General features: G+C 64.5%; 48 protein-coding genes and 1 tRNA gene (1 of these 49 running past the window's edge). 13 read left to right on the top strand and 36 right to left on the bottom strand.

Annotation, left to right across the window (positions count from 1 at the left end; genetic code table 11):
- Nucleotides 1-223: 223 nt before the first annotated feature.
- From VGD10_RS07095 to VGD10_RS06980, 24 genes are all read right to left on the bottom strand, one after another.
- Nucleotides 224-784, bottom strand: coding sequence for a hypothetical protein (locus VGD10_RS07095; RefSeq protein WP_331040104.1), 561 nt, complete (start codon nt 782-784; stop codon nt 224-226).
- A gap of 113 nt (nt 785-897) precedes the next feature.
- Nucleotides 898-1,158 carry a WGxxGxxG family protein gene (locus tag VGD10_RS07090; protein WP_331040103.1) on the bottom strand — a complete coding sequence of 87 codons (261 nt, stop codon included), beginning with the start codon at nt 1,156-1,158 and terminating at the stop codon, nt 898-900.
- Between the two features lie 55 nt (nt 1,159-1,213).
- Nucleotides 1,214-1,423 (bottom strand): WGxxGxxG family protein, encoded by a 210-nt coding sequence (locus VGD10_RS07085; protein WP_331040102.1) that lies wholly within the window; start codon nt 1,421-1,423, stop codon nt 1,214-1,216.
- 124 nt (nt 1,424-1,547) lie between these two features.
- Nucleotides 1,548-2,348 carry a MipA/OmpV family protein gene (locus tag VGD10_RS07080; RefSeq protein ID WP_331040101.1) on the bottom strand — a complete coding sequence of 267 codons (801 nt, stop codon included), beginning with the start codon at nt 2,346-2,348 and terminating at the stop codon, nt 1,548-1,550.
- Between the two features lie 46 nt (nt 2,349-2,394).
- Entirely contained in the window at nt 2,395-3,630 is a 1,236-nt protein-coding gene (locus tag VGD10_RS07075) for a TCR/Tet family MFS transporter (protein ID WP_331040100.1), read from the bottom strand.
- A 19-nt stretch (nt 3,631-3,649) separates the two neighbouring features.
- Nucleotides 3,650-5,638, bottom strand: coding sequence for an acetyl/propionyl/methylcrotonyl-CoA carboxylase subunit alpha (locus tag VGD10_RS07070; protein ID WP_331040099.1), 1,989 nt, complete (start codon nt 5,636-5,638; stop codon nt 3,650-3,652).
- A 211-nt stretch (nt 5,639-5,849) separates the two neighbouring features.
- Nucleotides 5,850-6,839 carry a biotin synthase BioB gene (gene bioB, locus VGD10_RS07065; RefSeq protein WP_331040098.1) on the bottom strand — a complete coding sequence of 330 codons (990 nt, stop codon included), beginning with the start codon at nt 6,837-6,839 and terminating at the stop codon, nt 5,850-5,852.
- Nucleotides 6,836-8,980, bottom strand: coding sequence for a methylmalonyl-CoA mutase (gene scpA / locus VGD10_RS07060; RefSeq protein ID WP_331040097.1), 2,145 nt, complete (start codon nt 8,978-8,980; stop codon nt 6,836-6,838). The genes bioB and scpA overlap by 4 nt, the downstream gene beginning before the upstream one ends.
- On the bottom strand, nt 8,970-9,389 hold the full coding sequence (gene mce, locus VGD10_RS07055; RefSeq protein WP_331040096.1) for a methylmalonyl-CoA epimerase: 420 nt from the start codon (nt 9,387-9,389) through the stop codon (nt 8,970-8,972). Before mce ends, scpA begins: the two co-directional genes overlap by 11 nt.
- Nucleotides 9,386-9,622, bottom strand: coding sequence for a hypothetical protein (locus tag VGD10_RS07050; RefSeq protein ID WP_331040095.1), 237 nt, complete (start codon nt 9,620-9,622; stop codon nt 9,386-9,388). The genes mce and VGD10_RS07050 overlap by 4 nt, the downstream gene beginning before the upstream one ends.
- Nucleotides 9,603-11,135: an acyl-CoA carboxylase subunit beta gene (locus VGD10_RS07045; protein ID WP_331040094.1), complete on the bottom strand. Its 1,533-nt coding sequence runs from the start codon at nt 11,133-11,135 to the stop codon at nt 9,603-9,605. Before VGD10_RS07045 ends, VGD10_RS07050 begins: the two co-directional genes overlap by 20 nt.
- A 70-nt stretch (nt 11,136-11,205) precedes the next feature.
- Entirely contained in the window at nt 11,206-12,096 is an 891-nt protein-coding gene (locus VGD10_RS07040) for a hemolysin family protein (RefSeq protein ID WP_331040093.1), read from the bottom strand.
- A 4-nt stretch (nt 12,097-12,100) separates the two neighbouring features.
- A complete protein-coding gene (gene ybeY / locus VGD10_RS07035; protein ID WP_414639507.1) occupies nt 12,101-12,619 on the bottom strand; it encodes an rRNA maturation RNase YbeY in 519 nt (172 codons plus the stop codon).
- Nucleotides 12,616-13,608, bottom strand: coding sequence for a PhoH family protein (locus tag VGD10_RS07030; protein ID WP_331040092.1), 993 nt, complete (start codon nt 13,606-13,608; stop codon nt 12,616-12,618). Before VGD10_RS07030 ends, ybeY begins: the two co-directional genes overlap by 4 nt.
- Nucleotides 13,608-14,933, bottom strand: a complete 1,326-nt coding sequence (miaB, locus tag VGD10_RS07025; protein ID WP_331040091.1) for a tRNA (N6-isopentenyl adenosine(37)-C2)-methylthiotransferase MiaB — start codon at nt 14,931-14,933, stop codon at nt 13,608-13,610. The genes VGD10_RS07030 and miaB overlap by 1 nt, the downstream gene beginning before the upstream one ends.
- A gap of 2 nt (nt 14,934-14,935) precedes the next feature.
- Nucleotides 14,936-15,673 (bottom strand): lysophospholipid acyltransferase family protein, encoded by a 738-nt coding sequence (locus VGD10_RS07020; RefSeq protein WP_331040090.1) that lies wholly within the window; start codon nt 15,671-15,673, stop codon nt 14,936-14,938.
- Between the two features lie 9 nt (nt 15,674-15,682).
- Complete coding sequence (locus VGD10_RS07015; RefSeq protein ID WP_331040089.1) at nt 15,683-16,105, bottom strand: Fur family transcriptional regulator; 423 nt, start codon at nt 16,103-16,105, stop codon at nt 15,683-15,685.
- Between the two features lie 68 nt (nt 16,106-16,173).
- On the bottom strand, nt 16,174-16,596 hold the full coding sequence (locus VGD10_RS07010) for a MucR family transcriptional regulator (RefSeq protein WP_331040088.1): 423 nt from the start codon (nt 16,594-16,596) through the stop codon (nt 16,174-16,176).
- Between the two features lie 103 nt (nt 16,597-16,699).
- Nucleotides 16,700-17,176: a ribosomal protein S18-alanine N-acetyltransferase gene (rimI, locus tag VGD10_RS07005; RefSeq protein ID WP_331040087.1), complete on the bottom strand. Its 477-nt coding sequence runs from the start codon at nt 17,174-17,176 to the stop codon at nt 16,700-16,702.
- On the bottom strand, nt 17,173-17,775 hold the full coding sequence (gene tsaB, locus VGD10_RS07000) for a tRNA (adenosine(37)-N6)-threonylcarbamoyltransferase complex dimerization subunit type 1 TsaB (protein ID WP_331040086.1): 603 nt from the start codon (nt 17,773-17,775) through the stop codon (nt 17,173-17,175). Before tsaB ends, rimI begins: the two co-directional genes overlap by 4 nt.
- Nucleotides 17,776-17,784: 9 nt before the next feature.
- Nucleotides 17,785-18,354, bottom strand: coding sequence for a NifU family protein (locus VGD10_RS06995; RefSeq protein WP_331040085.1), 570 nt, complete (start codon nt 18,352-18,354; stop codon nt 17,785-17,787).
- 70 nt (nt 18,355-18,424) lie between these two features.
- Nucleotides 18,425-20,176 (bottom strand): autotransporter domain-containing protein, encoded by a 1,752-nt coding sequence (locus VGD10_RS06990; RefSeq protein WP_331040084.1) that lies wholly within the window; start codon nt 20,174-20,176, stop codon nt 18,425-18,427.
- 171 nt (nt 20,177-20,347) lie between these two features.
- Nucleotides 20,348-21,646 carry a M20/M25/M40 family metallo-hydrolase gene (locus tag VGD10_RS06985; RefSeq protein WP_331040083.1) on the bottom strand — a complete coding sequence of 433 codons (1,299 nt, stop codon included), beginning with the start codon at nt 21,644-21,646 and terminating at the stop codon, nt 20,348-20,350.
- A 33-nt stretch (nt 21,647-21,679) separates the two neighbouring features.
- Nucleotides 21,680-22,786 carry an App1 family protein gene (locus VGD10_RS06980; protein WP_331040082.1) on the bottom strand — a complete coding sequence of 369 codons (1,107 nt, stop codon included), beginning with the start codon at nt 22,784-22,786 and terminating at the stop codon, nt 21,680-21,682.
- Between the two features lie 102 nt (nt 22,787-22,888).
- Here VGD10_RS06980 and VGD10_RS06975 point away from each other — a divergent pair, with 102 nt between their 5' ends.
- A complete protein-coding gene (locus VGD10_RS06975; RefSeq protein ID WP_331040081.1) occupies nt 22,889-23,104 on the top strand; it encodes a hypothetical protein in 216 nt (71 codons plus the stop codon).
- A 3-nt stretch (nt 23,105-23,107) separates the two neighbouring features.
- Here VGD10_RS06975 and hslU read toward each other — a convergent pair whose 3' ends face one another.
- From hslU to VGD10_RS06930, 9 genes are all read right to left on the bottom strand, one after another.
- Complete coding sequence (gene hslU / locus VGD10_RS06970; protein WP_331040080.1) at nt 23,108-24,409, bottom strand: ATP-dependent protease ATPase subunit HslU; 1,302 nt, start codon at nt 24,407-24,409, stop codon at nt 23,108-23,110.
- Between the two features lie 57 nt (nt 24,410-24,466).
- Entirely contained in the window at nt 24,467-25,570 is a 1,104-nt protein-coding gene (locus VGD10_RS06965) for an FAD-dependent oxidoreductase (protein WP_331040079.1), read from the bottom strand.
- 21 nt (nt 25,571-25,591) lie between these two features.
- Complete coding sequence (gene hslV / locus VGD10_RS06960) at nt 25,592-26,134, bottom strand: ATP-dependent protease subunit HslV (RefSeq protein ID WP_331040078.1); 543 nt, start codon at nt 26,132-26,134, stop codon at nt 25,592-25,594.
- 64 nt (nt 26,135-26,198) lie between these two features.
- On the bottom strand, nt 26,199-26,735 hold the full coding sequence (locus tag VGD10_RS06955) for an SRPBCC family protein (protein ID WP_331040077.1): 537 nt from the start codon (nt 26,733-26,735) through the stop codon (nt 26,199-26,201).
- Nucleotides 26,732-27,040 (bottom strand): metalloregulator ArsR/SmtB family transcription factor, encoded by a 309-nt coding sequence (locus VGD10_RS06950; protein ID WP_331040076.1) that lies wholly within the window; start codon nt 27,038-27,040, stop codon nt 26,732-26,734. Before VGD10_RS06950 ends, VGD10_RS06955 begins: the two co-directional genes overlap by 4 nt.
- Before the next feature lie 46 nt (nt 27,041-27,086).
- On the bottom strand, nt 27,087-27,347 hold the full coding sequence (locus tag VGD10_RS06945) for a hypothetical protein (RefSeq protein ID WP_331040075.1): 261 nt from the start codon (nt 27,345-27,347) through the stop codon (nt 27,087-27,089).
- Nucleotides 27,348-27,411: 64 nt separating this feature from the next.
- The gene (locus VGD10_RS06940; protein WP_331040074.1) at nt 27,412-27,951 is read right to left on the bottom strand and encodes a glycoside hydrolase family 108 protein; all 540 of its coding nucleotides are present in this window, start codon (nt 27,949-27,951) and stop codon (nt 27,412-27,414) included.
- An 86-nt stretch (nt 27,952-28,037) separates the two neighbouring features.
- Nucleotides 28,038-28,400 (bottom strand): VOC family protein, encoded by a 363-nt coding sequence (locus tag VGD10_RS06935; RefSeq protein ID WP_331040107.1) that lies wholly within the window; start codon nt 28,398-28,400, stop codon nt 28,038-28,040.
- Nucleotides 28,401-28,517: 117 nt separating this feature from the next.
- Nucleotides 28,518-28,594: transfer RNA gene (locus VGD10_RS06930), tRNA-Pro, on the bottom strand.
- Nucleotides 28,595-28,712: 118 nt separating this feature from the next.
- On the opposite strand from VGD10_RS06930, the gene VGD10_RS06925 reads away from it, so the two are divergent.
- The 9 genes from VGD10_RS06925 (at nt 28,713) to ligA (ending at nt 38,218) form a co-directional block, all read left to right on the top strand.
- Nucleotides 28,713-29,189 carry a PaaI family thioesterase gene (locus VGD10_RS06925; RefSeq protein ID WP_331040073.1) on the top strand — a complete coding sequence of 159 codons (477 nt, stop codon included), beginning with the start codon at nt 28,713-28,715 and terminating at the stop codon, nt 29,187-29,189.
- 110 nt (nt 29,190-29,299) lie between these two features.
- Entirely contained in the window at nt 29,300-29,632 is a 333-nt protein-coding gene (gene yajC / locus VGD10_RS06920; protein ID WP_331040072.1) for a preprotein translocase subunit YajC, read from the top strand.
- Between the two features lie 2 nt (nt 29,633-29,634).
- Nucleotides 29,635-31,221: a protein translocase subunit SecD gene (secD, locus tag VGD10_RS06915; RefSeq protein WP_331040071.1), complete on the top strand. Its 1,587-nt coding sequence runs from the start codon at nt 29,635-29,637 to the stop codon at nt 31,219-31,221.
- A 4-nt stretch (nt 31,222-31,225) separates the two neighbouring features.
- Entirely contained in the window at nt 31,226-32,194 is a 969-nt protein-coding gene (secF, locus tag VGD10_RS06910; protein ID WP_331040070.1) for a protein translocase subunit SecF, read from the top strand.
- Entirely contained in the window at nt 32,195-32,575 is a 381-nt protein-coding gene (locus VGD10_RS06905) for an Mth938-like domain-containing protein (RefSeq protein ID WP_331040069.1), read from the top strand.
- Between the two features lie 83 nt (nt 32,576-32,658).
- Nucleotides 32,659-33,465, top strand: coding sequence for an outer membrane protein assembly factor BamD (locus VGD10_RS06900; protein ID WP_331040068.1), 807 nt, complete (start codon nt 32,659-32,661; stop codon nt 33,463-33,465).
- 35 nt (nt 33,466-33,500) lie between these two features.
- Nucleotides 33,501-35,162, top strand: coding sequence for a DNA repair protein RecN (recN, locus tag VGD10_RS06895; RefSeq protein WP_331040067.1), 1,662 nt, complete (start codon nt 33,501-33,503; stop codon nt 35,160-35,162).
- A 12-nt stretch (nt 35,163-35,174) separates the two neighbouring features.
- Nucleotides 35,175-36,176: a restriction endonuclease gene (locus VGD10_RS06890; RefSeq protein WP_331040066.1), complete on the top strand. Its 1,002-nt coding sequence runs from the start codon at nt 35,175-35,177 to the stop codon at nt 36,174-36,176.
- Nucleotides 36,173-38,218 (top strand): NAD-dependent DNA ligase LigA, encoded by a 2,046-nt coding sequence (ligA, locus tag VGD10_RS06885; RefSeq protein ID WP_331040065.1) that lies wholly within the window; start codon nt 36,173-36,175, stop codon nt 38,216-38,218. The genes VGD10_RS06890 and ligA overlap by 4 nt, the downstream gene beginning before the upstream one ends.
- Here ligA and VGD10_RS06880 read toward each other — a convergent pair.
- The 3 genes from VGD10_RS06880 to VGD10_RS06870 are packed head-to-tail and all read right to left on the bottom strand — an operon-like array spanning nt 38,215 to nt 41,218.
- Nucleotides 38,215-39,084: a 50S ribosomal protein L11 methyltransferase gene (locus VGD10_RS06880; RefSeq protein WP_331040106.1), complete on the bottom strand. Its 870-nt coding sequence runs from the start codon at nt 39,082-39,084 to the stop codon at nt 38,215-38,217. The two genes, ligA and VGD10_RS06880, sit on opposite strands and share 4 nt — an antisense overlap.
- 43 nt (nt 39,085-39,127) lie before the next feature.
- Nucleotides 39,128-39,829 (bottom strand): SDR family oxidoreductase, encoded by a 702-nt coding sequence (locus tag VGD10_RS06875; protein WP_331040064.1) that lies wholly within the window; start codon nt 39,827-39,829, stop codon nt 39,128-39,130.
- A 45-nt stretch (nt 39,830-39,874) separates the two neighbouring features.
- Nucleotides 39,875-41,218 (bottom strand): methyl-accepting chemotaxis protein, encoded by a 1,344-nt coding sequence (locus VGD10_RS06870; protein ID WP_331040063.1) that lies wholly within the window; start codon nt 41,216-41,218, stop codon nt 39,875-39,877.
- Nucleotides 41,219-41,374: 156 nt separating this feature from the next.
- Here VGD10_RS06870 and sdhC point away from each other — a divergent pair, with 156 nt between their 5' ends.
- The 3 genes in view from sdhC to sdhA are tightly spaced (each overlapping or abutting the next) and all read left to right on the top strand, a layout consistent with a single transcriptional unit that may run on beyond the window.
- On the top strand, nt 41,375-41,767 hold the full coding sequence (gene sdhC, locus VGD10_RS06865; protein WP_331040062.1) for a succinate dehydrogenase, cytochrome b556 subunit: 393 nt from the start codon (nt 41,375-41,377) through the stop codon (nt 41,765-41,767).
- Entirely contained in the window at nt 41,767-42,156 is a 390-nt protein-coding gene (gene sdhD, locus VGD10_RS06860; RefSeq protein ID WP_331040061.1) for a succinate dehydrogenase, hydrophobic membrane anchor protein, read from the top strand. The genes sdhC and sdhD overlap by 1 nt, the downstream gene beginning before the upstream one ends.
- Nucleotides 42,156-43,004 carry the start of a succinate dehydrogenase flavoprotein subunit gene (gene sdhA, locus VGD10_RS06855; RefSeq protein WP_331040060.1) on the top strand. Its footprint extends 939 nt past the window's final position, so only the first 849 of its 1,788 coding nucleotides appear in the window; the start codon lies at nt 42,156-42,158; the stop codon falls past the right edge of the window. Before sdhD ends, sdhA begins: the two co-directional genes overlap by 1 nt.

Raw genomic sequence — 43,004 nt, 5'->3', positions numbered from 1 at the left:
GCGCGGCGACTTGCGCCGCCGCGCCCCTCCCTCGTCCCTTTCGAGCACAACCGCAGTCGCACCCATATCGGCCACCCCACTTAGCCACGCTCGAAAGCGGCGGTACTAAGAGCCGCTCCCCACAGCAGCTCCCGATACGGTATTTCTACGGTGAAAAGTCCTAACAAAAAGTAAACGGCAGGCTCGTCTCAGCTCATCCGGCTGGGGAAGCACCGCCTTCGCGTCAATCTTGCGAGCCGCCTTTTTTGTCTCCCGAAGAGGCTCCGCCCGACTTCGGTTTCGACGATCTGGATTTGGCCGTGCCGGACTTGGTGCCGCCCGACTTCGACGATTTGGCAGAGCCGCTTCCGCTCGACTTGGCCGTCTGGCTTTGGCCCGAGGCTTTGGCGCTCGTCGCGGTCGACGCCTTTTTCGCGGAAGGCTTTCGAGTGCTGGTGCTGGAAGTGCTGCTCTTCGACGTGCCGCTCTTAGCCGTACTTTTGCGGGTGCCGCCGCTCTTCTTGGCGCCTTGACCGCCACTGCCGGCGCTTCCGCCGGACGTGCTGGCGCCGCTGCTCTTCGAACTGCTGCTTCCCTGATCTTTCTTGCGGCCGCGAAGGAACGGCAGCGCGACCGCCGCAATCGCTCCGGCAAGCACGGCCGCGCCGGCGGCAATCGACGTCTTCGGGTTCTCGCGCGCCTTTTCCGCAACCCGGCCGGCGCGCTCGGACAGCGAGTTGCCGCCTTCCTCTTCCTCAGGTTCCGCTTGCGCGTGGGGCATGGCCGAATTCGGGATGTGCGACATCGCTTTCTCCATCGTCAGGAATGTTCTGCGGCAGGAACGATGCGGCGCCTTCAACGGTTCCTGCGGCGCCTGGAAACCTAGTAGCCCCGCCGCTAAAGCGGCGGGGCGTTCAGTCAGAGCCGGGTGTCCGTTCTCGTTCCAGTGGTGGTCGACGTGTCGCGATGACGCGCATCGATATGAACGTCCGGCTCACGCTTGCGCGGGATGAGGCCGAGCAAGCCGAGAAGGCCGAGCAGACCCCAGGGGAAGCCGTCTTCCTCTTCTTCCTGATAGGTGGTGGTCGTGTAATTGGCGTCCGTCGTTGTCGCGGTTGCCGAAGCGGCGGCCGGGGCAACCATGGCCAGAGCGGCCGCGGCGATCATATATTTGCGCATATTGTCTCTCCTGTTTGTATTTTCCGCCATTGCTTCGCGGATGAATCTTTTGGGATCAGCGGCGCGTGTCGCGCGCGTCGTGACGCTTCCTGAGGCCGAGCAGGCCGAGCAGGCCCAGAGCGCCGAGGATGTTCCAGATGAGGTCGTTGTCGCCCTCTTCACGCGTCGTCGTGGTGGTCGTCGTTTCCTGCGCCAGCGCCGCGGTGGCGGGGCTCAACGTCAGGATCGCTGCCGCGACTGCGGCACGTTTCCATCTGCTTTTCATGCTCGTCTCCCTGTTGGGCGCGCCGAGACGGGTGTGCCGTTACGGCAACGCTTGGCCACAAACGGGCCGCACACGGGGTCGTTCCACCCCGAAGGAGATAAGCCACTAATCTATATTGGTTTCGTCAGCGGACGCGGAAGCTGTAGGCGATGCCGATGCCCGCTTCATATTGGTTGCGCGAACCGACGTCGCTCAGCACGAGCGGCGAATCCTTCGCATCCCCAAGCAGGCGGTCGTAGCGCCCATAAGCCTGGAGCCGGAGTTGGTCGCTGAGGCGGTAATTGGCGAAGGCGAGGGCGCCTGCGCTGTGAAGGCCGCCGTCCACATCGTAGACAGGAAGGCCGGTCAGCGCCGACTGCGCCGGGTTCACGCCGTAAAAGGCGCGGACATAGCGCTTGTTCGCCAGTCTCACGCGCGGCCCGATGGAGAATTGAAAGTCGTCGATATCGCCCATGATGAAGTCGCCGCCGACGTCGCCGACCAAGCCTTTATGCCCGCCAAAGCCCTTCCGCACCTCTCCTCGCAGGCGGAGATTGTCGCTTAGATAGGATTCGAAGAAGGCGCCGCCTTCGATCGTGGTGCCGACATCGCCGATGCCGAGGATCGCGTCCTCTTCGTCCCGGCCGCTCTGGATCTGGATGGTCGGGCCGACGCGGAATTTGTCGTTGCCGACGATGCCGAAGCCGAAGCCTTCGTCCGGGGTCTCGAAGCTCGGGCCCCGTTCCGTTCGGTAGAAGTCGATCACCGGCCAGAAGCCCGCTTCCAGCTCCTCGGCACCGGGAAACTTGGGCCGGACCGCGGCGCCTGGCCCAATGGAGACGGTCCAGCCGCCGTCTTCGTCGGGCGCATCCTGCGCAGTCGCGGGGGCGGCCGCAAGGAGCGCCGCGGCGGAGAGCGTCAAACGCAGGAAAGCTAACTTCATCATCATCGCCGCTAACGGACGATACGGCAGGAAGTTTCGTGGGCGTAATTTACGCCTTGTTTTCAGCGCCATGGCGTCCAGCGACGATGCCCATGGCGGCGCCGCCGAGCAAAACCACGCCGGCAATGACGAAGGCGAGGCCCGGCGCATCGAACCAGGCGGCATCGCCGACGGAGCGGGAGTAGACCCAGCCGAAGAAGAGAGGCGAAGCGACGCCCGCGATGCTGCCAACGCTCATGTTCGCGCCCTGAAGCTGCCCCTGCTCGCTCTCCGACACGCGCTGCGTCATCAGCGACTGGATGGTGGGCATGGAAAGGCCCCAGAGCGCACTCACGAAAATGGCGATGACGAAGGTCCAGTCGGTCGGCGCGAGGCCGAGGAGGGCGAGGCCCGCCGCGCCGACGAAGAGCCCGAAGACCATCGTCTTCCTGTCGCCGAAGCGCTTAACGGTGGGGCCGACGAGGAACGCCTGCACCAGCACGTCGAGCACGCCCCAGAGCGCCAGCGCGAAGCCGACCTCCGCCGTGCTCCAGCCGTAGCGGTAGGCGGCGTAGAGGACGAAAACGGCCGAGAAGACATGGTGCGCAAAGAAGAGCAGGAAGTTGACGATGGCGAGGCCGGTAAGCTCCGGATGCGAGCCGAGCAGCTTTAGCGCGCCGAACGGATTGGCCCGCGCCCAGGAGAAGGCCATGCGCTTTTCCGGCGGCAGCGATTCCGGAAGCACGACGAGGCCGTAGAGGAAGGCGAGGCCGCTCAAGATCGCCGCGCCCCAGAAGGGCACGCGCGGGCCCCATTCGCCGAGCACACCGCCGATCAGCGGCCCCGCGACAAAGCCGGCGCTGAACGCCGCGCCGATGAGGCCGTAGGCGCGGGCGCGTTTCTCGGGCGGCGTGATGTCGGCCATGTAAGCAAAGGCGGTGGTGAAGCTCGACGACGTGATGCCGCCGAGGATGCGTCCCACCGCAAGCCACCACATGTTCGGCGCCAGCGCCATCAAGGCGAAGTCGGCGGAGAGGCCCGCCGCGGAAATGAGGATCACCGGCCGCCGGCCGTAGCGGTCGGAAAGGGATCCGATCACAGGGGAGAAGATGAACTGCATCGCCGCCCAAATCGCGACGAACAGGCCGTTATAGATGCCCGCTTCCGCGTTCGACCCGGTGAAATCCTCGATCAGTACCGGGAGGACGGGGATGACGATGCCCATCGCCATCACGTCCAGCACTGCCGTGATGAAGATGAAGGTAAGGGCGGGATTGAAGCGCGCGCGCGGAAGCATGGTCACCATCCGCGCCTCTCCGCCGGCCTCAGGCGGCTTCGAATTCGAGGATGATCGCGTCGACGGCGAGGCTGTCGCCGGGCTTCGCCTCCACCTTCTTCACGACGCCCGCTTTCTCCGCGCGGAGGATGTTCTCCATCTTCATCGCCTCGACGACCGCGAGCGGCTGGCCCGTCTCCACCTTGTCGCCTTCGGATACGTTGAGCGCCGTGAGCAGACCCGGCATCGGGCAGAGCAGATAGCGTGAGAGATCGGGCGGCGTCTTCTCGATCATGTAGCCTGCAAGCGCCGCCGTTGCAGGATCGAGCACGCGCACGGAATGGCGCGCGCCGCGCGTGGTGAAGACCCAGGAGGAGCCCTTCCGCTCCACCCGAACCGTTAGCGGCTCTCCCTCGATCATTGCTTCGACGATGCGGTCGCCGGGAATGTAATCGGCTTCGACGTCGAGGTCGGCGCCGCCGACCACGACAGCGTCCCCCTGGACGCTCACTTCAAAATCTTCGCCATCGATGTGCGCCACCCATTCGGTCGGCGCTTCGAGCGGCTGCCCAAGCTGATTATCGATATGGCGCGCGCGTTCCGCTTCCACGGTTGCGACGAGCGCGCCCAGCGCGGCCAGCTTCCGCTTCAGCGGCTGGTCGGCGGGCGCGCCGGTGAAGCCTTCCGGATATTCCTCGGCGATGAAGCCGGTGGTGAGGCGGCCTTCGCGGAAGCGCGGATGCTGCATCAAAGCCGACAGGAAATCGACATTGTGGCCGATGCCGTCGATTTCGAATGCGTCGAGCGCCGCAATCTGGCGGTCGATCGCCTCCTCGCGCGTATCGCCATAGGTGATGAGCTTGGCGATCATCGGGTCGTAGAACATCGACACTTCGCCACCTTCGAACACGCCGTCGTCGACCCGCACGCCGTCCTCTTCCTCAGGCGGCTGATAGCGGACAAGCCGACCGGTCGAGGGCAGGAAGCCACGATAGGGGTCTTCCGCATAGACGCGGTTCTCGATCGCCCAGCCGCTCAGCTTCACATCGTCCTGGCCGAAGCTCAATTTCTCGCCCGCGGCGACGCGGATCATCTGCTCGACGAGGTCGAGGCCGGTCACTTCCTCCGTCACCGGATGCTCGACCTGGAGCCGGGTGTTCATCTCGAGAAAGTAGAAACTCTGACCCGTCGGATCGGCGCCGCTGACGATCAGCTCAACCGTACCCGCAGAATAGTAACCCACGGCCCGCGCGAGCGCGACCGCCTGCTCGCCCATCGCCTTCCGCATCTCCGCCGTGACGAAGGGGGAGGGGGCCTCCTCCACCACCTTCTGGTGGCGGCGCTGCACCGAACATTCTCGCTCGCCCAGGTAGACGATATTGCCGTGCTGATCGCCCAGCACCTGGATCTCGATATGGCGCGGGCTTTCGATGAACTTCTCGATAAAGACGCGGTCGTCGCCAAAGCTTGCGAGGCCTTCCCGCTTGGTGGCTTCGAAGCCTTCGCGCACGTCCTTCTCAGACCACGCGAGGCGCATCCCCTTGCCGCCGCCGCCGGCGGACGCCTTCATCATCACCGGGTAGCCGATGTCGGAAGCGATCCGCACCGCCTCGTCCGTATCGGCGATTTCGCCGAGATAGCCGGGCACGACGTTGACGCCCGCTTCCTTCGCGAGCTTCTTCGACTGGATCTTGTCGCCCATGGCGGCGATGGCGTTCGGTGGCGGGCCGATGAAGGCGATCCCATTGTCCGCAAGCGCCTTGGCGAAGCTTTCGCGCTCGGAGAGGAAGCCGTAGCCCGGATGCACCGCCTCCGCGCCCGTCGCCTTGCAGGCGTCGATGATCAGCTCGGCATTGAGGTAGCTTTCGCTGGCCGGCGGCGGCCCCAGCCGGACGCTCTCGTCGGCCATCCGCACATGCGGCGCGCGCGCGTCCGCGTCCGAATAGACCGCGACCGTCGCGATCCCCATCTTTCTGGCGGTTCGAATGACGCGGCACGCAATCTCGCCGCGATTGGCGATCAATATCTTTTTGAACATCAACTAAGCTTTCGAGCTCGGATAAGGCGTCTTGCTATCCACACGTAAGAACCTACCCACAGCAGAGCTGCGAGCCCCAACATGTACGGACTTATTATAGGCTCCGCGGACATTCCCCAGAACGGAAAGGTGAAGAACAGGAGCGCAAAGCCAACAACTAGCCACGCGAGAGCCCATTCGAATAGCTTCCAGAGCGTCTGTCCTTTCATGATCACTCTGCCGCCACACGCGCCGGTTCTTCCGACGTCATCGGCTGGAGACCCAGTTTCGCAAACAAAGCGGCATCCGCGCCCGCGCCGGCATTGCCGGTGGTGAGCAATTTGTCGCCGGTGAAGATCGAATTGGCGCCAGCGAGGAAGCAGAGCGCTTGGCAAGTCTCGCTCATGCTCTCGCGGCCGGCGGACAGCCGCACAATGGAACGCGGCATCAGTATGCGCGCGGCGGCGACGGTGCGGACGAATTCGATGTCGTCGATCTTGCTGTCGCGCTCGGCCAGCAGGCGGTCGCCGAGCGAGGTGCCGCTTATCGGCACCAGCGCATTGATCGGTACGCTTTCCGGATGCTCCGGCAAAGTCGCCAGCGCGTGGAGGAAGCCGACCCGGGCTTCCCGCGTCTCGCCCATGCCGACGATGCCGCCGCAGCAGACGGCCATTCCGGACGCGCGCACCGCCTCAAGCGTGTCGAGCCGTTCCTGATAGGTGCGGGTGGTTATGATCTCGCCATAGTATTCCGGCGAGCTGTCGAGATTGTGGTTGTAATAGTCCAGCCCGGCCGCGGCGAGCCGGTCGGCCTGGCCCTGCGTCAGCATGCCGAGCGTCATGCAGGTTTCGAGCCCCATCGCCTTCACGCCCGCGACCATCGTGCAAAGCGCATCCATGTCGCGCTCCTTAGGTTCGCGCCACGCAGCCCCCATGCAGAAGCGGCCGGAGCCCGCGGCCTTGGCTTCCGCGGCTGCGGCAAGCACCGCGTCCGCGTCCATCAGCTTCTCGGCCTTGAGGCCGGTTTCGGCAAAGGCAGACTGGCTGCAATAGCCGCAATCTTCCGGGCAGCCGCCGGTCTTGATCGACAGCAAAGTCGAAAGCTGTACCTCGTTCGGCGCATGATATTGCCGGTGCACCCGCTGTGCCTCGAACAGGAGGTCGAGGAACGGCATGCCGAACAGCGCGCCGATCTCGTCACGGCTCCAGTCGGTGCGGATCATTCGGCGGCTTCCTCGAGCGGGGGCATGTTGTGACCGAGCAGCTTTAGGACCTCGCCGGCGGCTTCGACAAGGTTGGTGCCGGGGCCGAAGATCGCCTGCACGCCCGCTTCGCGGAGCATGTCGTAGTCCTGCGACGGGATGACGCCGCCAACCACCACCTTGATGTCGGCGCGCCCCATGTCGCGGAGATGGCCGATCAGTTCCGGCACGAGCGTCTTATGCCCCGCCGCGAGGCTTGATGCGCCGACCACGTCGACGCCGCGCTCGATGGCGAGGCGCGCGCTTTCCTCCGGTGTCTGGAAGAGCGGGCCGGGCACCACTTCGAAGCCAAGATCGGCGAAGGCTGAGGCCACGAGATTGGCGCCGCGGTCGTGGCCGTCCTGCCCCATCTTGGCGACCAGCATGCGGGGCTTGCGACCGAGGCGGCGACCGACCGCGTCGACGCCTTGCTCCGCCCGCTCCCAGCGCGGATCGCCCTGGTAGGCGCCGCCATAGATGCCGCTGACCGGCTCCGGCACCGTGTCGTAACGGCCGAATATGTCCTCCAGCGCCTCAGAAATTTCGCCCAATGTGCAGCGCGCCCGCGCCGCCTCGACCGAAAGCTGAAGCAGGTTCGCGTCGCCACGTGCGCCTTCGCGAAGCGCATCGAGAGCGGCTTGCGCAGCGCCGTCGTCACGGCCGGCACGAACCTTCTCGAGGCGTGCGATCTGGCCCGCGCGCACTTTGGCATTGTCTACTTCCAGGATGTCGATCGGCGGCTCGTTCTCCAGCCGGTAGCGGTTGACGCCGACGATGGTCGTCTCGCTGCGATCGACCGCGGCGGCGCGCGCGGCCGAAGCCTCTTCGATCCGCCGCTTCGGCATCCCTTCGTCGACCGCCTTGGTCATGCCGCCCATCGCTTCGACTTCCTGGATCAGGGCCCAGGCTTCGTCGGCGAGCTTTTGCGTCAGCGCCTCGACATAGTAGGAGCCGCCCAATGGATCCGCGACGTTGGTGATGCCGGTTTCCTCCGCGATCACCAGCTGCGTATTGCGCGCAATGCGGGCGGAGAAGTCGGTCGGAAGCGCGATCGCCTCGTCAAAGCTGTTGGTATGGAGCGACTGCGTGCCGCCGAGCACCGCCGCCATCGCCTCGACCGTGGTACGAATGATGTTGTTGTACGGGTCCTGCTCGGTCAGAGACACGCCGCTAGTTTGGCAGTGGGTGCGCAGCATCTTTGATTTCGTATTTTTCGCACCGAAATCGTCCATGATCCGGTGCCACAGGAGGCGCGCGGCGCGAAGCTTCGCCACCTCCATGAAAAAGTTCATGCCGATCGCGAAAAAGAAGGAGAGGCGGGGCGCGAAGGCGTCCACCTCAAGCCCCTTGGCACGGGCGGCGCGGACATATTCCATCCCGTCGGCGAGCGTGAAGGCAAGCTCCTGCACCGCCGTCGCTCCGGCCTCCTGCCTATGGTAGCCACGGATCGAGCTGGAGTTGAAGCGCGGCATGTTCGCGGACGTGTAGGCGATGATGTCCGCGACGATCCGCATCGAAGGTTCGGGCGGATAAATGTAGGTGTTGCGGACCGCGAACTCTTTCAGAATGTCATTCTGGATCGTGCCGGTGAGCTGATCCTGGCTGACGCCCTGCTCCTCTGCGGCGACGATGTAGAAAGCGAGCACCGGAAGCACCGCGCCGTTCATCGTCATCGATACCGACATTTCGCCGAGCGGAATGCCATCGAACAGGATCTTCATGTCTTCGAGCGTGTCGATGGCCACGCCCGCCTTGCCGACATCGCCGGTGACGCGGGGATGGTCGCTGTCATAGCCGCGGTGGGTGGCGAGATCGAACGCGACCGACAGCCCCTTCTGTCCCGCAGCGAGGTTGCGGCGGTAGAAGGCGTTCGAATCTTCGGCGGTCGAAAAGCCGGCATATTGCCGGATCGTCCAGGGACGTCCGGTGTACATCGACGCATAGGGCCCGCGCGTGAACGGGGCGAAGCCGGGAAGGCCGCAGTCGAAATCGGCGGTGTCTTCAGCCGTATAGAGCGGCTTTACGTCGATGCCTTCCGGCGTCCGCCAGGTGACGTCTTTGCCCTTCAGTTCCTTGGCCGCCGCCGCTTCCCAGTCGGCGCGGGTCGGCTTGTCAGTGCTCACCTTTGGGAGTCTCCATCAGCTCGACGAGAACGCCGCCCATATCTTTAGGGTGCACGAAGATGACGGGCGTACCGTGGGCGCCGATGCGCGGTTCGCCGAGCACCTTCGCGCCCTTCGCCTCCATCTCTGCTTTCGCCTCGTGAATGTCCGGCACCTCGAAGCAGACATGATGCTGCCCGCCGGCAGGGTTTTTGGCGAGGAAGCCGCTCAGCGGCGAATTGTCGCCGAGCGGTTCGATCAGCTCGATCTGGCTGTTCGGCGTATCGACGAAGCAGACCCGAACCCCCTGCGGCGGCAGGTCGAACGGCTCGTGGATCTTGGTCGCGCCAAGGAAGTCGCGATAGAGCGCGATGCTCTTTTCAATCGATGGCGTGGCTACGCCAACATGGTTCAATCGGCCCAGCTTCATCCGCTAATTCCCAGAAGAAGGTCGGCGGCGATGAAGGCGACGAGCGCGAAGCTCAGCGCGTGGAGCGCGAGCAGCACATTGAACTTTGCCGCATTGTCGTCGCGGCTGACATAGCTGCGGTAGAGCGGCAATCGTCCTTCGCGAATACCGCGCACGATCCGCCACGCGATGAGCGGCAGCAGCGCAAGCCCGATGACGCCGACCAGCAGATCCTCAGAGCGGGATATTGTCATGCTTCTTCCACGGATTCTCAAGCTGCTTGTCGCGGAGCTTGCGGAGGCCGAGCGCGATGCGACGGCGGGTCGAATGGGGCATGATGACTTCGTCGATGAAGCCCTTCGACGCTGCTACGAACGGATTGGCGAAGCGCGCTTCATATTCGGCGGTACGTTCGGCGATCTTGCCCGGGTCGCCGATGTCTTTCCGGAAGATGATCTCCACCGCGCCCTTAGCGCCCATCACTGCGATCTCCGCAGACGGCCAGGCATAGTTCAAATCGCCGCGCAAATGCTTTGACGCCATGACGTCATAGGCGCCGCCATAGGCCTTGCGAGTAATGACCGTGATCTTCGGCACCGTCGCTTCGGCATAAGCGAAGAGCAGTTTCGCGCCGTTCTTGATGATGCCCTCATGCTCCTGCGCGACGCCGGGGAGGAAGCCCGGCACGTCGACGAAGGTGACGATCGGAATGTCGAAAGCATCGCAGAAGCGAACGAAGCGGCCTGCCTTCTTCGACGATTTAATGTCGAGGACCCCGGCGAGCACCATCGGCTGGTTGGCCACGATGCCGACGGTGCGGCCTTCGATGCGGCCGAAGCCAATGATGATGTTGGCCGCATGGTTCGGCTGAATCTCGAAAAAGTCGCCCTCATCCACCGTTTTCCGGATGAGTTCGTGCATGTCGTAGGGCTTATTGGCGCTGTCGGGGATGAGCGTGTCGAGGCTCTCGTCCTGACGATCCCAGGCATCGGAGGTAGGCCGCGTCGGCACGTCGTGCCGGTTCGACAGCGGAAGGAAATCGAAGAAGTCGCGCGTGGCGAGCAAGGCCTCGATATCGTTCTCGAACGCGACGTCGGCGACGCCCGACTTGGTGGTGTGGGTGACCGCGCCGCCAAGCTCTTCCTGAGTCACCACCTCGTTGGTGACGGTCTTCACGACGTCCGGCCCGGTGACAAACATGTAGGACGAATCTTTCACCATGAAGATGAAGTCGGTCATTGCGGGCGAATAGACGGCGCCGCCCGCGCATGGCCCCATTATAAGGCTGATCTGCGGCACCACGCCCGAAGCGAGCACATTGCGCTGGAACACTTCCGCGTAGCCCCCGAGCGAGGCAACGCCTTCCTGGATGCGGGCACCGCCTGAATCGTTGAGGCCGATGACGGGCGCGCCGACCTTCATCGCCATGTCCATGACCTTGCAGATCTTCTGCGCGTGCCGTTCCGACAGCGAGCCTCCGAAGACGGTGAAGTCCTGCGCAAAGACATAAACGAGCCGGCCGTTGATCGTGCCGGAGCCGGTAACGACGCCGTCGCCCGGCACCTTCTGCTCGGCCATTCCGAAATCGGCGCAATTATGTTCGACGAACATGTCATATTCTTCGAAGCTGCTAGCATCGAGCAGCACCTCGACCCGCTCCCGCGCGGTGAGTCTGCCCTTCGAATGCTGCGCATCGATACGCGCCTGCCCGCCGCCAAGCCGCGCGGCCGAGCGCCTTGCCTCAAGTTCGTCGATCGTTGTCGCCATGCGCCGTCCCTGTCCGCGAAAGGACCCCAATCGGACCTTGCACGCGGAAAATCAACGCTCTTGGCAGGGGCTAATCGACTAGCGCGCCTTCGGGGGGCGCGTGGAGACGGAGGCGGGAGACGCGGCGGGTGTCGCAGTCGGTCACTTCCAGCCGCCAGCCGCTGGGATGCTCCAGAACTTCGCCGATCTGGGGGATGTGACCAGCGAGGACGAAGGCGAGGCCGCCGAGCGTGTCAACATCCTCCTCAACATCCGCGAGGCGTGCGTCGATGGTTTCGGCCACTTCTTCAAGTTCGGTTCGGGCGTCCGCGTCCCAGATTCCGTCTTCGAGCGGGATCAGGTTGCCCGGCGTTTCCTCGTCATGCTCGTCCTCGATCTCGCCGACGATTTCCTCCACGACATCCTCGATAGTGACGAGCCCTTCGGTGCCGCCGAATTCGTCGACGACGATGGCGAGGTGCATGCGCTCGGCCCGCATGCGGGCAAGGAGGTCGAGCACGCCCATCGATTCCGGCACGTAGATTGGCGAGCGGATAAGGTCCTTGATGTCCTCGGGCGGCGCGGCGCCGTTCACCTGCAGGGTGTAAACATCCTTCAGGTGGATCATGCCGATTACGCTGTCGAGGCTGCCTTCGTAGACGGGGAGGCGGCTGTGCCCTGCCTCGGCGAAAGCGGCGACCAGCGCCTCGAAGGTGGCGGTCGCCGGAACGGCGATGATGTCCCCGCGGGGCACCGCGATGTCGGCAACCGTGCTTTCACCGAAGTGAAGAAGGTTGCGCAGCATCTGCCGCTCGATCGGCGTCAGGTCGCCGACGACCGGCGCCTCGCCTTCATGGCTCTCGATCGCTTCTTCGATTTCTTCGCGGAGCGTCGCCTCGCTGTCTTCGCCGAAGAGCATGGTCCGAAGGCTGGACCAGAAGGTGCGCCCGCTTCGGGCGCTGCTACTGCTATCGTCAGGCATTTAGTTAGGTCTGCACCTCTGTAGCTGCATAAGGATCGGAAATGCCGAGCGCGGCAAGCGCGTTCCGCTCGATGGCTTCCATGGCCTCGGCCTCCTCATCCCCCTGCTCATGGTCATAGCCTAGCAGGTGAAGGGTGCCGTGGACCACCAGATGGGACGCGTGGGTTTCGACCGCAACATTCTTCTCCGCCGCTTCCGACACGCAGACGCCATGGGCAAGCACGACGTCGCCGAGCAGCACTTCGCCATTATGGGCCGACGCGATCGACTCCAGAAGCTGAGGCTCCATCATCGGAAAGGAGAGGACGTTGGTCGGCTTGTCCTTGCTGCGATAGCCGGCGTTGAGGCTTTGGACCTCGTCGTCACTGGCGAATTTCACGGACACTTCGACGTCGAGGCCGCTGTCGATCAGGTCACTCCGGTCGGAATGGCGGACCGCGGAAATCACCGCGTCGCGCGCGAGAATGGCCCAGTCGGTGCGACTGTCCCATTCCTCGCCGGCATCCGCCTCGACTAGGATCACCGTCCAGGCCCCTCATAAGCCTCGACGATCCGGCCGACGAGCGGATGGCGGACGACGTCGCCCGCGCCAAAGCGCACCATCGACACCCGCTCAATGCTTTCTAGCTTCTCGACCGCATCGTTGAGACCGGAGGTGACGTTATTCGGCAGGTCGGTCTGATTAGGATCGCCGCAGATCACCATGCGGCTCCGCATGCCGAAGCGTGTCAGAAACATCTTCATCTGCTGCGGCGTCGTATTCTGCGCCTCGTCGAGAATGATGAAGGCATCGGACAAGGTGCGGCCGCGCATGAAGGCGATCGGGGCGATCTCGATCTCGCCGGAGGCGATGCGCCGCTCGACCTGCTCGGTCGGCAGCATATCGTAGAGCGCGTCGTAAAGCGGCCGGAGATAGGGATCGACCTTCTCCTTCATGTCGCCGGGAAGGAAGCCCAGCCGCTCGCCCGCCTCCACCGCGGGACGCGACAGGATCAGCCGGTCGACGCTGCCGCCGATCAGCTGCTGCACCGCCTGCGCGACGGCGAGATAGGTCTTCCCTGTGCCCGCTGGTCCGAGCGCGAAGATAAGGTCGTCCCGCGCCAGCGCCTCCATATAGACGGCCTGCGTTTTCGAACGCGGAACGATGGTCTTCTTCCGCGTGCGGATCATCACCTTCGGCGGTTCGGCGACATCGTTCGAGATGATGCCGTCGAGCGTCGGCTGGCCCGACATGGCGATCACTGCCTCGACCGCGCCCTGATCGATGTCATGGCCGTCGTCGAGCCGGTTGTAGAGGCCCTGCAGCACGTCGCGCGCGCGTGCCGCCGCTTCCGGCTCGCCCTCGATCTGCACCTTGGCGCCGCGCGCGGCGATATAGACGCCGAGCCTGTCCTCGATGGCGACGAGGTTGCGGTCGAATTCTCCGAAGAGGGGCCCCAAGAGGTGCGGCTGCTCGAACTCGATTTCGAGGCGGGCGCGGGCCCCGGCTTCTTCTGCGCGCTTTTGCGCCATCAGGCGGCGTTCCTCATCAGTTGGGCTCCGGCAAGGCTGTTGGGTCCGGCGGAGAGGATTTCGACCTCGATCAGGTCACCGATGGCGGCGTTCGTTTCGAGATGCACGGATTGGAGCCAGGGCGACTTGCCGATCAACTGCCCCGACTTCTTGCCGTTCCGCTCAAGCAGAACGGACGTGCGGCGGCCAACGGTCGCCTGATTGAAAGCGAGCTGCTGCTGGTTCAGCAGTGCCTGAAGCCTTTGCAGCCTTTCGTCCATCACCTCCGCCTGCACCTGTCCTTCCATCTCGGCGGCAGGGGTACCCGGCCGCGGCGAATATTTGAACGAGTAAGCCTGGGCGTAGTTCACCGCCGTTACAATTCGAAGCGTGTCCTCGAACTCCGCGTCGCTCTCACCCGGGAAGCCGACGATGAAGTCGCCGGAAAGGGCGATGTCCGGCCGCGCCGCCCGCACCCGCTCGATGATGCGGAGATAGCTGTCCGTCGTGTGGCTGCGGTTCATCGCCTTCAGCACGCGGTCGTTGCCAGACTGGACCGGAAGGTGGAGGAAAGGCATCAGCTTCTCGACTTCCGCATGGGCGCGGATCAGCCCTTCCGTCATGTCATTGGGATGGCTGGTCGTGTAGCGGATGCGCTCGAGCCCCGGCAGCCGGTCAAGCGCCGCGATGAGATCGTGGAAGCCGCGGCCTTCACCCTCATTCCACGCATTCACATTCTGACCGAGCAAGGTGATCTCGCGCGCGCCGCGGTCAATGAGCGTTTTCGCCTCGTCGAGAATTGCGTTCCAGGGCCGCGAAACCTCGGCGCCGCGCGTGTAGGGAACGACGCAATAGGTGCAGAATTTGTCGCAGCCTTCCTGCACGGTGAGGAAGGCGGTCGGCCCCTGCTTCCGCCGCGCCGGAAGGGCGCCGAACTTCGATTCCAGCGGCATGTCCGTGTCGAGCGCGCGTTCGCCCTTCTTCGCCTTTGCCACCATCTCCGGCAGCCGGTGATAGGCCTGCGGGCCGACGACGATGTCGACGCTCGGCGCCCGGCGCGGGATTTCCGCGCCTTCCGCCTGGGCGACGCAGCCGGCGACCGCGATCATCGGGCGCGATCCGTCCTCACGCCGAAGGCGGCCGATGTCGGAATAGACCTTCTCCGCCGCCTTCTCGCGGATGTGGCAGGTGTTGAGCACGACGAGGTCCGCCTCCGCGCCGCCCTCGGCCGCGGTCATTCCCTCCGCCTCCAGCAGCTCCGCCATGCGGGCGCCGTCATAGACGTTCATCTGGCAGCCGAAGGATTTGACGTGAAAGGTCTTTGGAGTCCGGTCGTTCATCGACATGCCTATAGGCGAACCGGCTTCGCTTCGGAAGCGGAGAGCGCCTGAACGATCTCCGCGCGCGCCGCTTCGGCCAAAGCCTTGCGGTCCGGATAGGAATGCGGGTCTACCGGCTTCAGGAAGCGGATCCGAACGGCGGTGGTGCCTTTCCGCGAAAGCACCCGCTTTGCATTGGCCGCCGCGCCTTCCTTGCCCACCCAGGCGATGTCGTGCCCCGCCGCGCCGTAGTCGATCGCCACCGGCTGCACCTTCACATCCGGCAAGGGCGGAAACAAGGAGGCGAGGAGGCTGGCGCGGAACGGAAGGATTTCGACCCCGCCTTCGGTCGTGCCTTCCGGGAACAGCGCCACCGGCTGCCCCCGCGCCAAAGCGTTGCGTAGTGCATCCGCCTGATCGCGCACGGCGCCGCGCTGAGTCCGCGCGACGAAGATGGTATCGTTGAGGCTCGCAAGCCAGCCGATCACCGGCCAGCGCGCCACCTCCTCCTTCGATACGAATGCCGCGCCGCTCGCGCTCGCAATCAGCATGATGTCGAGCCAGCTGAGGTGATTGGAAAGGAAAAGGACGCGGCTTCGAAGCGGCTGCCCTTCCACCCGCGCGCGCATACCGGCGGCACGGCCGACCCAGTAGAGGAAGCGGCGCGGCCAAGGCGATTTACGCCCCAGGAGCTTCCAAAGATAATGAAGCGGCAGGCAGGCGATTAGGCCCGCGACGATCAAGAGCGTCCTTAGCGCGAGCCGCATGGGCCTCGCTTAGCGATTGCGGTTGAGCGCGACGCCGTAAAGCTCCATCCGGTGATCGACGAGGCGGAAGCCGAGCTTCTCGGCAATGCGGCGCTGAAGCGCCTCGAGTTCCTCGTCGACGAATTCGATGACATTGCCGGTTTCGACATCGATCAGATGGTCGTGATGCGCCTCGGCCGCCGCTTCGTAGCGGGCGCGGCCGTCGCCGAAATCGTGGCGTTCGAGGATTCCCGCTTCCTCAAACAAGCGCACGGTTCGGTAGACGGTGGCGATAGAAATGCCTGGGTCCACGGCGGATGCGCGCTCGTGAAGCGCCTCCACGTCGGGATGGTCTTCCGCTTCGGAAAGGACGCGGGCGATGATCTTGCGCTGCTCGGTGATGCGGAGGCCTTTCTCCGCGCAAAGCGTCTCGATATCGATCCTGCGTGTCATGCCGCAGCCTTAGTCCACTTTGCGACAGCGTCAAAGGGACCGGGCGCTGAAGCCCGGTCCATCAGAGCTTACTTCTTGCCGCCGCGACGGCGCTTCGTGCCGAGGCCGATCTTCTTCGCAAGGCTGCGCCGCTGCTCCGCATAGTTGGGTGCGACCATCGGGTAGTCGGCGCTAAGTCCCCACTTCTGCCGATAGTCCTCTGGAGTCATCTGATAATGAGTCATCAGATGCCGCTTCAGCATCTTCAGCTTCTTTCCGTCCTCGAGGCAGACGATATAGTCCGGCTTGATCGAAGAGCGGATCGAAACCTTGGGCTCCGGCTTTGCTTCAGGTTCCTGAACCTGCGTGCCAAGTCCGCTGAGGGCATTGTGTACGTTCTGGATGAGCTGCGGAAGATCGTTTACCGCAACGCTGTTGTTGCTGACGTGGGCGGAAACAATATCGGCCGTGAGCGTGATCAGCGTCTCATTCATATTGTCGGTCGCGTCCATCTGGGAGAATTCCAATTCGTAAAGTCTGGTCGGGAGATTGGCGAATGATCCGTTCCGGATGTTTTGACAAGTTGAAATTGGCGAGTGTCGCGAGGTGGGACGCTCAGGCGCCGGCAAGCTTCGATAAAGTCAGGGCATCATATAATTGGCCATCGCGGCCGGTATAATATTTAGGCCTGCGGCCGATCTCGTGAAATCCGAAGCTTTTGTAGAGGTCGATTGCAGGATTTCCGTCACGCACTTCAAGGAACAGCTTGGTCGCGCCCTTGCTTTGGGCGTCCTCAGCAAAGGTGCGAAGCAGAAGTTTGCCTATGCCCTTCCCCCATTCTTCCTTTTTTACGGCGAGAAGGAGGAGTTCTGCTTCCTTCACTACAATCCGACCAAGCGCGAAACCTGCGACCGCTTCTCCATTGCGAGCGAGCGTCAGCCATACGCCCGGCATCGGCAGCAGGCCCGCGCATTGCGAGGCCGTCCAGGCCTCACCATAGGCCGGATCGAAGCTGTCATCCATGACGCGCATCACTGCATCGAGGTCGAGTATGTCGCCGCCGGCGACCACGATGGCGGCCTCGCTTGTCACATCATTGGCTTTGCGTCTGCGCCGCGCCCATAAATCGGCCGCGGCGGAAGGGATGTCATCGCAGCAGGCAACCGGGCTGCAATCGAGGCGCGGGGAAGGGCATCTACCGCCTCGCCATACCCGCGTAGCCTCACAAGGTCCTCGGCTCCGGTGCCGACAACAACGCGTGCAGTGACGGCGGCCGCCGCCTCCTCCGGGTAGAGGGAGCGAAGATCGTCCAGCGGCTGGATCGGATGCGTGCCATAGCTCTGGACGAACAGTTGCCCATGTCCGCCGTGGAGGGCAACAGCAACATCAGGCTTGCGCCCCGCTTCCGCCGCAAGCGCGGCCATGGACGAATAGCCTGCGAGCGGCACCTGCCAGCCGATGGCGAGGCCATGCGCGGCGGCGAGTCCGACCCGGACGCCGGTGAAGCTGCCCGGGCCGCAATCGACCAGAATGGAAGCGGGCTTGCGCCCCGCCAGCAGCTCTTCGATCATCGGCGCCAGCCGCTCTGCATGGCCGCGGCCGACGACTTCGTGTCGTTCTTCGAGGACGCGTCCCCCCTCGATCAGCGCGACCGAGCAGGCCGCCGTCGCGCTGTCGATGACGAGCTGCACGCGCCAGTCCTAGACGGCTTCGACCGTCTCGACCTCGGGCACATAATGTTTGAGGAGGCCCTCGATACCGTTCTTGAGCGTCATCGTCGACGAAGGGCAGCCCGCACATGCGCCATGCAGCGCGAGATAGACGGTGCCCTTCTGAAAACCGCGATAGACGATGTCGCCGCCGTCCTGCGCGACCGCCGGGCGGACGCGGGTTTCGATCAGTTCCTTAATCTGGGCCACCACGTCCGCATCCTCGGGATTTTCCTCCATCGCTTCGGGCGGCACGGAAATTTCAGCCGCGCTGCCGGCGCGGAACAAAGGTGCGCCGCTGGAAAAATGATCGAGCAGCACGGTCAGCACCTGCGGCTTTAGATGAGACCAGTCGACGCCAGGCGCGGCGGTCACCGAAATGAAGTCGCTGCCGAAGAACACGCCTTCCACATCGCCGGTCGAGAAGATCGCCTCCGCCAGCGGCGAAACCTCCGCCTCCTCGGGCGTGGCGAAGTCGCGCGTGCCGGACGGCATCACCGCCTGCCCCGGCAGGAATTTCAGGGTCGCGGGATTGGGCGTCGTTTCGGTCTGGATCAGCATGGCCTCCATTTGGGCCGTGCCGAAGGCCGGATCAAGTGCGGGCGAAGCCGTGGCCCCGCCCGCACCTGTCTTAGAAGCCGAGCTTGACGCCGATGAGGGCGGAGAAGTCGTTGCCGTCCTCGCGCTCAATCGTGCCGCTGGCATTGACTTCCAGCGACAGGGCATTGGCGAGCGCGATGCTGGCGCCGCCGGTGAGCCGCCCGTGCAGGTCCTTCGACTGTTCGGGAAGAACGAAGCTGTTGACGATCGTCGGGGACGCCGTGCCCGCATAGCGAATGGTGCGGCTGTCGCCTTCGAAGTCCTTCTCAAGGGTCGCCTGCGCGTAAGGCAGGAACGACATGCCACCGATCTCATAGCTGGCGCGCGCCTCGACGCCAGCGCTGCCGGTGAGAACTTTTACCTCCTGCTCCCCCACATTCAGGGTAAGTACGGCGTCGCCGGTTTCCGTGTAGGCGTCGAGATCAGCCTTCGCATAGCTGAGGCCGATTACAGGTCCGAAGCGAAGCTGATCGGTGCCGAACAGGTAGCCGGCGCGGGCACCCGCAAAGACGTTGTTGCCGTCGGTCTCGCCGACAATGTCGTCGATGACGGCGGCTCGGGTGAAGTCATAGTCGACCCACCCATAGCCCGCATAACCTTCGACAAAGCCACCGTTGGTTCCGCCCCAGCCGCCGTATAGGGCGAGTTGAATAGCCTTCGCTTCAGCTTCGCCTACGCTAGTTGAGGCTTCGCCGTTGGAGTAGTTCACTGCTGCCCCGAAGACGCTGGTTACCCCGGCATATTCCACACCGCCGGTGCCGCCTAACGTCTCCATATCGTAGGCAAAGTTGGTAAGCGTTCGATCTACGTTGCGGCGGGCGATATTGCCGGTCAAATAGGCGCTGAAGCCCTGCTGCGCCCGTCCGGAGCGGGCGCTTGACAGGTCAAGGCGTCCGAGGAGCGTGGAGCCGAGCCCGCTCGCGGCCTGAAGGCCTACCTCCGGCTGAGCTTGGAATTGCAGCGGCGCTTCGAGCTGCCGGACGGCATAGCGTGCCACGATCGCGAAGCCGGCGGAGCTCAGGTGCACCTGATCCACGTAAAAAAGATACTGGTTGGCAAGCTCCGGGCTCGCGACGCAGGCGGTCGGGCCCGCCGCGCCGCCCGTGCAGGCGCCCGCGCTTACGAGACCGTATGCGCCCGGATTGGCGGTTATCCGATCGCCGATCAGATTGAGGTCGAGGTAATTTACGATAACCCCGTTCGCCGCGAAATTGGCGAGCGAGCTTTGCATGCCCGTATTGAAGGCGCTGGAGAAAGCGCTTCCGGCGGCCGCGCTGGGAGAGCCGACCGCTTCGGGGAGACGGCCGACGTCCCCTGCGAGATAGGTGATGTTGCGTGCCCCTGCGTTGACGAGAGCCGTCAGGCCAGTAGTTGCCTGTGCGACGCGGGGCGCCGCAGCGGCGGCCGCTCCGGCGACCGTGCCGCCGCTGATACGATAGGCCCGGGCGTCGTTTCCGCCGATGGAGATGGCAAGAAGATCATTGGGCCCGAACGTGCCGCTTACCCGTGGGAAAGCGGCAGGACCGCCGCCGGCAAGGAACGACTGATATTCGGTGACAAAGCCGGGAATGCCTGGCCCGTTGATGTTGCCGTTGTTGGTAAAGGCGCCGCCGATGGCGAAATTGTCGACGGGAACGGCAAGGATTTGCGACATCGTATCGATGAAGTTGGTGCCGCCGCTGAACCGCCCCGTCGGGTAAGCGGCCGGGCGCGGAATGCCCAAAAGCTCGAAAAGATTGCCGTCGTCGGCGTAACTGTCACCGAACGCCACGATGCGAGTCACGGTCTGCGCAGCGGCCGGAGTTGCTGGAAGCAGCGCCGCTGACGCTACGGCACACAGAAGTTTGGCTGAAAAACGCATATACAATCCCTCCCCAGGCTTAGGCAGCCACTCCCCGCGGCGCCCCTTATGTTGCTGGAATGGAGCGATTTCCGGCGACTTACAAGCGGCTTGTTAACGGCGTTCCTTTGCCAGCCTCGTCATCAGGATGGCGGCGCGCTTCGACTGTCGAACGACACTCGTAAGGTCGACCCATTCGCCCTCCGCATGGGCGCCGCCGCCTGCCGTGCCGAGGCCGGCGAGGACATCGGCATCGCGGGCGACGAAGCTGCTGTCGGCAGCGCCCCGCTTCGCAGGATCATATTCCGGCATTTCCGGCAGGCCGAGATCGTGATTGACCGCATTCAGGCGCGCGAGGATCGCCCGGTTGCCGGCGGTCGGCTCCATCGGCGGATAAGAATCGAAGAATTGCAGCTCAGCCTGCGTCGCCGGAAGATGCTGCCGGACGATGTCCTGCATGCGCGCGCGAATTCTCGCGTCCTGTTCGCGGGTCAGCGTCCGGAGATCGCCGCGTGCAATAGCGGTCTCGGCAACGATGTTCGTCTTGCCCGAGGCAGTGACGCGAAGGCCCTGATCGTCGATCGCAGCAGGGGTGCCGCCGCCGATCACGCCGACATTATAGGTGAGGTTCGGCTCCGGCAGTTCGCGGCGGAAGGTGTCGAGGATGCGCGCCAATTCGTAGATGGCGCCGTAGCCCAGGCCCTGGCTGAAGATGCCGCTGGAATGGCCGGTCTTGCCGCTCGTCTTTAGGGTCCAGCTGGTCGAGCTCCGCCGCGCAATCGTACCGAAATCCTGCCCGTTCTCGCTGGCGAGGTTTTCAAACTCCAGCGCCACGTCCGCCCAGCGTCCCGCTTCGATAAGATCACGGCGAGCGACGTCGAGCGGCGCACCGGTGCGCTCCTCGTCGCCGGTCAGGACAACCACGATGTCGGCATTCTTCAGCGTCCCCGCCGCCTGCATCGCGCGGAGCGCTGCGACGATGACGACCATGCCGCCCTTGTCGTCGCCGATGCCGGGCCCGGTGGCGCGGCCGCCCTGCCGCTCGAAGCGCTGGAACGGCGAGTCTGGCTCGAACACAGTATCGAGGTGGCCGATCAGCAGCATGCGCTTGCCGCGGCCATTCCCTTTGTGCGTGGCGATCAGGTGCCCGGCGCGGCCGGTCTCCCGCATCGGCACCCATTTGACGTCGAAACCGAGCGGTTCCAGCTCCGCCCGCATCATACGGCCGACTTCCTCGACGCCGGCGAGATTGAGGGTGCCGCTATTCTGATTCACCATCTTCTCGAGAAGAGCGATGTTCCGGTCCTGCTCCCGCTCAACCGTCTGCGCCATGCGCTGCTCGGCGGAGCTCAGCCGCGCCTCAAGCGGCTGGGCGGCGGCGAGGGCGAGGAAGGCGAAAAGAACTGACTTCATAATGACTCCGGATGCTGCGGGGCGCGCCCCAGCTTAAGAAGTCTTTGCGGGTTCCACCACTGCCCTTGCAGCTTCCAGCGGCCGGTCGAGATCCAGCCGCTTCACGACATCCACGGCTTCGTCGAAGCCCGCGCCGCAGAAGGTCGGAACGCCCGCCGCCTCGATCTTGCGAAGAAGCTCGCCCTCGGGTCCTGAACGACAGGAGCCGTCCACGTCGCGGATGAACACCGCGGCTACCCGCTCGCCGAAATCCTCCACCGCCTTGGCGTAGATGGTCACATCCTTCTGGCCGTTGTCGCCGATCAGCAGGAAACGGAGGTCGGGATAGAAAGCGAGAACTGTCTCAATGGCGGCAAGCTTATGCTCGTCATGACCCTTCTTGATGAACTGATTGTCGTCGATGCCGTAATCCTTGAGGAACATCGCGCCGTGCGGGATGCCGTTCAGCTCCATGAATTCGGTGATGAAGCCGTAGAGATTCCAGGGGCTGGATGAGACGTAGAAGAAGGGCCGGGCGGGGGAGACGTGATCCTCCGCGATCATCTTGTAGAGCGTTGACGCGCCGGGCACTGCCAGCCTGTCCTGCGGCCGCTCGACGAGCACCCGGCGCCAGTTCTTGAGGAAATTGGTGGCGCCCGTCTCGATTACCGTGTCGTCGATGTCGGAGATGATGCCCCAGTTGTTGTCGCTGCCGGGCGCGAGCACCGGCACCTCGACCTCCGCCTGCTGCATCTCCGTTCCGGGCGTCGAGAGCTTCACCTGCTCCCACAAAGTCTTTTCCGGGAGCGGCCGGTCGATCGGCAGCTCGAACATGAAATAGCCTTCCTCGTCGCTGACAATGTCGATCACCTGATCATATGCCTCGAGGCGCACGGCCACGCCCGCTATCTCGTTGCTGTTGTAGATTTCCATCATCGCGCGAAGGCGCGTCAGCATTCCCTCGCCGGCGTCGAGCGGCTTTTCGTAGCGCACGATCCTGCCCTTGAGGCGCAGCAGCGTGTCGTTGCGGTAACCGGCATAGGCGAGGAGGCGCACCTTCTGCCGGTGCCCTTCGCCCTCGCTGATCGCGTCCTCGATCCGGTCGATGTCGCGTTCGAGGTCAGCGACCGTGGAATGGAGGAAGCGGCGGAAGATGCTCATGCCGCGGCAACGGGGCGGGGCGACGCACGGTTCCCGGAACGCGACGGGGCGGGCGAACCGCCGCCGCCGGCTCTGCGTTCGTCACCCAAAGGAGAAAAGCTGATGGGTAACAAGCATCTACGTCCCGACGAAACGCCGGTGGACCTGATCGACGATCTGGAAAGGAACCCCGGCATCGGCCAGTCGAAAGGCCTTTTCGCCATGACCAGCTCGGAGGATGCCGAGCTGATCCAGGGCGAGAATACTTTCGAGGGCGACACCGATAATGATGGCGGCCTCGCGGGAGGGGTGAACCCCAGCCTCGGCCGCGATCACTAGGCCCTAAAGCACATACTTGCTGAGGTCCGTGTTGCGCGCGACCTCAGCAAGTTGACCTTCGACATAAGCGGCATCGACGGTGACGTTGCTGCCCTGCCGTTCCTCGGCATCGAAGCTCACTTCCTCCAACAGCTTTTCCATCACCGTCTGCAGGCGCCGAGCGCCGATATTCTCGACCTGTCCATTCACCTCGGCGGCGATGCGGGCAATGGCGCGGATGCCTTCGTCGGTGAAGGTGACCTCAACGCCTTCGGTGGCGATGAGGGCGCGATATTGCTCGGTCAGGCTCGCCCGCGTGTCGGAAAGGATGCGGACGAAATCCTCCTCGGTGAGCGCCTTCAGCTCCACCCGGATCGGCAGGCGGCCCTGAAGCTCCGGCAGGAGATCGCTGGGCTTCGCGACATGAAAGGCGCCTGACGCGATGAAGAGAATGTGGTCCGTCTTCATCGGGCCGTACTTCGTCGAAACGGTAGTGCCTTCGATGAGCGGCAGGAGGTCGCGCTGCACGCCTTCGCGACTGACCGAGCCGCCGCGCACGTCCGAGACTGCGATCTTATCGATCTCGTCCAGGAAGACGATGCCGTTCGCTTCCGCATCCTTGAGGGCGGTGCGGTTCACGTCGTCCGTGTCGAGGCGCTTGTCGGACTCCTCCTCGACGAGCTTGTCCCAGGCATCGGCAACCCGCATGCGGCGCTTCTTCTTCGGCTGCTGGCCGAAGGCTTTGCCCATCATGTCGCTGAGGTTGATCATCCCGACCTGCCCGCCGAGGCCGGGGATCTCGAACGGCGGCGCGGCGTCCTGCACCACCTCGATCTCGACTTCCTTGTCGTTCATGTGATTGTCGATCACGCGCTGGCGGAAGCTTTCGCGGGTTGCCTGGCTTGCATCCTTGCCGGTGAGCGCGTCGAGCAGACGCTCCATTGCGGCTTCGGACGCGGCCTCGCGCACGGCTTCGCGGCGGCGTTCGCGCTCCAGCCGTACGGCCTCTTCGACCAGGTCGCGGGCGATCTGCTCGACGTCCCGGCCGACATAGCCGACTTCGGTGAACTTGGTCGCCTCGACCTTCACGAACGGCGCGTCGGCGAGCTTGGCGAGGCGGCGGCTGATCTCGGTCTTGCCGCAGCCGGTCGGCCCGATCATCAGTATGTTCTTCGGCGTCACCTCGTCGCGAAGCTCGTCCGGGAGGCGCTGCCGTCGCCAACGGTTGCGGAGCGCGACGGCGACTGCGCGCTTCGCCTCCTGCTGGCCGACGATATGGGCGTCCAATGCGGCGACCACCGCTTTGGGAGTGAGGGTATCGTTCATCAATGGGAAGTCCGTGGAGAGGTCACTGGTCCTTAGATGGACCCGTCACGGCCGAGTTCAAGCAGTGCAGCGAAAGCCGCTGAACAGCCGCCGGTGTGACGCGACGATGCGGGCGATATCGTTCGGCTGGGGCGTCGCCTTCCATACGTCGCGCTCGAACGTGCCGCCTAGGACGATGCCGTCGGGCCGGGGGAACATGTAGCCCGCGCCGCCGGTGAAGGCGTAGTTCACTTCCGGCTGCGGCAGCAGGATGGCGAGCTGGCCGCGGACGGGCTGAAGCTCCGTATCGCCGAACAGGTGATGCGAGCCGAGGCCGGTGCAGTTGAAGATCAGGCGCTCCGGCAGCGCCGCTAGATCGGTGGGCGTGGCGAAGGCGCGGATGCGGACTGCGCCGCCCGCAAGCTGCACGTCGCGGAGGAGTTGGCGAAGGAACCGGCCGGTCTCGACGTACATGGTGTCGTAGCTGGCGAGGCCGTCCACCGGGAACGGGTGCTGATCGGCGCTGAGGTTGCGGCCGGCGGGATGATATCGGTCAAGCGGGTTCGACGGATCGGGGCCGTCACCCTCCGTGTAGGTGGTGTGCCAGCGGATGCCGTACTCGTCGCCGACCATGATCTGGAAGCGCCGCCAGCTATACTCCATCGCCGCGGCGAATTGCGCGCGCCAGGCGGGCGTCACCATGCTGTCGCGGTAGTGGCCGAAGGGCGAGATCTGGCCGCCGGCGATGTTGGAGGTCGTGTCGGGCGGCAGCGTCTTGGCGTAGATGGTGACGGGGAAGCCGGCCTCCTGGACGAGACGGGCGGTGGTGAGGCCCATGACGCCCGCGCCCACCACGGCAACTGGGCCACTATGACCCTGAAGACCTAGATCGGCCGCGAGCCGCGACGAACCCCAGGAGAGGGTGATGCCGGCGCCCCCATGGCCATAATTGTGGACGAGGCGCTTGTCGCCGAGCGGTTCGGCGCGGACGACGAAGCCGCTGGCGCGATAGGGGCGAAGGCCGGCGACGGCTCGGATCACCCGCTCCGGCGCGACATTGACGGGAGGGAGACAGCCGCGCTGCGCCACAGGGCGCCTGGCAGTCGTGGTCGTCGTGCAGCCGGGAAGGGCGAGGCCGCCTAGCCCGAGAGCGGCGGATCCGATGAAGGCGCGGCGGTCCATGCCGCCGCACCCTAGCTGGGTTCAGGCGGCAGCTTCAATCGTCTCAACCGTAAGATTTTCATTGGTATAGACGCAGACTTCGGCGGCGATCTTCATCGCCTTGCGCGCGATCGTTTCCGCATCCTTCTCATATTCGTCGATCGCGCGGGCGGCGGCGAGAGCGAAGTTGCCGCCGGAGCCGATCGCGGCGACGCCGTCCTGCGGCTCCAGCACGTCGCCATTTCCGGTGAGGATCAGGGTCACGTCCTTGTCGGCGACGATCATCATCGCCTCAAGGTTGCGGAGATATTTATCGGTCCGCCAGTCCTTGGCGAGTTCGACCGCGGCGCGCATCAGCTGGCCGTGATGCTGCTCGAGCTTCCGCTCAAGCCGCTCGAACAAAGTGAAGGCATCGGCGGTGGCGCCGGCAAAGCCGCCGATCACGCTGCCGTCGCCGAGCCGCCGCACCTTCCGCGCATTGGGCTTGATGACGGTCTGCCCGAGCGAGACCTGCCCGTCCCCCGCGACCACCGCGCGTCCATTCTTCCGTACCGCCAGGATCGTCGTCCCGTGCCAGCTTTCCATGATCGCTCCCGCTCTTCGTGTCGTGGAGCTATGTGGGAAGACGATCCCGGCGGTGCAACACGCCTTATTCGGCGAGAATACGCGCCTCATATTCACGCTCGACGCGTTCAACCGTGTCCCAGAAAAGGGGCGGGTCGCGACCTTCGAGGCGGGCGGCGAGCATTTCGAGATGGGTATGCCAGCCGCCGGCGACATCGACCACGGTGCCGCGGTTCGGAAGCTTCCGGTTGGTGAGCGTCAGCAGCACCTTGTCGCCGCGCTCTTCCAGCTCGTAGACAACCTCGGCATCCTTGTCCCAGCTGTGGACGAGAAGGCGCGGCGGCTCGACGCGCAACACTTTTCCCTTCATCCGATGCTCTCCGGCGTGGGAAGTGTATTTCTCAGGGATGGGCTCGCCCGCGGCCAACTCTCCGTTGCGCCAGACCAGTTCCATGTCTCCGCCGGGCCGCAAGTCCATCGGACCGGAGGCCAGCCAGCGGCTGCGCTTCTCGCCGTCGACAAGATATTCCCACACCCGCTCGATCGGGCCGGGGAGGAGGCGTTCGAACCGGATCGCGCCGGCTTCGGTGATGACGCCATATTCGGAGGTCGCCACGTTCATTTCTTCTCTCCCTTCTTCAGTTCCTTTTCGAGCGCATCGAGCCTGCCGCTCCAGAAGCCTCGCATCTTCGCGAACCATTCTTCCATCTCGGCCAAGCCGTCCGGATCGAGGCTGTAAATGCGCCGTTGCCCATCGACGCGAACGCGGACGAGGCCGGACTCGCGGAGCGTCTTCAGATGCTGGGAGACGGCCGGGGCGCTAATCGGAAAGCGCGCGCCGATCGCCCCTGCTGTCAGCTCGCCGGAGCCGAGAAGCTCCATGATCTGGCGACGGGTGGGATCGGCAAGGGCGACGAATCTGTCCATAGGCTTAAATTAATACAGCACTTAATTAAGTCAAGAGTGAATGAAGCTAGCGGGGAGGTTTGATGCCGGCATCGGCAGCCTTGCGACCGGAGGGGGAGGAGCCGAATTCGTAGCCCACAACCGTGCTGCCCCAGCCGAGCACGAGGCCAAGCGCGAGCAGCAGGGGCTCGCGATTGCCTTCGGGGATCGGCACGAAATAGAGGCCGCCGAGACCCAGCAGGCCCCCGATCAGGGCGACGAGGCCGAGCACGGCGCGGTAGAGGGCGCCTTCGCGCGGCGGCGCGGCTCCCAGATTGTCGGATTTCATCGGGTTTCTCCGACTAAGGTCACACTAAGTTCACACCAAAACAGGTGCGGGAAGCGTCGCGGCATCAGCCGAGCCGGTTGGCGAGCCACCCATAAAGAAAGGCTTCGTTGGCCGGCCGTTCTTCGGCAAGACGTAGATAGCGCTCGCCCTGCAGCGCCTCGACAGCCTTCAGCAGCACGGTCTCTCCTGCTTTGCCGCGCTGGCGGAGAAAGGCTTTCAGCGCTTCCATTGTGCGGGCGCCAATGCGGCGGTCCACGGGGATGTCGGGAAAGTCGCTGGCGCCGCGGTTGAGGGCGTTCAGCGCGCGCTGGAGGAAGCCGGCCGCAACGGGCGGACCCATGTTTACGCCGGTGTCGAACAGCTCAGCGGCAAGCGCCGGCGCATGTTCGGCAACCTGATCGAAGCCCGGTCGGAGCCAGTAAATGCGGCGGTAGATGGCGGCGGCTTCCTCGCGCGGCAGCTGGCGCATATCGCCCCGGTAGCCGTGCGCGCGGGCGACCGCCTCCGTGACACCCCAGCGAGTGGCGCCGCCGCTATCGGCAACATGGTTGGAATAGCCGCCCTCGCGGGCGATGACCTCATCGATCAGCGCATTGATATCCATTGCTCCTGCTCCTCATACGTTCGCGAGTCGCAGTAGGATGAGCCAAATGGGTTCGTGTAGGAAAATGAAAAGTGAAGCTGCGGAATTCAGGCTTCGTAGCAAGTAATCTCGAAGCGCATTCCGTCGCGGTCTTTCATGAAGAGTGCGTATCCCGGCCCTATCTCCTGACGTTCAGGCACTTCAAAGCCGGCAGCCGCCATCTCGGCAGCGATCCGGTCGACGGCTTCGCGTGACGGAGCGGTGAAGCCTAAATGATTCAGGCCGACGCCATATCTTTTATAGCCTTCGCCAATGTCAGACGCTTCCTGGAAATCAAAGAAGACGCCATCGGCATTACCCCACACATGGTCGCGCTTCTTGGTAAAGCCGATCAGCGGCAGCAAGGCGTCGTAATAAGGCATCGAGGCTTCGAGGCTGCTCACAAGCAGAACAATGTGATCGAGTTGCAAGAGCGTCTCCTGAGAGCGTGGCTTTATCGGCCGCAGGTGCAGGGTATTCCTGAGCGGCGTCCGCCGGATTGACACGCGGAAAACAGTCCCCGGACTGTCTTCGGTGAAGCGTGTCGATGGTCGGGGAGACAGGATTCGAACCTGCGACCCCCACACCCCCAGTGTGATGCGCTACCAGGCTGCGCTACTCCCCGACCGACGGTCCTGACGGGCCGAAGGAGGCGCATCTAAGCGCCGGGGCGGGTGAAGGCAAGCGGCTTGACCGGAACCCGGCGCGGTTTACAGGTTGCAATCAGCAACTGGAGCGGCGGCATGGCGGACGAGCGGGAATATGGGCAGGCGAGCCCCGAAGACTTCGCGCGATATAGCGGTCTTGAGCTTCTGCAGAAGATGATCGCGGGCGAGCTTCCCGCGCAGACGATCGCGCGCACTATGAGCTTTACGCTGGTGGAGGTGGCCGAGGGGCGGGCAGTGTTCGAGTGCGAGACGGGACCGCATCTGCTCAATCCACTCGGATCCCTTCATGGAGGCGTCGCGCTCACCCTGATCGACAGCGCCGCGGGCTGCGCGGTCCACACGATGCTGGGTGCCGGCGTCGGCTATACGACGGTGGAGACGAAGGTGAATTTCACGAAGCCGCTTGGAGCGGACAGCGGCACGATCCGGGCGGAGGGCAGGGTGGTGACGCAGGGGCGGCAGATCGCCACCGCCGAGGCGCGGCTGCTCACCGCCGACGGTAAGGTGGCGGCGCACGGCACTTCTACGCTGATCATCCTCCATCCGCGCTGACGCTTTTCCGCGCCCCGCTCTTGCTTGCGCGGGAGCGGCTTCCCATGATAGTCGCGGCGCCCTTCCGTACGGGCGCCTTTGGGGCGGCAACAATCAGGTAAACGAAATCCATGTTCGCATCACCAGCCTATGCATCGGCCGGGGCCGCACCGGGAGGAGCCGCGGGCTTCTTCGTGTCGGTCTTCCCGCTGATCCTTATCTTCATCATCTTCTACTTCCTCCTCATCCGTCCGCAGCAGCGCCGAATGAAGCAGCATCAGGAGATGATCGGCGCGGTGAAAAAGAATGACAGCGTCGTCACCGGCGGCGGCCTCATCGGCAAGGTGACGCGCGTCGACGACAACGAAGTCGAGGTTGAGCTTGCGCAGGGGATCCGCGTCCGCGCGCTGAAATCGACCCTGTCGAGCGTGACGCCGCACGGCACTAAGCCCGCGAACGACTGACGATGCTGGATTTCCCGCGCTGGAAAGTCTGGGGCGTCAGCCTCCTTTGCCTCATCGGTATCCTGCTGGCCGTGCCGAGCATGCTGCCGGAATCCGCCGTTGCCAAATTTCCGGGCTTCCTGCCGAGCGCGCAGGTTAACCTCGGCCTCGATCTCGCGGGCGGCAGCCACCTGCTGCTGGAGGCGGATACGAGCGATGTCGCCAAGCAGCGGCTCGACGTCATGGACGAGTCGATCCGTACCGAAATGCGCCGCGCCGAGCCCCGCATCGAGATCGGCGACATTTCGACGACCGGCGGACGCCTGAGCTTCATGGTGCGCGATCCGGCGCGCGTCGATGCGGCGGTCGAGATCGTCCGCGCCCTGACCCAGCCCGCCGGGCTGACCGGACAGCGCGACTGGACCGTCAACGTGATGGATCAGAACCGCATCGTCGTGACACCGACCAGCGCCGGCATCGCCAACGCCCTCGACAGTGCGATGGCGACTGCGCGTGAGGTCGTCTACAACCGCGTCGATCCGGAAGGCACGCGGGAAACCACCGTCATCCGCCAGGGCGGCGACCGCATCCTGGTGCAGGTGCCGGGGCTTGAGGATCCGGAGGGCCTGAAGCAGCTGCTCGGCAAGACCGCGCGGCTCGATTTCAAGCTGGTCGATCTCAACGCAGATCCCGCTCAGGTGCAGCAGGGCCGCGCCTCGCCCGGAAGCCAGGTTCTGCCGATGCGGGACGGCGGCAACATCGCCGTCATTCGCCGCGCGATGGTGACGGGCGACCAGCTGATCGATGCGCAGCAGAGCTTCGACCCGCAAACTAATGAGCCCGTAGTCAGCATCCGCTTCGACAATCAGGGTGCGAAGCGCTTCGCGCGCGTCACGCAGGAAAACGTGAACAAGCCATTCGCGATCATTCTCGACGATGTCGTGCTGTCGGCGCCCAACATCAACGAGCCGATCCTTGGCGGACAGGCGCAGATTTCCGGCAATTTCACGGTGGAGAGCGCAAACGAGCTCGCCATTCAGCTCCGTTCGGGCAAGCTTCCGGTGGAATTGAAGGTGGTCGAGGAGCGCTCGGTGGGCCCGGATCTCGGCAAGGAATCGATCCGCCGCGGTATCATCGCCGGCATTATCGGCACGGTTCTGATCCTGGCCTTCATGATGCTGACCTATGGCCGGTTCGGCGTCTATGCGGACATCGCGCTGATCCTCAACGTGATTGTCATCCTCGGCATCATGGCGCCGTTCGCGACCCTGACCCTGCCAGGCATCGCGGGCTTCGTACTGACGATCGGCGCGGCGGTCGACGCCAACGTCATCATCAACGAGCGCATCCGTGAGGAGCAGAGGCGCGGCCGCAAGATCGTCGACGCCATCGAGCATGGCTATAACGAGGCGCGCACCGCGATTTTCGACGCCAACATCACCAACGTGATCGCCGGCATGCTGCTTTATTATTTCGGATCGGGGCCGGTGAAGGGCTTTGCGGTCGTGATGATGATCGGCATCGCCACATCGGTCTTCACTGCGGTCACCGTCACTCGCATGTTCGTATCGCTATGGCTTCGCAAGCGGCCGACCGTGCTCAGGATTTGAAGCCATGCGCCTTTTGAAGCTCATCCCCGACAATACGAACATCGACTTCCTTCGCTGGCGGAATGTGGCGATCGCCTTTTCGGCCTTGCTGATGGCGGCATCAATCGCGCTGATCGCGGTCAAAGGCCTCAATTTCGGCGTGGATTTCGAGGGCGGACAGGTGATCCGCGTCCATTTCCAGCAGCCGCCGTCGCTCGACAATCTGCGCGAGCAGGTGGGCGGACTTGGCCTTGGCGAGCCCAACATCCAGGAATTCGGCGGACCGCAGGAAGTGGCGATCCGGCTTCCGCTGCCGGAAGGTGGCGAGGAGGGGGCGAACGCGGCCGCCTCTAAGGTCCGCACGTCGCTGGAGCAGCAATATTCAGGGGTGCGAATTGATGCCGTCGACACGGTGTCGGGCAAGGTTTCTGGCGAGCTTGTGCGCGACGGCGCGCTGGCGCTCCTGCTCTCCGCCATCGGCATTGTCATCTACATCTGGATACGCTTCGAATGGCAGTTCGGCGTCGGCGCGCTCTTCTCGCTGTTTCACGACGTGACTTTGACATTGGGCTTCTTCGCGCTGACGCAGATGGAGTTCGACCTCAACGTCGTCGCGGCCTTGCTGACCCTGATCGGCTATTCGCTGAACGATACGATCGTCATCTACGACCGGGTGCGTGAGAATTTGCGCAAGTATCGCAAGATGGACATCACCTCGCTTCTCAATCTGTCGATGAACGAGACCCTGTCCCGCACCTTCGCGACTAATTTCGCGATGCTGCTGGCGCTGGGTTCGCTGATGCTGCTCGGGCCGGACGTCATCCAGAGCTTCACGACTGCGCTTCTAATCAGCGTCATCGTCGGCACCTATTCGACCGTCTATATCGCTGCGCCGTGGCTCATCTGGCTAAAGGTCAATTCGGATAGCTTCGTGCCGAAGGAAGCGCCGGCGGCTGAGCGGGTGAAGAATTACAACGAAGGCTTCGAACGCTAGGTGAGCTCCCGCTTCGACCAAGATCCCAAGGCGACCGGCCCTGTCGTACAGGGCTTTGCCGGCAGGGGCTTCTCGGTCGATGGTGGAGTGTATGAGGGGCTGCTGCTGACGCCGCTCAGCGCCCGGCAATGGGACCCGCCTGCGCTGGCGGACCTCACTATTCTCCATCTCGAGGAGCTGATCGGTCTCCAGCCGCCGCCGGAATTCCTGCTGCTCGGCACCGGCTCCCGCTTTTCCTTCGCGCCTCCCAAGCTTGTGAGAGCGCTTGAGGAGCGCGGCATCGGCATCGAGGCGATGGACAGCCGCGCCGCCGCCCGAACCTGGGGCATACTCCGCGGCGAGGAGCGGTGGATCGCTGCCGCCCTGATGCCGCTCGACTGACCATTAAAGCGCCGTTCAGGCGCTTTCCGCTTTTTTCCTCCCTCTGCTTGGCCTCCGCCAAACCCTCAGCTAAGAAGCCGCCCATGTTCCTTAAAACGCATCGTCCGCTCGCAACCCTGGCGCTTGGCGCCGCCACTCTCGCCCTTGCCGGCTGCGCAGGCGGCGCGGGCGGTCTGTTCGGCGGCGGAGGCGGCGCGCGCGACACCTCCTACGTCGCGCGGGACGTCAACACGCTCTACACGGCCGCGAAGCGCGAGCTCGACCGCGGCAATTATCCACTTGCTGCGGCTCTGTTCGACGAAGTCGAGCGCCAGCATCCCTATTCCGTCTGGGCGCGCCGGGCGCAGCTGATGAGCGCGTTCAGCTATTACGCCGCCAAGGAGCATCAGAAGTCGATCGATTCGGCGCGCCGCTTCCTTGCCATTCACCCGGGCAACAAGGACGCGCCCTATGCGACGTATCTGATCGCGCTCAACCAATATGAGCAGATCGGCGACGTGCAGCGCGACCAGACCGCGACCCGAAGCGCCCTCGACGCCCTAGGGGAAGTGGTCCGCCGCTATCCTGACACCCGCTATGCCGCCGACGCGCGCCTGAAGGTCGACCTCGTCCGCGATCACCTCGCCGGCAAGGAAATGGAGATCGGCCGCTTCTACCAGCGCCGCGCGCAGTGGCTGGCCTCGGTCAGCCGCTTCCGCACCGTGATCGACGAATATCAGACGACCACCCACGCGCCGGAAGCGCTGATGCGGCTCACCGAATCCTACCTGGCGCTCGGCGTACCGGAAGAGGCGCGGAAGGCCGCCGCCGTTCTCGGCGCCAACTATCCAGGCACCAAGTGGTACCAGCGCGCCTACGAACTGGTGCAGCGGCACACGAACGCCGCTTGATCTAGGCTTTTCGCGGGTGGCATGAAGGCGGTCGAATGCTGACCAGCCTCTCCATCCGCGACGTCGTACTCATTGAGACGCTGGACCTTGAGTTCGGCCCCGGCCTCGGTGTGCTCACCGGCGAGACGGGGGCGGGCAAATCCATCCTGCTCGATGCGCTGGGACTGGCGCTCGGCGCGCGCGCCGAAAGCGGCCTCGTGCGGCAGGGGCAGCCGCAGGCGGTGGTGACGGTGAGCTTCGAGCTTCCCTCCGGCCATGCCGCCCGCGCACTCCTGGCCGAAAACGGCCTCGATAGCGCGCTGGGCGAGCCGCTCGTCATCCGCCGTATCGTGAAGGCCGATGGGGGCAGCCGCGCGACCGTAAACGATCAGTCCGCGTCCGTCGGCCTGCTGCGCGATTTGGGTGCATTTTTGGTCGAGATTCATGGCCAGCATGATGATCGCGGCCTGCTCAACCCGCGCGGGCACCGGGCGCTTCTCGACAGCTACGGCAATATCGACACGGGCGCGGCGGAGCGGGCCTTTCGCGGCTGGCGCGAGGCTGAGGAAAAGCTTGCACAGGCGCGCGAGGAGCTGGAGCTCGCCGCACGCGACCGTGAATATCTCGAACATTCCGTCGCGGAACTTAAGAAGCTCGCGCCGCAGCCGGGCGAGGAGGAGGAGCTGGCCGGGCTCCGCGCCAATATGCAGAAGGGCGCACGGCTCGCCGAGGATATCGGCGCTGCCAGCGAGTTGCTGCAAGGCGCGGAAGGCGGCCTGTCGCTGCTCCGCCAGGCGGCGCGGCGGCTGGACCGGATCGCTGGCGAGCATGACAAGCTCGGCGAAGCACTGGCGGCCATCGACCGCGCCGTCATCGAAGCATCGGAGGCGGAGGACCGGCTCGGCGAAGCGGCAGAAGCGCTCGCCTATGATCCCGCCCGATTGGAGGAGGCGGAGACGCGGCTGTTCGATCTTCGCGCGCTTGCGCGAAAGCACCGTGTGGAGGCGGACCAGCTTGCCCCACTGACGGAGGAACTGTCGGCCAAGCTTGCCGCCATCGAGGCCGGCGACCAGGGCCTGGCCTCGCTCGAAAAGGCGGTGATCGATAGCCGTGCCGCTTACGATGCGGCCGCGGCCGAACTCAGCATGCTGCGAGCCGCCGCCGCGGCCCGGCTCGACGCGGCCGTCGCCTCGGAGCTTGCGCCCCTGAAGCTCGATGCCGCCAAGTTCCGTACGACGATCGAGCGGCTGGACGAGCCGCAATGGACCGCAAAGGGCCGCGACCGGGTCGAATTCGAAATCTCCACCAATCCCGGCGCGCCCTTCGCGCCCTTGGTGAAGATTGCGAGCGGCGGCGAACTCTCCCGCTTCATCCTCGCACTGAAGGTTGCGCTCGCCGAACGCGGCGGCGCGACGACGATGATCTTCGATGAGATCGACCGCGGCGTCGGCGGCGCGGTCGCAAGCGCGATCGGCGAACGGCTCCACCGGTTAGCCGACGGCGCGCAGCTGCTCGTCGTCACCCATAGCCCGCAAGTCGCCGCGCGCGGGCGCCAGCACCTCCTTATCGAAAAAAGTCATGACGGCCTCGTCACCCGCACCAGCGTCCAGGCGCTGGACGAAGGCAAACGCCGGGAGGAAATCGCCCGCATGCTCTCCGGCGCCGAGGTCACGGACGAAGCGCGGGCACAGGCAACCCGGCTGCTGGAAGCAGCCTAAGGAGAGTATCGGATGCGTCCCATGTGGAAGGTCAATGCCGGGCGCAGAAGCGTTCTCGCGGGGGAGTTCTTGAGTCGTGGGGTCGTTGCTATCGGGTGGCGTGAGGCGGGCGACTACAGCGGTGCAAGAAGCCGCTCGGAAGTGCTGCAGCGGGTAGCTGCTGCGTATCCCGACCATACAGATCAACAGAATCACGTTGGCGCCGGGCAGGTGTGGCGATTTCTTGACGAGGTTACCGTCGGCGACTCCGTGCTAACCTATGACCCGGCCACCCGCCTCTACCACCTCGGCGAAATCATCGGCCCTCCCCGATACGCGCCCGACCAGATCGAAGCTCTTCCAGTGCAGCGGGCTGTGCAATGGACGGCGGCTGTGTCCCGCGATGCACTCTCACAGGCGGCCAAAGGACGATTGGGAGCCATTCTGACCTTGTTCAAAGTGGCCGACGAGACCGTGGCAGAAATCATGCGCTTGGCGGATGGGAATTCGCAGCCTCTGCCTACACTTGGAGATTCCGAGGATCAGACCACATTGGCGGCCGCAGATCCGTTTGCCGAGCTCGAGGATCAGGCGATCGAGCGCATTAAGGATCGGCTGCTCGCGCTTGATTGGGAGGAAATGCAAGAACTTGTGGCCGCATTGTTGCGTGCGCTCGGCTATCGAACGATCGTCTCACCTGTCGGCGCGGATCGCGGCAAGGACATCATTGCCTCCCGTGATGGTTTCGGCTTCGAACGTCCACGCATTGTTGTCGAGGTCAAACACCGGAAGGGGGCAATGGGCGCGCAAGAGATCAGAAGCTTCCTTGGCGGCCGGCACGCGGACGACCGCGGCCTCTATGTAAGTACCGGGGGTTTTACGAAGGACGCGCTCTATGAGGCGGAACGGGCGTCGACAGTCACTCATCTCATGACATTGGACGGTCTGGCCGAGGCCCTGATCAATCAATACGACCAGCTTGACGAGCGTGGTCGTCGACTTCTGCCTCTACGCCGCATTTACTGGCCGGCATGACCGAAGCCGAGGCTGCGGAGGAGCTGGAGCGGCTCGCGCGGGAGATTGCGCGGCATAACCGGCTTTATCACGATCAGGATGCGCCGGAGATTACCGACGCGGAATATGACGCGCTGGTGCGCCGCAATGCGGAGCTGGAGCGGCAGTTTCCGCGTTTGGTGCGGGAAGACAGCCCGTCGAAGCAGGTAGGGGCGTCGCCGTCAGGCGCGCTTGCCAAGGTGCGGCATGCGGTGCCGATGCTCAGCCTCGACAATGCCTTCAGCGACGAGGATGTGGCTGATTTCCTTGGGCGTGTTCGGCGTTTCCTGAACCTCCCTCAGGATGAGGGGATCGCGCTTACCGCCGAGCCCAAGATCGACGGCCTTTCCTGCTCACTCCGCTACGAGAAGGGGCGGCTGGTGCTGGCGGCGACCCGCGGCGACGGCACGACCGGCGAGGATGTGACGGCGAACGCCCGCACGATTGCCGAGATACCCCAGAGCCTGCCGCCCGGCGCGCCGGACGTCTTCGAGGTACGCGGCGAGGTCTATATGTCCAAAGCCGCCTTCGCCGCCCTTAATGCGCGGCAGGAGGAGACGGGCGGCAAGATCTTCGCCAATCCGCGCAACGCCGCGGCTGGCTCGCTCCGGCAGAAGGATCCGGCGGTCACCGCCGCCCGGCCCTTATGTTTCCTTGCCCATGGCTGGGGCGAGGTCTCTGGCCTGCCCGGCGGGACGCAGGCGGAGGTGGTGGACGTCATCCGCGGCTGGGGCTTTCCCGTTTCCGACGACTTCCGACGGTTCGCCGACATGGCTTCGCTGCTCGCCCATTACCGCGGCATCGAGGCCAAGCGAGCCGACTTGCCGTTCGATATCGACGGTGTCGTCTACAAAGTAGACCGGCTGGACTGGCAGCGGCGGCTCGGCGCCATCGGCAAGGCGCCGCGCTGGGCGCTCGCGCATAAATTCCCGGCCGAGCGCGCGCAGACGACGCTGACCGCCATCGACATCCAGGTGGGGCGGACGGGCAAGCTGACGCCCGTCGCGCGGCTTGAGCCTGTCACAGTCGGCGGCGTCGTCGTCACCAACGCGACGCTCCACAACAAGGACGAAATCGAGCGGCTCGGCGCACGCGTGGGCGACCGGGTGGTGCTTCAGCGCGCCGGCGACGTGATCCCGCAGATCGTCGAGGTGCTGACCCGCGATGAGGATCGGCCGCCCTTCGTCTTCCCGGATCATTGCCCACAATGCGGCAGCGAAGCTGTGGCGGAGGAAGGCGAAGTGGACATTCGCTGCACCGGCGGCCTCATCTGCCCGGCCCAGCGGTTCGAACGTCTGCGCCACTTCGTCTCGCGCGGTGCGCTCGACATCGAAGGTCTAGGCGAAAAGACCATCGCCGAGTTCACCGCGCTCGACTGGCTGAAGGAGCCTGCCGACATCTTCCGGCTCCACCGGCACCGGGACGAGCTGATCGGCCGCGAAGGCTGGCAGGCGAAGTCGGTGGACGCGCTTCTTACCGCGATCGAAGCGAAGCGGCAGCCCGATGCGGCGCGGCTGCTGTTCGGCCTCGGTATCCGCCATGTCGGCATCGTCACCGCCCGCGACCTCATGAAATGCTTCGGCACCTTGCCGCGCCTTCGCGAAGCCGCGGTGGCCGCGCATGCCGGCGACGCCGACGCGCTGGCGGAGCTTACCAGCGTCAGCGGCATCGGGCCCGCAGTGGTGGCCGCCCTCGGCGATTTCTTCCACGAGCCGCACAATATCGAGGCGTGGGACGATCTTCTCGCTGAGGTTCAGCCGCCGGAATATGTGGTGGAGACGCGGCAATCGCCCGTGACCGGCAAGACGTTGGTTTTCACCGGCAGCCTCGAAACCCTATCCCGCGACGAAGCCAAGGCGCAGGCCGAGGCATTGGGCGCAAAGGTCGCGGGTTCAGTGTCGGCCAAGACGGATCTGGTGATCGCGGGCCCTGGCGCCGGCTCGAAGCTCAAGAAGGCGGCGGAGCTTGGGGTCGAGGTGATCGACGAGGCGGCCTGGAACGCGCTCGTCGCCGCGGCCGGTTAGCGCCAGCCGAGCGCCCGGCGCTTTCGCATCACCAGGGTCGGCCATTCGCCGCGGACGATGCGGAAGCTCGCCATCATGCCCTGACGGCGATAGGCGGCGGCGACCTTCTCCGCCTGATGGTCGAGTAGGCCCGCTAGGATCAGGCGCCCGCCTGCTTCCAGCGCACCCGTGACTGAGGGGGCGAGCTCGATCAACGGCCCGGCAAGGATGTTGGCGATGATGAGGTCATAGGGTGCGCGGGCGGACAGGCGCGGATGCTCCATGCCTGCCGCCACCGCCAGCTCCACCTGCCCTCGGGCGCGACCGAGCGGTATGCGGTTGATGACGGCATTCTCCTCCGTCACTTCGATGGAAACGGGGTCGATATCGGAAGCCGCGACGCGAGCGGCGGGCCATAGCTTCAGCGCCGCGAAGGCGAGGAGGCCGGTGCCGGTGCCGAGATCGAGAATGTTGGAGAAGTTGCCGCCCGTCTCCTTCAGCTTGTCGAGCGCCATCAGGCAACCGGTGGTCGTTTCATGCTGCCCTGTGCCGAAGGCGCGGCCGGCGTCGATTTCGAGCGCGACTGCGTCTGCGGGCACTTCGTTCCGATGCGCAGGGGTGTGCACGAAAAAGCGGCCGGCGCGGATCGGCTCAAGCCCCTGCTGGCTGAGCGTCACCCAGTCTTCCTCCGGAAGCTTCTCGACCGTCGGCTGCGCATCGCCGGCGCTCGGCACCAGCGACTTGAGCAGCGCCAGCGCTTCGGCATCGGGCTCGGTATCGAAATAGGCGTCGAGCCGCCAATCATTGGCCCGCGACGGATCGGGCTCGCTGGTCATCAGCACCGGAGGCGAGTCCAGCAGCGCAAACTGCGTGATGTCCCCCTGCATCGCCTCGGCCTCCGCCTTGGTGCAGGGGAGGGTGACCTTCCAGCTATCGGACAAACGACGCCCCATTCACATCTATGACCGCGCCCGTCGATGCGGGCGGCGCATCCAGGGCGAGCCAGCGCACCGTTTCCGCCACTTCGTCCGCCGTGGAAGGGCGGCCGATCGGCAGGTCGCCGAGGGCCGCTATGCCGCCGCGGCTTTCGAGATATTCCTCGACCATGCCGGTGACGGTGAAGCCGGGTGTCACTGTGAAGGCGTAAATGCCCTCGCCCGCATAAGCGCGGGCGATCGTCTTGGTCATCGCAACCATGCCGGCCTTTGACGCGGCATAATGCCAGTGATCCGGGCTGTCGCCGCGATAAGCGGCACGGCTGGAGACGTTGACGATGCGCCCGCCGTCGCCGCGCTCGCGGAAGTGGAGGACGGCGAGGCGGCAAAGCTCCGCTGATGCATGAAGATTGATCTGCATGGTGCGCTGCCAAGCCGCAGCCCACTCGTCGTCGCTGCTGGCGATCGGCGCGGCTTCGAAGATGCCGGCATTGTTGACGAGCACGTCGATGCGTCCGTCGAGCCGCCCCATCGCCTCCCACCAGAGCGCGCGGGTTTCCTGTGGGCTGGAAAGGTCAGCCCCAATCAGCCCTTCGCCGCCGCGCGTAGAATGACCGACCACATTGTGCCCCTTCAGCGCCTGAAGGATCGCTGCGCCGATGCCCCTGCTTGAGCCGGTTACCAGAATGTTTGCCATGGGGCCGCGTTAGCGGCTGGCCCCATGGCTGAAAAGGTGTGGAGTTTACGCCGCGAAGTTGCGGACGAAGCTGGTGGTCGATTCCTTGAATTTCGCGAGCTGCTCGTCGACGTGGCTGAAGCTCTTTTCCACTTCGTCGATCTCGCTTGCGACTTGTTCGGTGTCGGCGCGGATCGCGGCGATGGTCGAGGACATGGAGTCGGCGGCAAGAGCGGTTTCGTCGACTGCGGCGGTGATCATCGTCACCGTCTGAGCCTGCGTCTCCATCGCCTCGCGGATGCGGTCGGCGCTGGTCTGTACCTCTTCCACCGTTTGCTGGATCGAATGGTTAGCCTCCACCGTCTGCTTCGTCGCCTGTTGGATGGCTGCGATCTTGGTGGTGATGTCGTCGGTCGCACGCGCGGTCTGCGAGGCGAGCGACTTAACTTCCTGCGCAACGACAGCGAAGCCGCGGCCCGCATCGCCCGCACGCGCCGCCTCGATGGTGGCGTTGAGGGCGAGGAGATTGGTCTGGCCGGCGATGTCGCGGATCAGGCCGAGAATCGATTCGATCGCCTCGACATGGGCGGAGAGCGCCTTCGAGACGTTCACCGCTTCGGACGCCTGGCCACCGGCGCGGGTGGCAACGCCTGCCGCGACCTCGACTTCGTTCCGGGCCTCCTCGATCGCCATGATGAGGCCGGCGGCCGTCTGCGCGGCTTCGCGCATCGCGACGGCTGATTGTTCGGCGGCGGCCGCGACTTCGCTCGTCTTGCCGAGCATCCCGCGCGCAGCGGTCGAGGCTTCCGAGGCTTGGGCGCGGAGGATGCGGCTGTCGGCGGCCGATTTCTCGACGACGCTGACGACCTCATTGCTGAACTGCGCAGCCCGCTGCAGGCGCGTGTCGCGCTCGCCGCGGCTACGGAGCAGGTCGAAATGAGCCGCGTAGACATCCATCTCGACAAGGGTGGCGACGGTTAGCGCACGGGACAGGCGCATGAAGCGCTGCGGATCCTTGGCGAGCGCCTGGACGAGAATGTCATGGGCGCGGGCCGAACCGGCGGAAATGCCGGCGTAGAGCGTGGTCAGCGACACCTTGCTGGCGGCGGCGCGGCGCACATAGTCGCGCACCATGTCGGCCCATTTCTGACCATGGATGTTGCTGTACTTCGCCTCGATATAAGGTTTGATGCGCTCGGTGAGCTCGCCAAGCTTTTCAGCGGTGATCGGCTGACTGATCTCGGGCGAGCGGGCATATTGCGTCCAGAAGGCGCGGGCGACGATTTCGACATCGTCGCTGATCAGGTTCCAGATTTCGGCGCAATCATTCGCAAGGCTGCCGCCCTCGTCGAACAGAGCGATACGCTCCTTCACCAGAACTTCGCCGCCGTCCGCCTTCTTCCCGCTCATCGTCACTACCCGTCTTGTGCTGAATTCGAAGCCGGGATTTAGAGCGCCAGTGGTTAAGATGACGTTAGTTAACGCGCACCTTTGCCCCTCGCACTTGCAACCTTGGCGCACCTGCCTAAAAGCGGCGGCAATTCCAAAACCGGAGCCTGTCGCTTCATGCCTCGCAACCCGTCACGGCCGCTGTCGCCGCACCTCACCATCTGGAAATGGGGCCCGCACATGCTGGTCTCTATCCTGCACCGTATTACCGGCGCGGGCCTTGCGACGGTGGGAGCCGCAGCCCTGGTCTGGTGGCTGGTCGCCGCAGCGACGAGCGCTGAGGCGTATGCCGATTTCGTCGAGGTGGCGACGAGCTGGTTCGGCATCCTCGTCGGCGTCGGCCTTACCTGGGCCCTGTTCCAGCATACGCTTTCCGGCATCCGCCATTTCGTGCTCGACATGGGCGCGGGCTACGAGCTTTCGACCAACAAGCGCTGGGCGCTGGTGACGCTCGGCCTTTCGCTGGCGCTCACCATCGCCTTCTGGCTCCTGATCGTGGGGATCGACTGATGCGGGTAAGAAGCGCCATCGGCGAAGTACGCGGCCTCGGATCGGCGCGTTCGGGCGCCCATCATTGGTGGCTTGAGCGGCTCACCTCGATTTCGACCTTGCTCCTCTTCATCTGGTTCATGGTCTCGATCCTGCGCATGCCGTCGCTGGGTCACGGTCCGGTGGTCGAATGGCTGAGCTCCCCGCTCGTCGCCATCCCGATGCTGCTCCTCATCGTCTCGACCTTCTGGCACCTGAAGCTCGGCCTTCAGGTCGTGATCGAGGATTATGTGCATGAGGAAGGGACGAAGCTCTTCTCGATTACCCTCCTCAACTTCTTCACCATCGCCGGCGCGGCTTCGGCCGTCTTCGCCGTGCTCAAGATCGCCTTCGGCGGAGATGCTTCCTAATGGCTGAAGCCTACAAGATTATCGATCATACCTACGACGTCGTCGTCGTGGGCGCCGGCGGCTCCGGCCTGCGTGCGACCATGGGCGCGGCCGAGCAGGGCCTCCGCACCGCCTGCGTCACCAAGGTCTTCCCGACCCGCAGCCATACGGTCGCCGCACAGGGCGGCATTGCCGCTTCACTTGGCAATATGGGTCCGGATCACTGGACCTGGCACATGTACGACACCGTCAAAGGCTCCGACTGGCTCGGCGACCAGGACGCGATCGAATATCTCTGCCGGGAGGCTCCGGCCGCCGTTTACGAGCTCGAACATGCCGGCGTGCCGTTCAGCCGCACCAATGAAGGCCGCATCTATCAGCGCGCCTTCGGGGGCATGATGCAGAATATGGGCGAAGGCCCGCCCGCGCAACGTACCTGCGCCGCCGCCGACCGCACCGGCCATGCGATGCTGCACGCGCTCTATCAGCAGAGCCTTAAATACGACGCCGACTTCTTCATCGAATATTTCGCCATCGACCTGATCATGGAAGGCGGCGAGTGCCGGGGCGTGATCGCGCTCTGCATGGAAGACGGCACCATCCACCGCTTCCGCGCGCAGGCGGTGGTGCTTGCGACCGGCGGCTACGGCCGCGCCTATTTTTCGGCGACTTCGGCCCATACCTGTACCGGCGATGGCAATGCGATGGTGCTCCGCGCCGGCCTGCCGCTCCAGGACATGGAGTTCGTCCAGTTCCACCCGACCGGCATTTACGGCGCGGGCGTGCTCATCACGGAGGGGGCGCGCGGCGAGGGCGGCTATCTCACCAATTCTGAAGGCGAGCGCTTCATGGAGCGCTATGCGCCGTCG

It is taken from the genome of Allosphingosinicella sp. (genome assembly GCF_036402135.1).
Classification (GTDB): domain Bacteria; phylum Pseudomonadota; class Alphaproteobacteria; order Sphingomonadales; family Sphingomonadaceae; genus Allosphingosinicella.
Note: the sequence above shows the minus strand (reverse complement) of the source record. Positions and strands in the feature narration are given on the sequence as shown.

Bases quoted from the DNA above. Each gene is read 5' to 3' on its own strand.
- VGD10_RS06875 (WP_331040064.1), bottom strand. From the start codon at position 39,829: ATGGCAAACATTCTGGTAACCGGCTCAAGCAGGGGCATCGGCGCAGCG.
- VGD10_RS07020 (WP_331040090.1), bottom strand. From the start codon at position 15,673: ATGCGGCTCGCGCTAAGGACGCTCTTGATCGTCGCGGGCCTAATCGCC.
- secD (WP_331040071.1), top strand. From the start codon at position 29,635: ATGCTGGATTTCCCGCGCTGGAAAGTCTGGGGCGTCAGCCTCCTTTGC.
- VGD10_RS06965 (WP_331040079.1), bottom strand. From the start codon at position 25,570: ATGGACCGCCGCGCCTTCATCGGATCCGCCGCTCTCGGGCTAGGCGGC.
- VGD10_RS07090 (WP_331040103.1), bottom strand. From the start codon at position 1,158: ATGCGCAAATATATGATCGCCGCGGCCGCTCTGGCCATGGTTGCCCCG.
- sdhD (WP_331040061.1), top strand. From the start codon at position 41,767: ATGCGGGTAAGAAGCGCCATCGGCGAAGTACGCGGCCTCGGATCGGCG.
- hslV (WP_331040078.1), bottom strand. From the start codon at position 26,134: ATGGAAAGCTGGCACGGGACGACGATCCTGGCGGTACGGAAGAATGGA.
- miaB (WP_331040091.1), bottom strand. From the start codon at position 14,933: ATGTCGATGAACGACCGGACTCCAAAGACCTTTCACGTCAAATCCTTC.
- VGD10_RS06870 (WP_331040063.1), bottom strand. From the start codon at position 41,218: ATGAGCGGGAAGAAGGCGGACGGCGGCGAAGTTCTGGTGAAGGAGCGT.
- VGD10_RS07015 (WP_331040089.1), bottom strand. From the start codon at position 16,105: ATGACACGCAGGATCGATATCGAGACGCTTTGCGCGGAGAAAGGCCTC.
- VGD10_RS07075 (WP_331040100.1), bottom strand. From the start codon at position 3,630: ATGGTGACCATGCTTCCGCGCGCGCGCTTCAATCCCGCCCTTACCTTC.
- recN (WP_331040067.1), top strand. From the start codon at position 33,501: ATGCTGACCAGCCTCTCCATCCGCGACGTCGTACTCATTGAGACGCTG.
- VGD10_RS06925 (WP_331040073.1), top strand. From the start codon at position 28,713: ATGGCGGACGAGCGGGAATATGGGCAGGCGAGCCCCGAAGACTTCGCG.
- VGD10_RS06945 (WP_331040075.1), bottom strand. From the start codon at position 27,347: ATGAAATCCGACAATCTGGGAGCCGCGCCGCCGCGCGAAGGCGCCCTC.
- secF (WP_331040070.1), top strand. From the start codon at position 31,226: ATGCGCCTTTTGAAGCTCATCCCCGACAATACGAACATCGACTTCCTT.
- VGD10_RS06900 (WP_331040068.1), top strand. From the start codon at position 32,659: ATGTTCCTTAAAACGCATCGTCCGCTCGCAACCCTGGCGCTTGGCGCC.
- ligA (WP_331040065.1), top strand. From the start codon at position 36,173: ATGACCGAAGCCGAGGCTGCGGAGGAGCTGGAGCGGCTCGCGCGGGAG.
- hslU (WP_331040080.1), bottom strand. From the start codon at position 24,409: ATGAACGATACCCTCACTCCCAAAGCGGTGGTCGCCGCATTGGACGCC.
- VGD10_RS06950 (WP_331040076.1), bottom strand. From the start codon at position 27,040: ATGGACAGATTCGTCGCCCTTGCCGATCCCACCCGTCGCCAGATCATG.
- VGD10_RS06975 (WP_331040081.1), top strand. From the start codon at position 22,889: ATGGGTAACAAGCATCTACGTCCCGACGAAACGCCGGTGGACCTGATC.
- VGD10_RS06940 (WP_331040074.1), bottom strand. From the start codon at position 27,951: ATGGATATCAATGCGCTGATCGATGAGGTCATCGCCCGCGAGGGCGGC.
- VGD10_RS06955 (WP_331040077.1), bottom strand. From the start codon at position 26,735: ATGAACGTGGCGACCTCCGAATATGGCGTCATCACCGAAGCCGGCGCG.
- VGD10_RS07045 (WP_331040094.1), bottom strand. From the start codon at position 11,135: ATGGCGACAACGATCGACGAACTTGAGGCAAGGCGCTCGGCCGCGCGG.
- VGD10_RS06980 (WP_331040082.1), bottom strand. From the start codon at position 22,786: ATGAGCATCTTCCGCCGCTTCCTCCATTCCACGGTCGCTGACCTCGAA.
- bioB (WP_331040098.1), bottom strand. From the start codon at position 6,839: ATGATCCGCACCGACTGGAGCCGTGACGAGATCGGCGCGCTGTTCGGC.
- yajC (WP_331040072.1), top strand. From the start codon at position 29,300: ATGTTCGCATCACCAGCCTATGCATCGGCCGGGGCCGCACCGGGAGGA.
- VGD10_RS07010 (WP_331040088.1), bottom strand. From the start codon at position 16,596: ATGGACGCGACCGACAATATGAATGAGACGCTGATCACGCTCACGGCC.
- VGD10_RS07070 (WP_331040099.1), bottom strand. From the start codon at position 5,638: ATGTTCAAAAAGATATTGATCGCCAATCGCGGCGAGATTGCGTGCCGC.
- VGD10_RS06985 (WP_331040083.1), bottom strand. From the start codon at position 21,646: ATGAAGTCAGTTCTTTTCGCCTTCCTCGCCCTCGCCGCCGCCCAGCCG.
- VGD10_RS07040 (WP_331040093.1), bottom strand. From the start codon at position 12,096: ATGCCTGACGATAGCAGTAGCAGCGCCCGAAGCGGGCGCACCTTCTGG.
- VGD10_RS07030 (WP_331040092.1), bottom strand. From the start codon at position 13,608: ATGGCGCAAAAGCGCGCAGAAGAAGCCGGGGCCCGCGCCCGCCTCGAA.
- VGD10_RS07095 (WP_331040104.1), bottom strand. From the start codon at position 784: ATGTCGCACATCCCGAATTCGGCCATGCCCCACGCGCAAGCGGAACCT.
- VGD10_RS06880 (WP_331040106.1), bottom strand. From the start codon at position 39,084: ATGCAGGGGGACATCACGCAGTTTGCGCTGCTGGACTCGCCTCCGGTG.
- sdhC (WP_331040062.1), top strand. From the start codon at position 41,375: ATGCCTCGCAACCCGTCACGGCCGCTGTCGCCGCACCTCACCATCTGG.
- mce (WP_331040096.1), bottom strand. From the start codon at position 9,389: ATGAAGCTGGGCCGATTGAACCATGTTGGCGTAGCCACGCCATCGATT.
- VGD10_RS07050 (WP_331040095.1), bottom strand. From the start codon at position 9,622: ATGACAATATCCCGCTCTGAGGATCTGCTGGTCGGCGTCATCGGGCTT.
- VGD10_RS06995 (WP_331040085.1), bottom strand. From the start codon at position 18,354: ATGCTGATCCAGACCGAAACGACGCCCAATCCCGCGACCCTGAAATTC.
- VGD10_RS07085 (WP_331040102.1), bottom strand. From the start codon at position 1,423: ATGAAAAGCAGATGGAAACGTGCCGCAGTCGCGGCAGCGATCCTGACG.
- VGD10_RS07080 (WP_331040101.1), bottom strand. From the start codon at position 2,348: ATGATGAAGTTAGCTTTCCTGCGTTTGACGCTCTCCGCCGCGGCGCTC.
- VGD10_RS06890 (WP_331040066.1), top strand. From the start codon at position 35,175: ATGCGTCCCATGTGGAAGGTCAATGCCGGGCGCAGAAGCGTTCTCGCG.